Source organism: Verrucomicrobiia bacterium (assembly GCA_026414565.1).
Classification (GTDB): Bacteria; Verrucomicrobiota; Verrucomicrobiia; order Limisphaerales; family Fontisphaeraceae; genus Fontisphaera.
Window position 1 is genome coordinate 1 of the sequence record JAOAIT010000065.1, and the last position, 57,671, is coordinate 57,671.

Genomic DNA, 57,671 nt, shown 5'->3' on the forward strand with positions numbered 1-57,671 from the left:
CATCCCCGCCACAACAATCTTCCGCGCGGGCAGGCGGTTTGTAATGGTAGCTGGAATTGGGAACCGGCGCGGCGGCCACTTGTGCGCCCGCCTCCTGCGGCGCGGCATTCGTCTGCACCCGGCCGTACTGTTGCATTGCCAGCTTATAACCGTTTTCCACCGGCTCGAAGCGGTTGCCCGTGCATCCCAAATAGGTGCGCGGCTGAAATTGAGGCCGAACAAACTGCGGCGTGACAAACTGGGGCTTGATGAACTCCGCCCGGTAAGGGTCCGGCTTGACAAAGTCTTTTTTCTCGCGCGTGCGCCGCTCAAACTCGGGTTGGATGAAGCGGGGACTGACAAATTGCGGGTACATGTAGCAGGAGCTGGCCTGGGCACCCACCGAACGCTGCCCCTGGGCCGCCACCCATCCCGCGGCACCCAGCCACGCACCCATGAGGATTATTGAAATGGCTACCCGCTTCACAAGCTCAGATATAAGTCCAAAACAACCCGGCTGGCAAATAAAAAATGACTTAAGCCGGTGTCGCGGCGGGTGAGACGGATGCGGTTTCAAAAAAACCATGCACCGGCCGCACCAGTTCAAAGTTGCACAGGCGCAGCTCGGGTTTGCCCAAGGTATCCCGCACCAGCCGATTCTCCGGATCAAAGGAAATCAGCAGATGTTCCGGCTCCAGATTCAAGTCCTCGTAGCCACACCGTTCAAACCGCCGCCGGGCGCGCTCCATGAATTCCTCCAGCTCCTCATCGGTGATCAGGCCCTGGCGATGCGCCTCGCGCACATTGACGCCGCGAAAATAACTGCCATCGCTGATGGCCAGCAGCACATCCGGCCCGTTCCAAAAGCCCCAGATCGAAATGTAGTCATGCCCCGGCTGCAGCAACGGCTCCCCGTCCGGCATCAAAACTTCTGCAAATCTCTGGTAACGGCTGGCATCGGTAATTTTCCGCAGGTGATCATTCCGGCTCCCCGTCATATAAATCGCTCGCGGATAAACCGTCCGCGCCCCCGCGCCGCTCATGCCCAGTGCACAGGCAAACTCCTCAAAGGGGCTGTTGAAGCCGTACTCCAGAATGCGCCGGGAGCGCAGGCTGTCGTCCGGCACGTGGGGCGTGGAGCCCATGCGGGAGACTTTCCACACCAGATTAATGTTGTCCTTCGTGCGCGTAAGGTAGGTTTCGGTGCGCTCGGACAATCGTTTTTTGGGCGTGCGCCGCCAGCGCTCAGGCAGAAAATAGTTGAATAAATCGGGGTCCTTCCCCACCACCCAGAGGCGCCCGCCGGTGCTTTCGGCCTGACCGTAAATGTAATCCACCCCCAGGATGTTGACGGTTTTGAGGTGGGCCGGCAGGGGTTTGCTCGTATTCACCTCAAACCGCCGGGCCATGTGCTCCAAATAATACTGGCGGTTGAAGCTGGCCACCGCCTGCTCATGCTCCGGCGTGCGCTCCAACAGCTCATAGTCCACCACCGCATAAACCACCTGCCGGTTGCGGTCCCGCAACAGCGTGAAATCCGGCTGGGGCCGCACGATGATATGCTGGGGCTTCATGTCCACCATCCGGTAGCCCTTGTGCTCCAGTTCGTGATTCACCAGGCTGGTAACCGAAGCCAGAAATTCCTCCCGCGCCTCACCAGTCAGTTGAAACAAGGTGGCCGTTTCCACCAAATCCAGACCTTTGATCCATCCATACAACAGCACATATTGCCGCAAGATGTCTATTTCCACCCCCGGCGACTGGGCAATTTTGGCGGCAATACGGTCCTGCGAGCGCCCGGTCTGCCAGAGCTGCAGCCGCTCGCTGGGCACATAGATGGCCAGCGGCTTTTGCGTGCGAATTCGAATGCGGGGCGGGCCGTATTCCCCCCGCCGCATCTCCATGACCAGCGCAAATTCCTCGAAAGGACTGTTGAACTCCGCGTTGATAAACTTGTTGACGGTGAGGGTGTCCAGCGGCACCACCTCGCCCACACGGGACCATTTGACCACCAAATGCAGCGAAACCCCCTCCACCGGTTTGGTAGGCACCCGGTACACCGTGCTGGTGCCGATCAGCCGCTCGCGCTTGGCCTCAAACCATTCCTTCCCAAACCAGTTCTCCGGCAGCAAATGCTCCCAATACGGCAGCCCGTAGCGGGTCAGATATAATTCGCCGCCATCGGAAGTTTTCAAATGGGTATAGTCCACCCCCAGCAGGGATACGGCCGTGGCCTGCCGCGGCAAACGCGCCAGTTGTCGCGCCGAGAATGGCTGCCGCACAATCTGCTCCCCGGCCTCAGGAACCAGCCGGTCTTCCTGCCGGGGGGAAGCTTTGGCCATCGGCCGATTCATATTTTTGTTTCCACCTTACCACAAAAGCCGCCGGAAGTGGTGAATTTTATGTCCCTCCACCGCCAGCAGCCGCTGCTTCCATTCCCGGCCGCCGGCAAACCCTCCCAGCCGCCCGCCTGCCGCCACCACCCGATGGCACGGCACCAGCAACGGAATCGGATTGGCTCCACAGGCCGCGCCCACCGCCCGCGCCGCCGCAGGATGGCCAATCTGGCGGGCGATCTCTCCATAGGTGCATACACGCCCCACAGGAATCATGGCCAGAGCCTCCCATACCGCCCGTTGAAAGGCTGTGGCTTCAGACCAATCCAGGGGCGGCTTCCGCGTTACGGGTGAACCTTCCAGAACGCAACCGACAGCATCGCTGGTTGCTTCATGCCAGGAAACCACCCCTGCCGGCACCAGCGCGTCACTGGGCAGCGGCCCGGCGGAAACAGCCCCAGGAAAATCAATGCTGCGCAACCCTGCCTCACCGTAGCTGGCCAGAAACTCACCCCAACGAGAAGGAATGGGCAAAACCCAAAGGTCTATGCGCGGCAAAGCCACAAATCAGCGGAGCTATTGATTATTCCGCACCAGGGTGAGCAAAATCCACAACACCACCAAAAACGCCCCCACCAACACCAAGAAACGGTTGCGCGCCACCCGCTTTTCAAAACGCAACGCCACCGGCTCCCGCAGTCCTCCATAGGCCAGGTACTTCACCAAAAGTGGGTTGGAGGGCGGCTGCGGTTGCCACCACGCCGTCAAACGCCGCCAAGCACCGGCCAGATCAAACTTGCGCACCCCCAGCTCATTGTACAACTCCGGGTGCGCCGCCGGCTCCGGCACTACTGCCGCCGGTTTGGGGGCCGGCCGCGGCATGGGCGGTGTCACAGCCGGCCGGGAAGGAACCTCCCGCGGGCGGACGGGCCCACCCCCGGGGGCCGCAGGCGGGGCCGTGCGCGGAGACGCCGCCGTCCCCACCGGAGAGGAGGGACGGGCCGGCAACTGCGCACTCAGCCGCCGGATGCGCGCCTCCAGCTCTGCAATCTGCGTGTTGAGATCGCGCTCCCGCGTTTGCAAAGGGTCTGCTTTGCGTTTGAGCCAGCCCATGCCTTATTTACCGCGTATTAGCAAAACCATCACCAGCGTCAACAAGGCCAGCACCACCGGCCATGTCAGCCCCAACCCCACCCGGCTCAGGGTCCAAAAATCCATGCCGGCCAGCGCCGGCGGGGCCGCCGGCGAAGCGGGCGGATTCCCCTCCCCGGCCGCCTCCGGAGCCGGCGTGTTGAGCAGCGGAAATTTCAACCGCGCACTGTTCCATTCCATGCGCGCATTCTCCAGCGTGGTAAGGGCGCGCGTGATTTCCGTTTGAAAGTTCTCTGCCGTCCACGACTCCTCTTGAATGGACTGGACCTTGTTCAATGCCTCCCGCAAGCCCGCCACGGCTTTGGCCATTTGTTCCGCCTCCTGCCGGGCGGAGAATTCGGCTTCCTCCAGCAAACCAATGCCGCGCGTCAGATGCCTCACCATCTCCTCGCGGCCGGTTTTCCATTCCGCCTGGCGCCGGCGCGTCTCCTCCAGGGCCGCCCGCTCGCGTTCGAGCTGCTCCTGCGCCTGGCGCAGCCGGGCCAGCTCGGCCTGCACATCCGCCACCTGGGACTCCACCTCCTCCCGCGTAGGCGCCCGCGCCACCCCAGAAGCGGGGGGCGCTGCCTGCTGGGCGGCCGGGGGGCGGCGTCCGTCTTGATAGTCCAAATCCACAAATTCGGATGGATCCAATTTGGAAGCCATGGCGTTGAGCTTAGTGAAGGCCCGTATCAGTGTAAAGCAATCCTTGACCCCGGCACAAACCCGGACAACACAACATCCTGCCCTCTTCCGGCTGCGCGCCCGGTGCGCCGCAACAGCACTGCCCGGCCGCGGGTGCGCTTAATCCGCGCCCAGCGCGATCTTCAGCAGCTCCTCCTGTGTCCAGTTGGTGTCGCGCCCCGCGGTGGCCTTGCGAATGGGCGCCACCTGCTCCGGCCGGACCGGCGAGGCCTGGTTGCCCCAGGCCTTGTTCATGCGGATGTAGGTCAACACCGCCGCAATTTGTTCATCGTTCAAGGTATCCTTCCACGGCAGCATGACGTTGTTAAAGGTGTAGGCTTTGCCGCTGACTGTGATGGGGCCGGCCATACCGTGGAGAACGATCCGAATGATCCGGTTGGGGTGCTCGGCCAATACCCAATCCGATCCTGCCAGGGGCGGCGCTTGAATCGGGCTGCCCAAACCATCTGCCTGATGGCACGAGGCACAATAGGTAAGGTAAATGCCGCGGCCTTTCTCAAACAACGGGTCCGTGGCCGGTTTGGGATTGGCCTCCTCCACCTTGGCCAGCGAGGGATAAGGCGCATAAACGCGGGCGTTGAAACCACCCGCCTGCTTGTCCAGGCTCATCGTGGCCACATAGAACAAAACTCCCAACACTCCCACCAGCCACATGGGGGTGGGCGCCCTGCCCGCCTGCGGCTCGGCATCCTCCGGCAAGGACCGAAGTTCTATGGGGGAAGGCGCGCTCATGGTGCAGTGCTTTCAGAAACGGCGGGAGCTGCGTTGGTGTTCACCGCCTTGTTCACCTGGTTGGTCCTGGCGGCGGCCGCGGCGGCTTCTGCTGCTCCCGGCAGCGGCGCCTCAAAAACCGGCGCATCCGCCCGCAGGCTCATCAAGTACACCACCAACGCGCGAGCCCGCGGCCCGGGCACGATCTGCTCCGGCCAGTGCTCGGGGCTGCGCTGCTCGAACTGCAGCGCCAGCGGATCCCTTTCCTGGCCCGGGCGCAGCGGACGACGCTCAAACAAAAACGCATAAGAGGGCATCAGCGAGGCGGGGGCAAACTGCCGTGGATTGTACAAGTGCAGGTAAAGGCGTTGCTCCAGTTCCTCCACATGATTGGAAACCGTGAGAAACTTCCACGGCACTGCAAAACGTTTGGGCTCACGCAGTCCCAGGTTGGCCAGATCCGGCCCCACGCGCGCCGCCCCCACGAGCACCGGATGATCCGCCAGAAAATCCTGCGCTACCGTCCGCCGCACCCCCCAGCCACGTTCCACGTCATTTTCAGGGCGCACCTGTTGAGTGTGACATTCCGCGCAGCCCAGCGAGCGATACACCTGCAACCCCTGCTGCGCCAGACCCGGCCGCGCGGTGGGGTAATCCGGCTGCGGCGCAGGCTGCGGCACCGGCTCCAAACGGCCCAACTGCAGTTGCGGCGCCATCACCAGTCCCGCCCAGGACAAAGCCAGGGTGACAAAGGCGCTCAGGAATATCAACGCCCCGTGATTCATGCCGCCACCTCCTTCGCCACGGGGGCCGTCACCGGGCAACAGCTTCCGCGCAAGGCGCAAAGCATCGCCCGGCTGCCTTGATACACCACGGCAATTCCCAGGGCGCTGCCGCCGAGAACCACCGCCAACAACCCCACCCCGGCCAGTTTAAGCCCCGGCAGCGCGGCCGTCAGTGAAGTCATAAAAGGTGTGCGCCAATCCGCCAGGGCGGCGGCCTGTGCATTGCCCGCCCACAACCAGCCCACGGCCCACAGCACCGCCCCCCCTGCCAGTGCCAGCGCCATCCCGCGGCTCGTGGCACAGGTGCATCCCTCGCGTCCACAGGCCAGCCGGGGCACCACATACATCATGCCTCCCGCCAGCGCGGGCAGCGCAAATCCCAGCAGCCACAAAGAAGGACGCGCAGCCGTGAGATACGTCAAGTTCACCACCTCCTGCAACGCCGGCCGCGAGACTACCGCCTGCCAGATCACCACCACCATCCACATCCATAGTCCAAACAGGCTCAGCCCCAATCCCGGCTGGCGCCATACCCCGCGGTAATTGCCGCCCAAGGTATGATACACGTTCAGGGCCAGTGCGATGACCGCCACCAGCATGAGCACATCGGCCACCGCGCTCACTGCCGGCAACCAGCGCGGCACCGGCAAAGCATAATGAAAACCGCTGGCGGTCCCGAATACCGCCACCACCCAGAACACCATCTTGCTCAGCGGCGCGCTGTGCAGCGCCCGCCCCGCATAACGCGGGAGAAAATAGAAGGCCGCACTTAGCCCGGCCGCCGTCAGCCACAGGGTCAGCAGATTATTCGCCAGCCAGGTGCTCACCACCACCTGCATCACCCCGCGCGGCGGCACGCATTGCAGCAACACGATGCCCACGCTCATCAGCCAGAAAAACCAGAACAGCCCCGCCATCATCCACCATTGCGAGGGATAAACCGACTCCCGCCGGCGATGCTGCAAGGTCAACCACGCGCTGACCCCCAACCCCGCCAGGCCAGCCCACATCAAGCCGCTCCCGTAAAGCGGCGCCCCCCACAGCGGATAGCCTGTGGCGTCCCCCGCCAGAATGCCCACCCCGCCCAGCAACACGCCCACATTCCACAAGACCCCGCCCAGAAAGGTCAGCCAGCGCTGCTGCAAACCCACCCCGCCCAACCGGGCCAGCATCCACAAGCCCAAGCCCACAGCCGCCTGCGAGGCAAAACCATAAAACAACACATGCTGCGCCGCCGGCCACAAACGGCCATAGGAAGACCACGCCGCCTGCCCCAGCGTCTCCGGCGCCAGCAACTTCCACCAGGCCCACCCCGCCAGCACCAGCCCCACCACCAGCCAGCCTGCCGCCTTCACCATCAGCCACAACACCGGCCAGCGCGATGCGGCATCCACTTCCGCCGGACTCAGCGGCGGGCGGGACTTTGCAACCACCTCACTCATGCCAGACGTTTGCACCAAGGTTTATTCGTAAGGGTTGGCCGGCGCCGGGGGCTTGGCCGAAGCCTTTTCCAGTCGCTGCAGCAGCAGTGTGCGTCCCTGGGCCGGATCCGCCCATTCGCGCGCCACCAATTCCATCGCGCGCGTCACCGGCAGCCGCACCAGGCCTTTTGTCTGATCCACCCAGCCATAATTCTCCAACGCCTCCTGGTTGGCCGCCTTCAACTCGGCCAGCGCCTTGGCCCGTTCCTCCGCCCGGCGCGCGTTCAAATCCGGCGGGCGGGTGTAATGAACCATCAGCCCCACCAGCAGCAGGATGGTGGCGAGGGCCGTCACCACGGCGGCGGCGTTGGCCCACCGCCGGCGATTAAGCTGGGACACTGCTTCGCTCATGCTCATGCCTCACTTTATTTGGCCCGCCCCGGCACCGCCGACGCCGGCGGCACATAAACGCCCATGGTTTCCGCAATGCGCGGATCGCGCTGCGGATAGGGCGGATGCGCCTGGAAATACCGCAGGAATACCATGCCCAACACGCCGCCAATGAAGGCCAGCGCCGCCACATCCAGCCAGTGCACCCGCAGGCCGTCAGGATGCAAGACCGGCTTGATGTTGAAGGTCATGTCCGCGTAATGCATCAACCAGGCCCACACGCACATGGGCACCATCACCTGCAGCGACAGCTTGGCATCAATCCGCAACAGGGCCAGGAAGGGCAGGAAAAAGTGACCGAACATGATAATCAGCCCCAAATCCCACCACGTGCCCTGCTCCCGCTGCACATACCAGAACGTTTCCTCCGGGATGGCCGCATTCCAGATCAGAAAGTACTGAGAAAAGGCGACGTACGCATAAAACACCGTGAAGGCGAAGAACAGCACGCCCGTGTCGTGAAAGGTTTTGGTTTGCACCACCGCCTGCAGCGGCCCGGCCTCCCTGAGTTTCAAGGCCAGCAGATACGTCGTGGCCAGCGTCACCCACACGCTCCCCGCAAAGTAGTACACCCCGTACATGGTGGAAAACCATTGATGCTGCAGCGATTTCATCCAGAAAATCGCCCCCAGCGTCAGGCTCACGGCAAACAGGAAGATGCCCGCCGCCGACCACCGCCGCATGGCAAAGGTCTCCGCCGCGGCGCCGGTGACATCCTGCCGCAGCGAAAAGCGCCGCAGTTGCCACGCCAGCAGCGACCACAACAAAAACAACCCCGCCGACACCGCCAGCCAGACCGGTTTGTTGAACAGGACATGCTTCACGTGCAAAGCGTGATCCTGATGCGGGTCCAGCGCCATCCACCGATAGATGTAATCCTCCGGACGGGCGAGCAGGGCGTTCAAGGCAATCGGCACAAACAACACCCCCAGCACCGGCAACAACCAGGCCATGTGCTCCCACACCCGCCGCAGCGGCACCATCCATTGCGAGTCAAACAGGTGATGCATCATCACCAGAAACAGCGCCCCCAGACTCAAACTGAGGAAAAACATGAAGGCGGTCAGGTACGAGTACCCAAACTGTTTCGGCCACCAAATGGCCCCCGCCAGACAGAGCAAGCCGCCGGCCACCGCCAGCACCAGCGGCGCCCGGGCCAACCGGCCCAGCTCCAGTTTCGCGGCCGGCATGGGAGCATGTGAACTTGTGCTCATGGTCATGATTCCAGCAACTATTACTTCAATCTCGCCCGCATCTCCTGCGGCACATCCTCCACCGTCCCCAGGCGGGCCAGTTGCAACGCCCGCAGGTAGGCAATGATGGCCCACCGATCCTCAATCGCGATTTGCGCGGCGTAACCGCTCATCAGGTTTTTGCCATGACTGATGGTGTTAAACAGCTCGCCATCGGCCAGCTCCACGATGCGCTTGTCATGCAGATTGGCCACCACCCCCATGGCCCCGATTTTCTTGGTAATGCCGTTGCCGTCCGCCTGCGCCCCATGGCAGGGCGCGCAATGAATCAAATACCGCTCCTGCCCCCGCGCCAGCATCGCGTGGGTCACCGGCGCCGGCAGGGATGCCACGAAATTCGTGGTGCCCGGCAGCCGGCCCGTGTTCCAGGGCGTGTCCTCATACGGTTCGCCGCGCGCAATGGTGCCCGCCGGCCGTGGACGGCTCCCGCGTTGATCCGCAAAAAACTCGCTTTGAAACTGCGGCCGCTGTTTGGGCTGGCGGACCATGTCCGCAAAAATTTCGATGGGCGGCCGCCGCGACGGGCTGCCGCGGAATCCCGCAATGGCCACCACGGCCACCAACACCGCCACAAAGGTTAGCAGGATGTATCGCATGGTTATTCCTCCACCCACTCGATGTGACGGCTGCCCAGCCGCTCCAGCATCTGGCGCGTCTCGGTGTCCGAATACTTCGGGTCATCCGTCTCAATGACCACGTAAAACTTGTCGTGCGTGGCCTGTTTGAACCGCCGGTTCTTCAGCAGGGGATGATGCAGGCGCGGCAGGCGGTTCAGAAACAACATCCCAAACAACGAGCCAAACGCCCCCAATAAAATGGTCAATTCGTAGCTCGGCGGAAACGACGACAGCGGACTGTAGAATGGCTTGCCGCCCACCAGGATGGGATAGTCCACCGCATTCATCCACCAAATCATGAGCTGCCCCAGAGCAAAGCCCGTGGCCCCGCCGATAAAGGTGAACCAGCCCACCGGCGAGTTCTTTAATCCCATCGCCCGATCCATCCCATGCACGGGGAACGGCGTGAACACATCCCACCGCCGAAAACCGGCGTCACGAATCGCCTCCGCGGCATGCAGTAATGCCGCCGGCGTGTCGAACTCCGCCAGTATGCCGTACACCTGTCGCGGCGCGCTCATGCGTGGTGCCCTCCTTCCTTCGCCCCGCCCAGCGGATGGTGCGGGTCGGCCTGCGGCGTAATGCCTTTGACCTCACTGATGGCAATCATCGGCAGGAATCGCATAAACAACAGGAACAACGTCAGGAACAGTCCAAACGTCCCCACAAAGGTCAAGATGTCCACCTTCGTGGGGATGAAATAACCCCAGTTGGACGGCATGAATTCACGGGCCAGCGTGGTGGCGATGATCACAAACCGCTCAAACCACATGCCAATGTTCACCACAATTGAAATGATGAACACCGCCCACATGTTCTGCCGGATGTGCTTGAACCAGAACAACTGCGGCGAAATCACGTTGCAGGTGATCATGATCCAGTAGGCCCACCAATACGGCCCAAACGCGCGAAACTTGAAGGCGTCCAGCTCGTAGGGATTCCCGCCATACCAGGCGATGAAGAACTCCATGCCGTAGGCGTAGCCCACAATCGAACCGGTGGCCAGCACCACCTTGCACATCAAGTCCACATGGCGCTTGGTGATGATGTCCTCCAAATGACACACCGACCGCAGCGGCACCAGCAGCGTCAACACCATGCCAAACCCGCTGAAAATTGCGCCGGCCACAAAGTAGGGAGGAAAGATGGTGGTATGCCAGCCCGGCAACTGCGACACCGCAAAGTCAAACGACACGATCGAGTGCACCGAGAGCACCAGCGGCGTGGACAGGCCGGCCAGCAGCAGATAGGCCTTCTCATAGTGGCTCCAATGCCGGTTGGATCCCCGCCAGCCCAGGGCAAACAAACCATACAGAATCTGCCGCAGTTTCGTCTTCGCCCGATCCCGCATCACCGCCAGATCCGGAATCAACCCCATGTACCAGAACAACACCGACACGGTGAAGTAGGTGGACACCGCAAACACGTCCCACTCCAGCGGCGAGCGAAATTGCGGCCAGATGTTGTTGGAGGTTGGGATCGGCAGCAGCCACCACGCCAGCCACGGCCGGCCGGTGTGCACCAGCGGAAAGATGCCGGCGCACATCACCGCAAAGATGGTCATGGCCTCCGCGGCGCGATTGATGCTCGTGCGCCAGCGCTGCCGCAGCAAAAACAGAATGGCCGAAATCAGCGTGCCCGCGTGGCCGATGCCGATCCAGAACACAAAGTTGGTGATGTCCCAGGCCCAGGCCACCGGATGATTCAAGCCCCAGACGCCGATGCCCGTGCTGATCAGATAGGCCAGCATCACAAAGCACAACACCATCACCGACGCGCTGATGCCAAAGGCCACCCACCACCAGCGCGGAGTTTTGCCCTCCGCCACACCGGCAATGTGATCGGTGATCCAGCCCAGCGAGCGGTTGTTTAACACCAGCGGCTCGCGCTCCAGTTCCGGCGGCGGGGCTTCCACCCGCACGTTGGCCGCGGCCGTCAAGGCGGTGGGAGAGGTTGCGTGCGCCATTAGTGGCCTCCTTTCCCGGTGGGCGCGCCGTGCGTCTCGAACGGCGAGCCATGCCGTTGCATGTACTCCTGCAAGGCCGCCGGATGCGGCTGCTCAGGGTTGAAATCAGGCATACGTTCGTTGGGATTGCGCACCCGCGCCAGATACGTCGTGCGCGGGCGGGTATCCAGATATCCTAACATGCTGTAGTTGTGCTCCAATCGGCGCCATTGCGACACCGTGCTCTCCGGATCAGACACATCGCCAAACACAATCGCCTCCGCCGGGCACGCCTGCTGGCAGGCCGTCTTGGGAATCGTCCCCTCGCTCTCCCGCAGTCGCACCTCGCCCGAGGCGCGGGCTTTGACCTTCTTGGCGATCTTCGCCTGCTCGATGCGCTGGATGCAGTAGGTGCATTTTTCCATCACGCCGCGCATACGCACGGTCACATCGGGGTTGCGCACCAGCTTCAACAAATCCCATTCGTCCGCCGGCACCGTGCCGCGGTCCGGGTCCTTGAACCACCGTGCCAGCTCCCACTGGCCATCAGGATTCCGGCTGAAGGGGCTGCGATACAAATCATCCTTGGGCCGGCGATTGTAATCAAAGAAGTTGAACCGCCGCACCTTGTAAGGGCAGTTGTTGCTGCAATACCGCGTGCCCACGCAGCGGTTGTAGGTCATCAGATTCAACCCCTCGTCATTGTGCACCGTGGCGTTCACCGGGCACACATTCTCGCACGGCGCATTTTCGCAGTGCAGGCACATCACCGGTTGATAGGCAATCTGCGGATTCTCCACGCTGCCCGCATAATACCGGTCCAACCGCAGCCAGCTCATCTCCCGGCCCCGGGTCACCTGCTCCTTGCCCACGATGGGAATGTTGTTCTCACTCTGGCAGGCCACCATGCAGGCCGTGCAACCCACACACGCCGTCAAATCCACCACCATCCCCCACTGATGCATCCCCGTCAGCGCCGGCCGCGGGTAAATGGGCCGTGGATTGCCCTGCGCATCCTTGGGAATGTGTCCTGTGTGGGAGGGCGCATCCAAATCCATGTGCTTCGCGAATTGCGGATGCTTGTCGAACTGCGCCTTGTTGATCTCGCGCACCAGCGGACGTCCCTCCATCGCCCCGTGCTCCTGCGTGCTGGCCAGTTGCCGCGTCACCCCGGGCAACGGCCGCAACTGCGCCCCGCCCGCAAAATGCGCCTCGTCCAGCTTGACCCGGTAGGCATTGAAGCCCGCCGCCGTGCCGTCAGCCAGCCGCCCGATGCGCCCGGTCTTTTCCCGGCCGTAACCCAGCGGGAGGCCCACCACAAAATCGGCCATGCCGGGCTGAATCCAGACGGCGCCGCTGACTTTGGCGCCATTCAAAGTGATCTCCGCCACCGGGTTGAAGAAAAGTCCCTTCTCCGCCTTGGGGCCCCGCGCTTTTTCATCAAAGCCCTCCAAGCCCAGCGCCTTCGCCGTCGCCGGGCTGAGCAGGATGGCATTGTCCCACGTCAGCTTGGTGATGGGATCCGGCGTCTCCTGCAGCCATCCGTTGTTGTTGAAGCGGCCGTCATCCACGCTGTAGCTCCGCTGAAACACCAGCTCGAGGCTTTGCGCCGAGGGCGCAGCCGCCGGGCGGGCGGCCGCCAGCGCTTTCTGCACCGCGCCCGTCTGGAGCTGCCCGCTTACAGGCGCGGGGGCCGATCCCGCCTGAAAACCATCATGTAAAAACTTCTTCCATGCCTCCTCCTGGCGGCCGTGCAGGCCAAAGAACGTCTCCCGCACGATGTCATAGGGCCGCGTGACCTCCATCCCCCCCAGCCGCGCCAGCACTTCCAGCTCGGTGATGCCGCCAAACAAGGGCTCAATCAGGGGCTGCACCGGCACCAGCGTGCCGTCGGCCGTCCGCGCGTCGCCCCAGCTCTCCAGGTAATGCAATTGCGGCAGATGCCAGTCGCAGCTCACGCTGGTTTCATCCTCGTAATAGCCCAGACGCACCACCCGCCGCGCCTGCCGCTGCACCGTTGCCCAGTTCAGGGAGGCGGGCGCCGTGTAGGCCGGGTTGCCGCCGCATATCACCAGCGTATCCACCTGCCCGGCCTTCAGGGCCGCGGCCAGCTCCGCCAGCGTGCCTTCCACCGGCTCCTTCGCCGGCAGCAACACCAGGGTTTGATTCAGGTTGTCCAGCGCCGCGTTGATCAGATGCGCCATCAGGTGCACCACCAACGGCTGGCGGTAGCCCGCCATGACCAGCCCGTTTTTACCCTGGCTCACCAGGTCCCTGGCGCACTCCTCAATCCAGCGGCTGTGCGCGCCCGCCGGCTGGGCCAGCGGCTTCAACAGGGCTGCCAGCTCGCCATACCGGCCGGTCTGCTGCAATACTGCCAGCGCCAGCCCCGCAGCCAGGGCCTGCACCTGCGAGCCTGGCAGGCGCAACCGATGATCCGCATTGGCCCCGGTCAGGGAAAACAACGGCTCGACGACATAAAGCCGGTTCATCACATCCCCCGGTTTGCGCACGCGCCGCCCCCGTGCAAACCGCCGCACATGCAGATAGGTATCCTCTTCGGCGCCGAGAAAGTCGGCGTCCAGGGACACAATCACCCGCGCCGCGTCCAGCTTAAAGTAGGGCCTCAACGGCTGCCCATAGGCCGTCGAAGCCGCCTGCCGGTGGATATCAAAATCCACCGCCTCGTGCACAAACCAACGGGCCTTGGGCAACCGTTGGCGCAAAGCCTCCTGGAGACGCTGCCTGGACGGCGAGCTGCTGCGCTCCAGCAAAAAGCTCCATCCCTCCCCCTGCCTGGCCGCCGCCTCCCGGCCCAGCGTGTCCAGCATGTCCAGCGCCTGCTCCCGCGAGCGCAACTGCCCCCGCTCCAGGAAACGCATGGCGCGATCCGGATCATAAAGGTTCAATAACGAAGCCTGGGCAAACTGATCTGTGGCCCCGTTGCTGTCCGGATGCAGGGCGTTGCCCTCAATCTTCGTTGGCCGCCCGTCGTGGCTCTTCACCACCAGCGGGATGGCGCTGCCCCGCGTCGGATACGCGGTGGCGTAGTACACCGGCACCCCATGCACATAATGCTCCGGCTGCTTGCCAAACGGCATGATCTTTTCCTCCGGCCGCCGGCAGCCCGTCATGCCCAGCCCCGCCAGAAGGAACGAGGCGGACATGATCTTCACAAAGTGCCGGCGTGTCAGCGGATCCGTCAGCTCGCTGGCGCCGGCGGGAAATTCACGTTCAACCCACTCACGAAATTCGGGACGCTCGGCCAGCTCATCCAGGCTGCGCCAGTACTTCGGGCCGGTCTCAGGTTCGGGACAGGGGGGAGGTATCGTCTTCATCGGTGGCAGGCGGAGCAATGTTGGGAAGGATTGACTTTCCAGTCACGCACCGCTTTCTGCGCCCAGTCTTTGGGCAGGTGCTGATGCGGATCCCACGCCAGATCGGTCACCTTGTCGAGCGGCCGCAGATTCGGCTCCGGCGCCCGGTGACACTCCAGACAGAAGGCCATGCTCAGGGGCTGGGCATGCCGCACCTCTTCCATTTGATGAATGTTGCCATGACAACTCAGACAGCTAATCCCGCGATTCACATGCACCGCGTGGTTGAAATACACATAATCCGGCAGTTTGTGCACCTGCACCCACGGAATGGGCCGGCCCGTCTGCGCGCTCTCCCGCACCAGCGCCAACCGCGGATCATCCTTTAACACCTGATTGTGGCAGTTCATGCAGGTGGCGGCGGAGGGAATGTTGGAGTACCAGGACTGCTCCACGCCGCTATGGCAATACCGGCAATCCATGCCCAACTGCCCCACGTGCGTGGCATGCGAAAACGCCACCGGCTGGATGGGCGTGTAACCCACCCGCGTGTACTTGGGCGTGAAATAATACCACAAACCCGCCACCGCGCCCCCCCCAAACAACAAAAGACTCATGAGGGCGTAAATCGGCAGCCGGTTGGTCCATTTAGGAAAAACATCCGACATGGTTGCCTGTTCGCCTTTCTACACGTTTGCCAACATTAGCAAATTCAATGTGCTCAATGAATAGGCCTTCAATTAGCCCAGAATTATTGTCCCGCAAGCAACGCCGACGTAATTTGTTAACTTTTTATTTTTACTAATACAATCTATTAATAAATGTTACGCATACTCAATTCTCCACCACCGCCCTGCCCTGTGCCTGACTCTGCCTCAAGGGATTAAGCCCTATTCTGCCATGCCCAGCCCCGCAACTCAAGCCACACCCGCCCGGGCCGCCTGCCGCCAAAACCCAAGCCCATCACCCATGCCTTGAGGCTGAATCCCCCCATCCGCCACGGCCCCCCTGCGCCCGCTTGTGTTTTGCCCGGCTTTCCCTTAGCGTTTCTCCCGCTATGAACGTGTTACGCTACACGGATGCCGATTACGCGCAGCGCAAAGCCCAACTGACGGCCGCCGCGCCCTTGTTTGAGCCCCAAATTGAGGAGCGCGTCCGGGCCATCATCCAGGCCGTGGCCGAAGGCCGCGACGCCGCCGTGGCCGAATTCACCGCGCGGTTTGACGGTGTCCAGCTCGCGCCGCCGCAATGGGCGGTGACGCAGGCCGAATTGATGACCGCCGCCCTGACCGCCGACGATGCCCTGCGCCAAGCGGTGGCCGCCACCGACCGCAACGTGGCCGCCTTCGCCCGCCGCTCCCGCCGCAAAAACTGGTCGGCCCGCAACGCCCAGGGCGGCCAGGTGGGCGAGAAGTTTGATCCCTTTCAACGAGTGGGCATCTACATCCCCGGCGGCACGGCCCCGCTCGTGTCCACCGCCTTGATGACCATCACCCTGGCCCGGGTGGCCGGCTGCCCGCAGATTGTCGTCTGCACCCCGCCCGGCCGCGATGGCAGCGTCAACCCGGCCCTGCTTTACGCCGCCAGTGCAGCGGGCGCCACCGAGATTTACAAAATCGGCGGTGCCCAGGCCATCGCCGCCATGGCTCTGGGCACGGAAACCCTCCAGCGGGTACAGAAGATTTTTGGCCCTGGCAACGCCTACGTGGTGGCCGCCAAACGCCTGCTAGTGGGGCACGTGGCCATTGACCTCCTGCCCGGCCCGAGCGAAGTGCTGGTGCTGGCCGACGATTCCGCCAACCCCCGTTTTGTGGCGGCCGATCTGCTCGCCCAAGCCGAGCACGGCTCCGGTCATGAACGCGTCTGGCTCATCACCACCTCCGGCAAGATGCTCAAGGCGGTGGAAAAGGAAATGCAACGCCAGCTCCCCCAGCTCGAACGCCGGGCCATGATTGAAACCGCGCTCAACAACAACGGCTGGCTCATTCAAGTACGTGACCTGGCCGAAGGCATTGCACTCATCAACGCCCTGGCCCCGGAGCATCTGGAGCTGCACGTGCGCCAGCCGGCGCGCGTCGTCGAAAAAGTGCACACCGCCGGAGCCATCTTCATCGGCCCCTGGTCCCCCACCGTGTTGGGAGATTACGTGGCCGGCCCCAGTCACACCCTGCCCACCGGCGGCGCAGGCGCCTCCTTCCCCGGCTTGACGGTGGACATGTTCCAGCGCCGCACCAGTGTGGTGACTTATGATCGGGCCGCCCTCAAACGCTCCCTGCCCATCGTCCAAACCTTCGCCCAACTGGAGGGCCTTGACGCCCACGGCCAGTCGGCCGCCATTCGTTTTCAGAGATAAGACCCATGCAATCCTCCTCCTCCTTGATTCGCCCCCTGGTGCGGCGGCTCCAGGCCTACGTGCCGGGCGAGCAGCCCAAGATTCGCGGCCTGATCAAGCTCAATACCAACGAAAACCCCTATCCGCCCTCGCCGCACGTCCGCCAAGCCATTCGCCGGGCCGTGGATGCACGCCTCCGGCTCTATCCCAATCCCACCGCCCAACCGCTCCGGGAGGCCCTGGCCCGACTGCACGGTTGCTCGCCCGATAACATCGTCATCGGCAACGGCTCCGATGAATTGCTGGCGCTGGCCACCCGCGCCTTTGTAGAACCGGCGGCGGCGGTGCCCCAAGGCTCCGGCCGGGCCATCGTCCAGTTCTTCAATCCCAGCTATTCCTTGTATCCCGTCCTGGCCGAGATTCACGGTGCCCTCAGCCGGCCCGTGCCCCTGCGCCCGGATTTTGGTCTGCCGTCCCCGGCCGAACTGAAACGCGGCCAACAGTGGCGTTTCGATGCCGCCCTCACCTACATCACCACCCCCAACGCCCCCACCGGCCGCGGTTATGCCACGGCTGAGTTGGAGGCGCTTTGCCGGGCACAGCGGGGCGTGGTGATTCTGGACGAGGCCTACGTGGACTTTGCGGCGGATCATGCGCTGGCCCTGGCCCTGCGTCATCCCAACGTCATTGTCTCGCGCACCTTTTCCAAGGCCTATTCGCTCTGCTTTCAACGCATCGGTTATTTTGTCGGCCCGCCGGAATTGATGGCCGCCCTCGATAAAATTCGTGACAGCTACAACGTAAACGGCCTGGGCCAAGTGGCCGCGCTCGCCACCCTCGAAGACCTCGAGTATTACCGCCGCAATTTTCAAAAAGTCATCGCCACCCGCCAATGGCTGGCCGCGGCGCTGCAACAACTGGGCTTTACCGTGCTGCCCAGCCAGACCAATTTCCTTTTCACCCGCCCCCCGCGCTTTCCCGCCCGCGACTGGCTCGACAAACTGCGCGCCCAAAAAATCCTGGTGCGCTGGTGGCATTATCCCGAAGTGCGCGATTACCTGCGCATCACCATCGGCACCCGCAAGGAAGCCCAGGCCCTGGTGCAGGCCGCACGGCGCATCCTTGCCTCCCGCGCCTGACCATCTGCCCCCTCCCCTGTCGGACACCCAGACAAACCTTGTCCTGACCCCGCGCCGGGCCTATTTTGATTTTGCATGGCGGACATTGTCCTTGCCACCCTGAATGCCAAGTACATTCACGCGGCGTTTGGTTTGCGCTATTTGCTGGCCAACCTCGGCGAACTGCGCCCGCGGGCCGAATTGTTTGAGGCCGACATCAACCAGCGCCCCCTCGACATTGCGGAGGCCCTGCTCGCCCGCTCCCCCCGCATCATCGGCCTGGGGGTGTACATCTGGAATGCCACGGAAACCACCGAATTGGTGGCCATCCTCAAACGGCTGCGGCCCGACGTGAAAATCATTCTCGGCGGGCCGGAGGTCAGTTACGAAACCGGCGCCCAGGCCGTGGCGCAGATGGCTGATCACGTCATCACCGGCGAGGCGGATTTGATGTTTGCCGAGGTCTGCGCCCAACTGCTGCAAGGCACCACGCCCCCGAAGCTCATCCCGGCCCCGCTCCCGGATTTGAAGCAGCTCGCCCTGCCCTACAACGAGTACACCGCTCAGGACCTTGCCCACCGGATTGTTTACGTCGAGGCTTCCCGCGGCTGCCCCTTCTCCTGTGAATTCTGCCTCTCGTCGCTCGATGTCCCCGTGCGCGCCTTTCCCCTGCCAGCCTTTTTGGAGGCCATGCAACGCCTCCTGGACCGCGGCCTGCAGCACTTCAAATTCGTGGACCGCACCTTCAACCTCGACCTCCGCGTCAGCCGCACCATCCTCGAGTTCTTCCTGGCGCGGATGCGTCCCGGCCTGTTTCTGCATTTTGAAATGATCCCCGACCGCCTGCCGCAAGAGCTGCGCGAAATCCTTGTCCGTTTCCCCCCCGGCTCCCTGCAATTTGAAGTGGGCGTGCAAACCTTTGACGAAGCCACCGCGGCGCGCATCCAGCGCCGGCAAAACCTGCAGCGTTTGGAGGACAATTTCCGCTTCCTGCGCCAGCACACCGGCGTGCACATTCACGCCGACTTGATCGCCGGCCTACCCGGGGAGGATCTGGCCAGTTTTGCCGCCGGCTTTGACCGCCTGCTCGCCCTGGAGCCGCATGAAATCCAGGTGGGCATCCTCAAGCGCCTCCGCGGCACGCCCATTGTCCGCCATGATCAGGAATGGGGCATGATCTACAACCCCCTGCCGCCTTATGATCTCCTGGAAAACCGCCTCATCCCCTTTGCCGAAATGCAGCGCCTTCGCCGCTTTGCACGCTACTGGGACTTGGTGGGCAACAGCGGCAATTTCGTTGAATCGCGCGCCCTGCTCTGGCGCGGGCAGCCTTCCGCCTTCAGGGCCTTCATGGAGTTCAGCGACTGGCTCTTCGCGCGCGTGGGCCGCACCGATGCCATCGCCCTGCCGCGTTTACTGGAGTTGTTGTTTGAGTTCTTGCGGGGCGTGCGCGGATGGTCCGCCCAGGAAATTGCGCCCGTATTGCTGCGCGACTATCAACGAGGTGGGCGGCACGACTGCCCCCCCTGCCTGCAACCTTTTCTGCCGCCGGAAGTCCTGCCCGCTCCGGCGCGCCGCCAGGCCCGCTTGCTGCGCCGCCAGGCGCGCCATCGTCATGGCTGATACAAAAGCAATTGGTGCCGACGGAGGGAATCGAACCCCCATGCCCTTGCGGGCACCAGATTTTGAGTCTAGCGCGTCTGCCTATTCCGCCACGTCGGCACCCGGGGTTTATATAATCCACCCCCCGCTGCCTGCGCAAGCGCAACTTTGCTGAAACTGGAAAAGGCGCAACGAAACTGATGTGATCAACTGCCTTGCCGTCCCTATTTCAATAAAAACTCGCGCAAAAACAGGATCGTCACGTAAAACTGGTAGTCGGCATTTTTCTTCTTGGCAAAACCATGGCCCTCGTCCTTGGCCAGTAAATACCACACCGTGCCGCCGGCCTGCCGGATTGCCGCCACCATCTGCTCCGATTCACTGGCCGGCACCCGCGGATCATTCAACCCCTGCACCACCAGCAACGGTTTGCGGATCCGGGCGGCGTGATTAGCTGGGCTGATCTTCTCCAGGAAGGCGGCCATCGCCGGATCCCGCTCGTCCCCATATTCCACCCGCCGCAAGTCGCGCCGGTAATCCTGGGTGTTTTTGAGGAAGGTCAGAAAGTTGGAGATGCCCACGATGTCCACCCCGCAGCGCAGGCGATCGCTATAATGCACCATCGAAGCCAGCACCATGTAACCGCCGTAGCTGCCCCCCATCACCGCCAGCCGCCCGCTATCCACCCGCGCGTCCTGCCGGAGCCAGTCCAGCAGGGCGCCAATGTCCCGCACGCTGTCCTCGCGCTTGTAGCCATTGTCCAGCGTCAAAAAGGTTTTGCCATAACCCGACGAGCCGCGGACGTTTGGATACACCAGCGTCACCCCAAGCTCATCGAGGTAATAATTGTTGCGCCCTTGAAACACCGGCCGGCTTTGCGCCTCCGGCCCCCCGTGAATGATAATCAACGCCGGGCGCGGCCCGGGAAATTTCTGGGCGTCCGGGCGGTACACGAACGCGCTGAGGGGGAGGCCGTCAAAGCTCTTGAAGCGCACCAGCTCCGGCTCTCGAAACTGGCTGGCATCCAGGCCGCCCGTTTCACTTTCCGTCCAGCGAATCAACCGGCCGCTGCGCAGCTCCAGGGACCAGGCATCCGCCGGCGAGCGTGCCGAGGACAGAGTGAACCCGATTTCACGCCCGCTTTCATGCCAGTGCAACCCGCTCACCACCCCCAACGGCAGGCGGGGCGCCCGCCGCTCGCGCCCGCTGCGCGCGTCCATCAGGTGCAGCACGCTCGCGCCGTCCTCATTGCTGACATAGGCCAGCGTCCGCCCGTCGGGCGACAAATCAAACGCCGTCACATCCCACGCCAGTTGGGGCGTGAGCACCTGCACCGCCCGGCTGCGCAAATCCATCCGCACCAGCCGCATGAACTCGCTGTCCTTGTCCGTGGTGGTGTAAATGGCCGTGTCCCCCGGTGCAAACTCACCGCCATTCCAAGCTATTTTTTCCCCGGTTTTGGGTGTCAACAACTCGCAGCGCCCGCTGCTCAGCTCCAGCAGATGCAAATAGGATTCATTGATGGAAATGTATTCCTCCAGCAGCAGCTTTTGCTCGTCGTGCGACCAATCGGCAATCTGCCATCCCCCGCCCTGCACTTCCAGCGCCATCCGCGCCGTCTCCGGGCGCGCCGGATCCATGACCCAGATGTCGGTGTCCCGGCCGTTGCGCCGGGTCGAGGTGAAGGCTAGCTGCCGCCCGCTGCGGGCCCAGACCGCGCCCAGGTTGCGCGACTTCCCGTCCGTCAACAGAATCGCCCGGCCGCGGCCCGGATCAAAACGATACAACTGGTAAAACTCCCCCCCGCCGGCGTCCTGTGCATACACCAAATATTCCCCTCGCGCCGGTTGCACCGATCCCCCCGCCACCGGCTCCGGCAGAAAGGTAAGCTGCCGCCGCGCACCGCCGGGATGGCTCACCCAGTGCAACTGGGCCGCGTCGGCAAAACGGGTGGTGATCAGCATCTCCCGCCGCAACGGATGCCAGGATTGAAAACTCGCCGTGCGAAACTCCAGATACCGCCCCACGTCCGCCCGTAATTCCTGCGGCACCGGCGGCACGCCTTCCGCCACCATGTTTTCCGGCGTTTGTGCCGTGGCCGCCAGCGCCGAGGCCGCCCAGACCCACCATTTCCATGCTTTCATGCCGCTAATCTAGTCGAGCCAGGCGGCCCCGCCAAGCCGGGCTTTGCCGCCGCCCGCGCCGCCGGTGGAAAAATCCGCGTGAAATCCCCCTCCGCTGCCATTATCTTGGCTGCGTTCATGACGGTCCTGCACCAAATCAAAAAATGGGGAGAATTTGTCAAATTCTCCCATACCGTGTTTGCGCTGCCGTTTGCGCTGGCCGCGATGGCGATCGCCGCCCGCGAGAACCGCGGCTGGCCGGGTTGGGAAAAATTCCTCTTGATCCTGGCCGCCATGGTCTGCGCCCGCACCTGCGCCATGAGCTTCAACCGCATTGTGGACCGCCGTTTTGACGCGCTCAACCCGCGCACCGCCGGCCGCCATCTGCCCACCGGCGCCATCTCCCTGACCGCCGCCTGGGCGCTCTGCGCCGGCAGCGCCCTCGGCCTGGTGGCCGCGGCCTATCTGCTGAATCCGCTCTGTTTTTATCTTTCGCCCGTCGCGCTTTTCTTCATCTGCTTCTACTCGCTGACCAAGCGCTTCACGCACTTCACCCACGTTTTTCTGGGGGTGGCTCTGGCTCTTGCGCCCGTGGGCGCCTGGCTGGCCGTCAAAGGCTCCGACGTCACCCCCCTGGAGGTTTTACAAATGAAACTCCTGGCCCTGGCCGTGGTCTTGTGGCTGGTGGGCTTTGACATCATTTACGCCCTGCAAGACTACGAGTTCGATCGCACCCACGGCCTGCACTCGCTGGTGGTGGCCTGGGGGCCCAAAAACGCCCTGGCGGCCGCCTTTCTCTCCCATCTGGCCATGGTGGCGGTGTTGGTGATCTTTGGGTTGTTATGCCGCTTCCGGCTGGCCTACCTGGTGGGCATGGGCATCATTGCCGTCTGCCTTTTCATGGAGCATCTGCTCGCCCGCAAGCGCTCGCTCAACTGGATTCAACTGGCCTTCTTCCGCCTCAACGCCCTGATCAGCGTGGTCTTCCTGGTGGTCGTCCTCGCCGAGGTGATCTTCAAGGGGGGGTTCCGTTTTTCAGGATTCAAATAATATTGGCTGTCCGGCTTGGATTCGAACCAAGACAAAGAGCTCCAAAGACTCTTGTGCTACCGTTACACCACCGGACAGCCCACGCCCCATAACCTAAGCCCTCAGCCCGCCGGCGCAAGCTGTTTTTTACCGCAGACACGGGTGACGCGGCTATTGGCGCTGACAGGCAGGCGCTCCGCGCAGAAGATTTCCGCCTACTCCCAAGCGCACAGCTTTTCCACGTGCGCCGCCGAACCGTCCCGCAACCAGCCGTCCAGTTGCGCCTGATCCTTGAGCTGCTGCCCCCGCAGCCGCGGCACAATGACAAACCGGCAGTCCACCTCCGGCAGCGTCGTCATGTCGCCCCAGAGTTTCTCAAACTGGGCCACCGGGAAAATATCCTCCTGTCCATGTCCCCACCGCTTCTTGACGTCCTTCAGAGTAATGTAGGTGGGCAGCCGGGCCGCCACCGCCCGAATCCCGGCCAGCACTTTTTGTTCATCCGCCAGATCCGCGCGCGTCAGGCCAAAAACCGCCAGTAACCGATCCACCTGGATCCATGTGGTCATGGAGTTGTAGTACGACAGCTTGAACTCATCCGCTTCGCGCGGCATGGCCAGTCCCTCCACCAGCCGCAGGCGCCCGTCCACGCGCGCCAGACCGCCGCCGCGATCCTCCAGCCGCCGGCTGATCACTTCAAAGGTCAGGGTGGCACCCGATTCCATGTGCCAGCCCAGCAACACCGGATCCGCATCGGCCCCCAGCGTGTCAATGTTGTGCAGCAGCAGGTATTGCAACTGGGGCCGCTCCTCAAGCAACTGCCGCAATACCCCGTTGCGCAGCAGATTCGGCACCTCAAACCAATGCCCCACCGGATGCAGGCATTGCAGCGGCACGTTGTCCGTGTAATCACTGCCCTCGCCGGCGCTGCGCGCCCACTGGATCAACGCCGCATGCAGGCTCTCGCGCACTTTCTGCGCCTGCTCATCCAGCAACTGCTGCGGCATCTCCTCCCATGCAAACCGCAGATCGCGCTCCATGGGCACCAGCCGCAGACCAATGGATTTGCCCGGCGACAACCGCACCAGCCCCTCGTAGCCGTAATAACGATGGCGCTCCAGAAATTCCCGGATCGGCTCGTGACTCAGATAACTGGTGGTGAACAAATGCGGCAGCCACGTCCCCACCGCGCGGCTCACCCGCCGGCTCTTGGCCAGATGCGCCTCGATGAAAGTGCGATGCCGCCCCCCGAGTTTGGCAAAGGGGTGCAGCGCCTTCACCACCCCCGCCCCCTGCGTCCACCGGCTGCCCGCCCCCGCCGCCAGCGTCACGATGGCCAGCCGCCCCTCCTGCAGCGCCTGCAGGCCCAACTGACGCCAACGTCCGGCTTCTGGCGCCTGCCGCAAATCTTTGACCTCGCCCTCGGGTGCATCCTCAATCACCGCATTGGCCGGCAGGCGGTTTTGCGCCAGCCCAATGCGCCCGCGCCGCAAATCCTCACGGATGTGCTCGTGCTGGGCGCGATCAAACCCATACTGCTGCAACAACTCCTCCAGACTTTGGCCGTCCGCCGTCTCGCGTTTGCTGCGCGGCAACATCACATCAAACAGGGTTTGGACCATCCCGCTCAATTCCGGCCGCTTCCGGCAGGCCGCCGCAAACAGATCCAGCTCGGCCCGCCGCAGCGGCGAAAGCTCGCGCCATTCACGCCGCAGCAGGCCCGGCACGATGAGCGTGTAATAACCGGCCGGCATCAGGGCCTCAGCGCCGGTCAACCGCTCCGCCCAGGTGCCTTTTTCATTGATGGCAAAATCATAGACCACCGGCTCCATGGCAAACGGCAGGGCTGCCGCCAGTTCCCGCCGCGTCGCCGACATGATGGCCTGCAGCCGTTCCTGCGCGCGCGCCTTCTGCTGCGGCGCAAAGATGAAACCCATGCCCCCGCCGGACATCCCCCCCAGCATCCAGAAGCCCCAAAAATCCTGTCCGAATTCTGCCTCCACGCGCTCCATGAGCGTCTCGGTGTAATAATTGCTCGCCCAGGGGATGATGGTTTGAATGGGGCCGCGAAAATTCCGCGTGGTGGCCTGGCCAATGGCCGGCACGTCCCCGCGTTTCAGCGCCGCCAGAATCTCCTCCAAAATGGCCAGTGCCTCCTGGCGCGCCTGCCACTCGGCCGCCCCGCGCAACAGATATTTTTCGGTCACCATTTCCAGGATCGGCCCGACATTCTGTGCCATCCCGCCATGCACCAACACCAGGCTTTCCTGCAACCGTCGCCGCGTCTCCGTGCTCGCGTCGGCCTCGTTCAAAATCCGATGCGTGGGCATCAATCGCCCCCGGCTGATGCCGTATTCGGGATCACCCTCGCCCGCCAGCACGCCGGTAATGAGCTTCATGCCCGGCCAGATGCCGCCGGAATCCTGCCAGCCGCCCCCCGAACCGCCCAGCCACTCGCCCAAGAGGGCGCGGGCCAGGATCACCCGGCGCTCCTCCTCGGCCAGCCCGCCCGTCAAGGATTTCGCCTGCCCGGTGGCGCGCATGCACACCGCAATCAGGGCCGCCAGCAGGTTGGTGGACACCGCCAGGCGCGAGCCCTTGGGGATGTTGTTCACACAGCTTACCAGCTCGATGCCCCGCCCCGGCCCCACCATGCGCGCCAGCAATTCCGCCAAACTCTGGCCCGAGCCTTCGATGCCCGGTGGCACCATGCCCGCTGCGATGACCGCCGCTTTGAGCAGGCCGAGATAGTCCCGGGCAAAATCAAACACCTCCGCCAGCGTGGTAATGTCCGCCGTCGCGCCCAAATCCGCACTGGTCAGCCGCAGCAACGGTTCTTCAATCACCCGAAAACAGACGGTGATGGGAGGCGTGGGATGCGGGTCACGCCCATGCACGCCAAGATCGATCGAGACATTCAACACCCGCGCCCCTTCCGGGTAGTCCATGCCCAGGAAAAAGATGTCGCTCCAGCCGCAATGCGACAAATCCATGCGCACTGGCGTTTGCTCGCGCAAAATCGGGTACCCGCCGGTCTGGGGGTCCCGTTGCAGCAACTCCGGCCGCACGCGCAGCGGCTGATCCTGCGGATGCCCCACGCGAAACATCCACTGGTTGCCGCGCACCGAGCGCACACTGCGCCGCACCTGGTTGGCCAGCGTCTGAAAACCAAGCCGGTGGTAGGCCGCAGCCAGGGCGCTGGAGATGCCGTCGCTGGGGCCCAGTTGCCGCTGGACTTCCAGAAAAACCTCGATGGCCTCCTCGAAACGCCGGTTTAACAAATGCTCGTAGCCGTGAAACGGCACCAGTGCGCAGGCCCCCTCCCGCGTGTCCATCAAATGACGGGGCAGGTGAAACCGATGCAGGGCATACAAGAAAAACAACGCCCGCACCCGCTCATACAAGTTGTCGGCGCGCCGGCGAAAATCATCCAGCGCCTGACAGGCTTCCAGCAGCTCGGCCAGGGTGCGCCCCTGGCACCAGGCATCTAGCGGTTGATTGCGCAAGGCCGCGTCCTGGGCGGTGATGATCTCGATTAATGCATGCATGGCCGCTTGTTGTCCCGCTCCTGAGCGTCACAAAATTCCCCTCGCCCGTCAAATCCTTGGTCAAGCGCGGCCCGCCCTCAGAGGCCGCACCGGCCAGTAACCGGACAGGAGGACTATGGGCAGCGAGTGATTTGCCGCCAGGGCGTTTTCCGGGCAATGCAGGAGGAATTGGGCGGGCTGTGTTGACTTTCTTAGTCATTTGGCTAACCTTGCACAAGTTTGCAGGCGCTGTCCCAAACGCTTAAAGCCCTGGCGGATCCCACCCGGCTCCGCCTCGTGCTGGCTTTGCAGCAGGGCGAGCTGTGCGTCTGCCAGTTGAACACGCTTTTCCCCTTCTCCCCCTCCACGTTGTCACGCCATCTGGCCGTGCTGGAGCGCGCCGGGCTGGTGCAGAGCCGCAAAGCGGGGCGCTGGGTGTATTATGCCCTGCTCCGCCGCGGCCAGCCGCCGGCGCTGCGTCAGTTGTTGCGCTGGGCCCTCGAACATGCGGGCCGGGATCCCCTGGCCAGGGAGGATGCCCTGCGTCTGCGCCAATGCCGGCGCTCCCGGAGCATGATTGCCTGTCCGCCGAGGGCAGGCGGAAAAACGCCGCGCACCTGATTTACCCATAATCGTTTTTATGAGCGAAACGACAAAAATTGCCAAACGACTTAACTTCTTTGAACGTTACCTCTCCCTGTGGGTGTTGCTGTGCATGGGCGCGGGGGTGGCCCTGGGCAAGTTGGCCCCCGGCTTCATCAGTGCCTTGAGCAAACTGGAATTTGGCCAGGGATCACAGGTCAATGTGCCCATTGCCATCCTCATCTGGCTCATGATCTATCCCATGATGCTCAAGATTGATTTTGGGTCTCTCCTGGAAGTGACCAAACGCCCCAAGGGCCTCCTGGTGACGCTGTTTGTCAACTGGCTCATCAAACCGTTTAGCATGGCGTTTTTTGCCTGGTTGTTCATTCAAACCTTGTTTGCGCGCTGGATTGACCCGGAAACCGCCCGCAATTACACCGCCGGCTTGATCATTCTGGCCGCGGCCCCCTGCACCGCCATGGTTTTTGTCTGGTCTTATTTAACCGATGGCGATCCCGCCTACACGCTGGTACAGGTGGCCGTCAACGATCTGATCATGCTGTTTGCTTTTGCGCCCATCGTAATGTTTCTCTGCGGCGTGGCGAATGTGATCGTGCCCTCCAAAGTGCTGATCACCTCGGTGGTGGTGTTCATCGTCATCCCCCTGGCGGCAGGATTCCTGACCCGCACGCTGCTCCTCAAATCCCACGGCAAAGAGTGGTTTGAACAGAGCTTCCTCCCGCGTTTTCATCCGGTCACCGTCGTGGCGCTGCTGGCCACGCTGGTGCTCATCTTCGCCTTTCAGGCCGAGAACCTGACCACCCGCTGGCTGGCGGTGCTCCTGCTGGCCGTGCCCATTCTGGTGCAGGTGTACTTCAACAGCTCCATGGCCTACCTGCTCATGCGCCTGTTCAAAGTCCCCCACAACGTCGCCTCCCCCGGCGCGCTCATTGGCGCCAGCAACTTTTTTGAGCTGGCCGTGGCCGTGGCCATCACCCTCTTCGGCCCGGCTTCTCCCGCCGCCCTGGCCTGTGTTGTCGGCGTGCTGGTGGAGGTGCCGGTCATGCTCTCCGTCTGCAAGATCTGCAATGCATCGCGCGCCTGGTACCAGCGCGCCCTATCCGCCGTCTGAGCCTGGCGGCAGGAACTTCATGGCATGCGGCGGGGCCTCATGCCGCCGGCCCCGCCAGCCGGCAAAAAGGCCAGGTGACGGCGGTTTCACTTGGCCACTCAAAAAGAGCGGGCTACTCTATGGCGGTATGGGACGCCCGCCCTCTTTGAACCGGACGGGCCGTCACCGGGGCCTTGAGCATGGACACAGGAGCCATTTGCCTGCTGCTGGCCATAGGCCTGCCTTTGGTGGGTTTTCTGCTGCCAGCGTGGGCCGGAAGCAAATGGGGGCCGCGCGTCGCTTGGCTGGCGCTGGCCTTCCCCCTGGTGGCTTTTGGGGCGTTGCTTACGCTGGCGTTGTCCCTGCACTGGCCCGCCCGGCTGGTCATTGAAATCCCCTGGATTCCCACACTAGGGATCAACCTCTCCTTTCTGGTGGACGGGTTGTCTCTTTTCTTCGGTTTGGTGGTCAGTGGCATGGGCTGCTTGATCTTCTTTTATGCCGGCCACTATCTGGATGAACACTTTGAGCATCACGGCCGTTTTTACAGTTACCTCGTCCTGTTCATGGCCGCCATGCTGGGCACGGTTTTTGCCAACAACCTGCTGATGATGTTTGTGTTCTGGGAGCTGACGGGGCTGGCATCGTTTCTGTTAATCGGTTTTCTGCATGGCGAGGAGAGCTCGCGCGTGGGCGCCCGCCAGGCGTTGGTGGTGACGGCCGGCACCGGCCTGGCGTTGCTGGCGGGGCTGATCATGATCTACGCCGTCACCGGCACCTACGATTTTCATGCGCTGGCCGGCGCCGGCCTGCCGTGGTCACACTACGGCGGCTGGCTGACGGTGGCGATGGGCCTTGTGCTGCTGGGCGCGTTTGGCAAGTCGGCCCAGTTCCCGCTGCACTTCTGGCTGCCCAACGCAATGGCAGCCCCCACCCCCGTCAGTGCGTACCTGCACTCGGCCACCATGGTGAAACTGGGGGTTTTTTTATGCGCCCGCCTGTTCCCCCTCTTTGCGGAGCAAGCCCTCTGGGCGCCGTTGGTCAGCATCGTAGGCTTCACCACCATGGCCTTTTGCGCCGTGCTGGCCCTGCTGGCGCATGATTTGAAGGCCATTCTCGCCTTTTCCACCTGCAGCCAGCTTGGTTACCTCATCGGGTACTACGGCCTTGGCCCCGCCGAAGGGGTCGAATACGACTACCTCCACATCTTCAACCATGTGCTGTACAAGGGCAGTTTGTTCATGATTGTGGGCGTCGTCGCCCATGCCGCCGGCATCCGCGACATCCGCCAGCTCGGCGGCCTCTTCCGCCGCCTGCCCCTCCTGGGTTCAGCCACCCTCGTGGCAGCGGCGGCGATGGCGGGATTGCCCGGAACCACCGGCTTTTTGAGCAAGGAAATGATGCTTAAAGAGATTTTTGAAGCGCTCGGCCCGCATGAATTTCTGAGCTGGTTTGCCACTGCCTGCGTGCTCCTCACCAGCCTCGTCAAGGTGGCCTTCTCCACCCGTCTCTTCGTGAACATCTTTCTTGGACCGGAGCCGCCTGAGATCGCCCGGCAGTTTCATGCGCCTTCGCTGTGGATGCAGCTCCCGCCGGCCATCCTCGCAGGCGCTGCCCTGTTGTTTGGCGTGGCGCCGGCGCTGCTCGATGCCTGGTTTCAACCGCTGGCGGTTGCGGGCCTGAACCGCCCCGGCCATCTGGCTCTGTGGCATGGTTTCACCCGTGAGCTGCTGGCCAGCACCCTGATCGTCATCGCTGGCTTCGGCCTTTACTGGCTGGGCGTGCGCACCCGTTGGCGCTGGCATGAAATCCCGCGAAGCTGGCAATTTGACCGCTTCTTCGAGACCGCCCTGGAAGGCCTGGCCGCCTTCGCCAAGGCTCTGACGCGTTTTGTCCGCTCCGACTCCCCCACGGCCTATCTGCCGGTGGTGCTGGGTTTTGTCATCCTGACGGTGGGCGGCACCCTGGCCTGGCATTTCGGGCTGGATGCCCGTTTGCTCGAGCAAATCGCCGCCGCCGACTGGCCCAGACTTAATGCGATGCGCAGCCTGGTGGCCGCCTTGATCGTTCTGGCGGTGGGCGGCGTGCTCGTGTTGCAACGTTGGACCACCCAGCTCATTTCCCTCAGCGTGGCCGGCTTCTTGATTTGCTTTTACTTCGTTCTGTATCGCGCGCCGGACCTGGCGTTGACGCAAATCCTGGTCGAAGTGGTCACCCTCTTCCTCATTCTGCTCCTCCTCGGACGCTTTCCGAAATCAGCCGAGGAGGGCGAGGTTTCCTGGCAGGCACCCGGCTGGCGGCAGGCCATCAACGCCGGTCTGGCCGCAGGCGTGGGCATTCTAACCACCGCCCTCATCCTGGTCGCCACCAGTCAACCGGCGCAACAACGCCTGGGTGACTTTTTCCTGGCCCAAACTGTGCCGCTGGCCGAGGGACGCAACGCCGTGAACACCATTCTCGTGGACTTTCGCGGTTTCGACACCCTGGGCGAGATCGCCGTGCTGCTCATTGCCACCCTCGGTGGACTGGGGCTGTTAATGCGCTATAAGCGCACCCGCGAGGAATACCAGCAGGGACCGCTGGGCCCGCCGGGCTTTGGCACGCTGCCCCCCGAAAAGGAGGAACCATGAAAGGGCCAGAATCATTCATTTTTAGGACCATGGTGCGGGTGGCCTTTTTCATCATCAACCTGCTCGCCCTCTACCTGCTGCTGCGCGGCCATAACTACCCCGGCGGCGGCTTCATCGGCGGACTCGCCGCCGCCATCTCGCTGGTCTTGCTCAGCCTGGCGCTGGGACTGGAAGAAATGCACCGCGTGCTGCGTTTCGATCCCGTTCGCCTCGCCGCCGCGGGCCTGTTGCTGGCCACAGCCACCGGCCTCCTTCCTGTCCTGGCCGGACGGCCTTTCCTGGAACATTTCCATGCGCAGTGGGAGCATGTGCCATTTCTGGGCAAACTGCATGTGGGCACCCCCCTGCTTTTCGACCTGGGCGTGTTCCTGGTGGTGGTGGGAGTGACCACAAAAATTATTTTCGTCCTGGCCAAATCCACCGCCGGCCTCCGGGCCCTGGTGCAGGACGAGGAGGCGCGCTACAGCTCACCCCGCGAAACCCCCATCGAAGACGCCTGGACAGCCGCCGACGAGACCGCTCCCGCAGCCCCGAGAAAGGAGGACGACGATGCAAATTGAAACCGCCATCCTCGTGGGCGTCATGTTTGCCTGCGCCACCTATCTGGTGCTGCAACGCAGCTTCGTTAAAATCCTGTTTGGCTTCGTCATCCTTTCCAACGCCGCCAACCTGCTCGTTTTGAGCATGTCCGGCCTGCCGGAAGGCAAGGCACCACCCATCGTGGGCAATCCCCCGGCCCCGATGGTGGATCCGCTGCCCCAGGCCTTGATTCTCACCGCCATCGTGATCGGCTTTGGGGTGGTGGCTTATCTGGTCTTGTTGCTTTACCGGCTGTTTTTGGATCAGCGCACCACCAATGCCGCTGAGTTGTACGCTGAGTCAGAATCTCCTCCCCGCGAATGAACTGGGCTGCCACACCCCTCTTGCTGCCGCTGCTCACCGCCCTGCTGCTGCTGTTCGGGCGGCCGGGAGTGGGCCGCCGATGGCTGGCCGGTATTTCAGCCGCGCTGCAACTGGGGGCCGCCCTGTATTTACTGAGCTGCGCTTTTCAAGGTCATACCTTCGTCCTGCCCGTTGGCCGCTGGGCCGCTCCCGTGGGCATTGTGTTGGTGGTGGACACGCTCTCCGCGGTCATGGTCTGCCTGACCTCGCTGATTGCCCTGGCCACTCTGCTCTATGGCTTTGCCGAAAGCCCCGTCAGCATCGAGCATCCCTTGCGCCTGCCGCTGGTGCAATTCCTGGTGCTGGGCATCAACCTCTCCTTCTGCACGGGGGACTTGTTCAACTTGTTTGTCGGCTTTGAGGTCATGTTGATTGCGTCGTATGCCCTGCTCACCCTCGAAGCCGATGACTGGGACATCAAACAGGCCTATCCCTACGTGGCCATCAACCTGGTGGGCAGCGCCCTCTTTCTCTGTGCCGCCGGCCTGGCTTACGGTTTGTTTGGCACGCTGAACTTCGCCGACATCGCCCTCCGCAGCGCCAGCATGGGCGGCGATCCCCGCGTGCAAACGCTGGCCATGTTGCTGCTGGTGGTCTTTGGCATCAAAGCCGGTCTCTTTCCGCTTTATTACTGGCTGCCCAACAGTTACCCCACCCTCCCCATCCCGCTGGCAGCCTTGTACGCCGGCATGTTGACCAAAGTGGGCGTGTACGTGCTGGCCCGTGTGTTTGGGACCGTGCTGCCGCATGACCTGCATTTTGCGCATCAACTCCTCGCCGCCCTGGCGGGGCTGACCATGGTGATCGCCGTGCTGGGCGCCCTTTCACGCCAGTTCATTCGAGGCATTCTTTCCTTCCACATCCTCAGTCAGATTGGCTTCATGGTGCTGGCCCTCGGCTTTTTCACGCCCCTGGCCTTCGCCGCCGCCATCTTCTACATCATTCATCACATCATCGTGAAAGCCTCGCTGTTTCTCATCGGCGGAGTGGCGGCGGAACTGAACGGCACCGACAACCTGGCCCGCGGCGGCCAACTCTGGCGGCATGCCCCATGGCTGGGCGTCCTGTTTCTTGCCCAGGCTCTTTCCCTGGCCGGCCTGCCTCCGCTGAGCGGTTTTTGGGGAAAATATGTCATCCTGGTGGTGGGTTTCGAGCAGGGGCGCTACGTGCTCGTTCTGGCCGCGCTGGTGGCCAGTTTGTTGACACTGATGAGCATGTTAAAGATTTGGAATGCCACCTTCTGGGGCGGTAATGACCGCACCCCGGTGCGGTTGAACAGCCCGCGCTGGCGGCGCATGACCATGGTGGTGGCCGGATTGACGGCCATCTCCCTCGCCATTGGTCTGGGCGCGGAGGCGATCATGCAAGTCGCCCTCAAGGCCGCAACCCAAACCCTGGATCAACCAGGCTACGCCGCCGCGGTGTTTAAGGCCCTGGGCAAAGGAGGCCCCCCATGAAAGCCTTCGCCTTGAATCTGCTCATCGCCACGATCTGGCTGCTGCTCAGCCAGTCCCCCTCGCCCGCCGTGTTTGCTCTGGGATTTCTGGCGGGCTTCCTGCTTCTCGCCGCCTTCAAAAGTGTGGTGGGCGCCGAAGATTACATTCGCCGCTGGGTTGGCCTGGTGCGCTTTATTCTCCTCTTCACCCGGGAATTCATTACGGCCAATCTCAACGTGGCGTGGACGGTTTTGTTTCGCCCACCCACCACCCTGCGGCCCGGCTTTGTGACCTACGACGTCAGCGGTCTGAGCCGCACCGAAATTTTGATTCTTTCGTATTGCCTCACCCTCACGCCCGGCACCACCACCGTGGACATCAGTCCCGATTTCAAAACGCTGGTGTTCCATGCCCTGGACGCGCAGGAGCCGGAACAGCTCCGCGCCCAGTTGGACAACAAACTCAAACCCGCCCTGCTGGCGTTCACACGATGATCCATCTCACCATCCTGTTGTCCTTTGTCCTCCTGTTTGTGGCCATCCTCCTGGGATTGTACCGGCTGGCGCGTGGCCCCACCGTGCTGGATCGCGTGCTGGCATTTGATTTGATCACCACCTGCGCCGTGGGCATGATCATTCTGCTCTCCATCCAATGGCAGACGCCCCTTTTCCTGGAGCTGATTCTGGTTTTTGCGCTGCTCGGTTTCCTGACCACCGTGGCGTTTGTGGTCCACCTGCGCCAGACCCGCCAGCCCCCATCCTCCACGCCCGCCACCGTGGAAGCCCGGAAAAAGTTATGATCCACCTCCTTACCATACTCTGCCTGCTGCTCGGAGCGCTGCTCATTCTCACTGCGGCCATTGGTGTGGTGCGCCTGCCCGATGTGCTCTGCCGCTCCCACGCCGTGGCCAAGGCGCTCACACTGGGCATTTTCCTGATGCTGCTGGGACTCTGGCTGCAGTTGGAGGATCCCCGGCAGGGCCTGAAAATTGTCCTCGCCATCTTTTTCCAGGTGCTCACCATTCCCGTTTCGAGCCATCTTATCGGCCTCATCTCGCGCCAGGAAATGTTGCATAACAACTCCCCTCTTCCCTCCCCATCATCCCCCTCAGACGCCAAAGCTCCCCAAGCATAACCGGAGGGCGTCGCGTGACGCCCTCCACGGAGTCTCCCAACCACCAGGGCTTTGAGTCCCGATTGGCAAGCCCACGCACCAACCCTTTTCCCAAGATGGGCCCGGGGCACAGCCCGGTTGTGGCACGAGCGGTAAGGTGGAAACGGACACCGCGGCAGAAAACCGGCTGGCCACTCTGCCGCAGCCCGCTTGGCGTTTTTCCCGCAAGCTGGAACCTAGGGGGCGGGGGGCGGTTGATAGCGATCACGAAGTTTCAAGAACTCGAACACCTGCCGATGATACGCGCTAAACTCCGGATCGGGGATGCCATGCGGCGGGCAGGCGGGCGTGCCATAGCCGGTCTGAAACATATCGTGATGATACACCGAATGCCCGCCCACCTTCCACACCTCCCAAATATGCAAAATGTGATCCATGGGATGGGTGACTTCCCGCGGGCCGCCAAAATTGGCCGTCCCATTGCGGGCGGGTTCATCGTCCACCACCGGTTTCTTATACTCGGCCAGCAATCTCGCAATCTCCCGCGGGGCCAATATCCATGTTTTGCCCTGGCCCTGACGGCTGGTATGCGGTGTCAGGTAATCCAGTGTTTCGTTCAGCTCCCGCGGCCCCAGGACGCCCGCCACCCCGGGCGAGCTGGTCACCAGCCGCCGCGGATCTTCCTCCCGCAGCGCGCGCACCAGCGGCAGCACGCGCTCGTCGTGGTGTTCATTCCAGATTTGCAACGTCAGATTCCGCCATGGTTTCAACTCGGCGGCCAGCGCGCGCACCGCTTTTTCATCCGCGCCAGCCGGCAGGCGGATTCCTTCCCGGAAACTTTCCTGCGCAAAGAGGCAGAGCTGGATGACCATCTCTTCCACCCGCGCATCCGTGAGCAACGCCTTGAGCGTCTGCAGCGGCGCCGGCCGCAAAGTCCCATCGGGTTGATACAAAGTGCTTGTCGGCGCGGCGTCCACAAACCCGCGTTTATTGTCCCATTGCGCCCACACGCGCAGGACGTTGATGCCGTAACTCCGAAACTTCCTCAGCCACTGGCGGCGGCTGGCGGAGTCACGATTAAACGCGGGATTGTAGAGCGCGTTGAAAAAACTCACCCCCGTGAACGGAAAAGGCCGCCCGTCCAGCCGGAATCGCGTGCCGCTCACCGACAGTTCCATCGTGGAGGGTGCCATTTCCGCCGGGCCACTGGCACTCCAACCGTCCTGAACCGTCCAGAGCATGCCCGCGGAGGTTGCCGACCAAAAACCAGTCTGTTGCAAAAAACGACGCCGACTCACAGGGTTCATGGTGTACTTATCCAGTCCGCCAAGATTGGTTTCAAGCCCTAATACCGCAACTTCACGGGGGACCAGCGAGGGAGTCCGGACGGCTAACTTCCCAAATCCACCGCGCACCGGAAGCCCACCGTGGCACAACGCTCCAAACCGGGCCAGAAGCGCAGCAGTTTGGCCGTGTGCGCGTTCGGACGGGGGCCGCCGTCGAAATACCAAATCGACCCTTCCGCCTTGTACCAACAACCGCCTTTGAGCAGCACAAAGCGGTTGCGCCCATCCGTGTGTTCGCTTTCCGTCAGCTCCCACACGTTGCCGCAGCAATCGTACAGGCCAAAAGGTGAGCGACCGCCCGGAAACGCCGTCACCGGCGTGGTGCCGCCGGTTTGTCCCCCGTTGCGTCGGGCCGGATCATCCTCCTGCCCCCAAGGGTATTTGAGCGCCGTGGGCCCCTGCGCGGCGTATTGCCATTCCTCCTCCGTGGGCAGCCGTTTGCCGGCCCAGGCGGCATAGGCGCGGGCATCGTCTAGGGTGACATAAACCACCGGATGCTCCTCAAGCCCTGCGGGAAGTCGGCCATTCCCCCAATGCTTGAGGAAATTATCCGGGATGGCCGGCCGGTATTTCGTGGCTTTCATGAAGGCCGCAAATTGGCGGTTGGTGACAGGCGTGGCGTCAATAGCATAAGGCTTGAGCGCCACCCGCCGGACAAAGGAGCGGGTCCCTCTGCTGGTGTGGGGACGATCCGGGGAGGCCTCGTAATAGCCCAGCTCGCGCACGGTGAATTCCACCGTCAGCTCCACCGTAGCCGCAGGAATGCGGATCATGCCTTCAGGCGCTTGCGCATGAATCCGGGTGGGCGTCACAGGAATGCGTTGCGCAACCGAACGGGCTGGCGTGGTGTCATCACTGGCCGCTGCATGCACCCGCTGTTGTCGGCGCAGAAAATCATTCCAACCTTGAGGCAGCCGGCCGGCTTCCCGGGCGTAAAAGCAACCCACGCCGCGGGGGCGAAGGCTCCCAGAAAGAATCCACAGGCCATTTTTGTTTTCAGCCCGGATTTCAAGTCCTTGCACAAGATCGAACAACCGCTGACCGGCTGAGCCTTGAATGGCCAGCAGCGGCCCTTGCACCGCCTTGTCTGAACGATTCACCAATGTCCACAGCCGCTCCGTGCCCTCGCCCCATTGCGAGGCAAAAACCGCCGGATGAAGTGTCGGCACCAACGGCATCCATGCCTCGCCGGCAAACAAGGCGGCAAAACGCCGCTGAATGGGCAGGAGGGTGCGCAGGAGGGAGCGATCGCGGGCGTTCCACCCTACCCACTGGCCGAAGACGTTTTCCCACACCATCATCCCGCTGCCGTTCATCCAGGCGGTGTGCAGCTCGCTGGAATGATCCCATTCCCAGCGCCGGATTTGATGCTGCATGTGGCGGCGTTCAAACCATTTGTTGCGAAGCACGCCGGGCGCGGGGCTGTCAAATTCACCCCACCACTGCGCCCATGACAAATGATGATCATGGACGTTCTGCAACGGGAGCATCAGCTCGCCCTCCAGCGCCACCCCGCGGCGCACCGCATCCAGCCGCTGGCGAAAATCACCAGCAGCCTTGTCCAAGGTGTCCAAAAAGATGCCGTCGGCCTCCAGCTCAGCTACCATCTGGACCAGCGACGCCAGATGATCCTCTCCCCCCAGGCGCGTCCCCGTGTCCCAAGGATTGTAACAAAGAAAGACTTTGACCCCACGGGTTTGAAAGCGACGGACAACCTGGCGCACACCCCGCAGCCCGCCGGGCAGCTCGCGGTAATAATCAAACTGGTTGCGCCCATCCACGCCAATCCACGGATAGGCCTGCCAGAGCACCACCGCGTCATAGCCGCCAAAGGTTTGCGCTTCCGCGTCCAAAAACTCCTCCACCCGGTAACGCCCCCGGCGCGCGTCCAAAAACCGCTCGTCGTTCAACATTAAAAAACAACAGCAGAAGCACGAGGACACCCAGGCAAAGTCGGGACGCTGATAGAGCGCATCCGAGTAATTCAACTTCGCCCGGATTTTGCTCCGCATCTTCATCAAGGCCTCACGCCATGCCGGCCATTGCGCCGGGTCCTTCGGCGCCGGAATGAGCGCAGGGGGAAAACCATCCGGGGCGAAGGGAATCAAGCTGGATTGCTCCGCGCCCGCCGGTGTCTGAGCCCGCAACGCATCAAGCCAGAGCAACGCCGTCCCGCCGCAGGCCAGACGCCGCAGCCATTCCCGGCGATTGATTGACGCCGCAGGATTTCGCAGCAGTCTGCTGTGGTGGATCTTGTGGGTCATGGTCACGCCGGGCCGCAATACGCCAGCCCGGCGGCAAGATTAGCGCCGCTCCGCCACCGATTCAAAGCCACAGTGAAGGCAATGCAGCCAAAACATGACCCCATCCTTCTCAAGGCACGCGAAACTCCCCGAGTGTCAGCCAGCCGGATTGATGTTGATCTTGCGATTGATTGGCGAAGCGCAGCGGCAGGCCATGGATGAGCGGGTTGACCACCCGCAGCAATAAACGGTACACGCCCGGCGGCAGCGCCGCAACCTTGCCGCGGTGTTGCCACCCAACGGCAGCTTCTCCCGGCAGGATGGTGGAGAGCCGCCAATCGGTTTTCCACACGGCCATCTGCTCGCCAGCCCCGCTCACCACTGCCAGTTCAACCGGCCAGTCATAATAAAAGGGCGCCACGCCGGTATTGGTAACCATCAGCGAAACGCCCAGTTGACCCCCGCCAGCGTTGATTTCCGCCGCAGTGACATACAGCTCGTAGCCCATGCGTTGGGCGGCACGAAGTGCGCGTTCGCGGGCCGCCCCCTGCAGTTTGCCCCGAAAAACGCCCTCATTGCAGAGCCAGGAAACATGGGTCACCTCCACGCAACGATCAAACTCCTGTCCGGCGGGCGCACAAGAAGGCTCGTCAAAGAGGCACTTCCAGATTTCCGGGCGTACCTCGCCGCCAATTGGCTGCGTGCGCCATTTATCCAGCGCTCCGGCGGCGCGCAGGCGGGTCTCAAAAAACCACTCATTCCCCTTTTTGCCCGTGTGCACCGTGGCCCACGCAAAGGAATCGTCGTGATAACCGATGGCCCGCCGGCTGTTGTCAGCATAGACGGGGTCGTTCGGGCCGGCGGGGTAGCGCGCCACCAGCTTGGTCTTTTTGAACGCGGCCTCAAAGGCGTCCATCACCTCCCGTTGGACGGTCTTGGAGGCAAACCATTTTTGGTTGGGATAATTATGCCACTCGCCCCATGTCCCGAGCAGGCCAAGGCCGATGAAGCCCACCCGCGGATCGCCGTCGTATCGGCGGCCCAGCGCGTAAATGAAATTGGTCAGCGCCGCGCGCAGGCGTGGGTCCTCGTAATCCGGCGTGTGATCCACCGCAGGCGGAAACGGCTGCGTGTTCGTGTTCGTCCACCGTCGCATGGTTAATCCCGCGTCAATCAAGTATTGCGGCACGCCCGTGCTTCTGCCCGGCCACTCCATATAAAAGCGGGCGATGAACTGGTGCCCGCGCGAAGCGGCCGCGTTGAGTTTCGCCTCAAACGGCGCCCAATTAAAATTCGTCGGGCCGGTCATCACCTCGGATAGTTTGGTATAATCCCACTCCAGGCTGTGGGGGAAGGTCTTGTCCTCGCGCAGGTACGGCACAAAACCCTTGAGCGGATTGTCCGGCGGCGCGGGCGCATAAGCCAGGCTGGCCGCCTGGACCAGGCACCACGGCAGCAGCCACAGCAATCCCCATCCCAAAGTTCGCAGACGGCCGGCAAAATGGCGTTGAAGGTTCATTTTGGCTTAAGGTTTTTAGTCTTGCATGAGCCTCGGCGCGCGCCAGAACCAGCCCCCAACCACCACCCGCCCGCTGCTCCGCCAGCGCCGTTGCGGCGCGTGCGGCTTTGGCGCAAGCCCAGCCAATCAAAGGATAAAGTGTCGTGCCGAACCACACGAACCCTGTTCATTCCGCCGCCATCTCCACCCAGCGGGTGCGCACGTTGCGACCGGTGGGCAGTTCCCAGGTTTCCTGATGGCCCAGGAGACGGCTTTGTGTGTGCGTGCCTGCGTGATCAATCCAGTGATAAGTGACACACGTGCGGCCGCCACCAGCCACAGGGTAGATCAGATGCCCCTCGACCCGCCGGTAGCGCTTGCCCCCGTCGTTGTGCAAACGCACTCGCACGGCGGAGGCCTGGTTGTCCGGCAGATGCGCGTGCGCCGACCACAGAGTCTGCGACCAAAAATCCGCCGGTTCCACACCGCGCCGCACAATACGACCATCCTTCAGCAAAGGCAGCCAGGTGCGCCCGCCATCCAGTGAATACTCCATCTGGTAACGCACCTGGGGGTTGGGCGGGTTGCCGGAGGCCACATGCGCGGCCACGTAAAGCTCCCGCGCCGGCTCGCCGCGAGGAGTCTTGAACTCCAGCGTGACCCGCGGGCTGTCCCACCCCCCCTCGATGATGCGCGGGCCGGCCTGCGTCACGTTGGGGCCGAAGCTCACGATGGCGCGTCCGCCAATTTCCAGCCTGATACGGGTGCCGCCATCCTTGAGTCGCGGAAAGGTGGCGGGATTAGCCTGGCAGATGGTGGTGATGGTCAGGCCGCTACCGGCCAGCCGGGACGCCGGCGCGCCCAACCGCAGTTGCCACTGGCGGCGGCCCTTGACGTGATCGGTCAAATCCATGCCATCGGCAAAGGCGCCACAGTCCTTCCACGTCGCGCCGCCATCGGTGGAAATGGCAACAGCGCACCCGGCGCGGCCATTCAGGACGAGGCCGCGGCGGCCGCCCGGCTGGTAAATGTCCCAGGGGCCATCCCCGGCGGGCATCGCGGCGATAATGTACGGCGTATAAAACTCCAGCGTGACGTGGCGCTCGCTCTCGTCCACCACGCCTTCTTTATAGCCGCCGCCGGCGAAGTCCGGCTGCCAGACATATTGCGCGTTGCCGTAGCGGGCCTGGCCGTCCACGTGCGGAGTGCCGGTTCGACTGCCAAACATTTTCTCCGGCTGGTTGACCCACGTGCGCGAGCGTTCAGGGCCGGGGATGCCGCCGGTGCGGTAGTTGCGGCCCCAGAAGACAAAGGTGCGGCCGTCTTCCAGTCCCGGCTCAAACCAACGCCGCAGCCGCTCGCCCTGGCGCAGGTGGACGATCGGCGGGGGGCCGGCGTAACCCGCCTGGTATTCAGCGGTCTTGTAGGCCGCGTACGCCGCGCCGTCGCCCGGGTGCAACCCGCAGACCAGCCAGCCCTGCTGGCGCTCCGGGGCATGCTCGCGGCTGGTCAGGGTTTTCCAATTTTTGCTGATGACATCCAGCCCCAACAGCGTGCGGCCCTCGGCATCAAAAATCACGGTGGACAAATCGTGATCCACCATCGCCCAGCGGCCCTCGCCGTAGCCCTCGCCGGTGAGAAAGACTTCCAGGGAGTTGTGCCCGCTGGTGCCCGTCACGCGGCTGCGGCAAGGACCCAGCATGGCGTCCAGCTCCGCCGTCCACTGCGCATGGGTGGTGCCGCACAAAGCGAATCCATGCGCGAAAAGGCCGGTCCAATAGTCGCGCGTGGCGGAGTCGCTGGAGTTGGAGAACCCCTTGCCCCACAGGTCCTCGGTGCCTTCCTCGCCGTGGGCGTAGTGGGTGTTGCGAAAGAACCATGAGGCCAGCACGCGGTCCTGCTCCGTGCGCACCGGACGGCCGGTGGCGCGTTCGTACTGGGCCGCCTGAGTGGCGAAGAGCCGCGGAAAAGAGGACATGGCCAGCTCGCCGGGATACCATGGATGATCGGTGGCCAGTTGGGGATCGCCCACACCAGCTTGCAGGCCGGCCGACAGCCCGAGCATGGCGAGCCCGCAGAGCCGGCGCGCGCCGCCAACCCTCAATCGCTCGCAGAGTTTCATATTGAATTGGACGCTGCCGCCGGCCTTTCCTTCAGGCGGAAAGGTTTCATCCAGCCGGAGCCTCAACGCTGCCGTCCGCACGCCGGCGCCGGATCAGTTTCGTGTCCTGGTGTTGGCCTTACCGGGCGGCGGCCCGCAAAGTCAGCGCGAGTTTTTGCACGTAAAACTCATCCGCCCGGCACCAGGGCAAATCCACCATGCTCCGCAAGCGCTCCGCTGGTTCGCCCAGGATCAGCGCCCGCGCGGCAAAGATTTCCATGGGCGTGGTGGGAAGCTGGGTGGGCGATTCGTTGCGCCATAATTGTTCCACGTTCCACGCCAGCCACCACCCGGGCCGATGATAGTCCACATAGGTGGCCATCAGTTGCCGTTCCACGGGCAGGGCGTACGCCGCCAGCAAGCGCGCCACCTCCGGCGTCAACCGCCGCCAGCGGGCCACAACCGAGCGCCCGTTGGGCAGCGTCCGAATGACCCCGCCCCGCGTATGGGCCAGGGCAAAGACCAGCCGGGCGCGCATCGCCTGACGGGTCAGGGGCAGGGCTTCGTCCACCGCCGCCTGATCGCCCGCAGCCCGGGCCAGACGGCAATAGGCCATCAACCCGGCCAGGCGCGCGTTGCCGAAGTCGTCGTCGGGGCGGGCCGGCGGCGTGCGCAGCCGCTCGCGCAATTGGGGCCAATGTTTTTCCAGCCAGCCGATGGCGGCGGGGGTGCGCGTCCACAACCAGAGCGGGTAAAGCCGGGCCAGATCGTCGCGCACCGGGTCTTCCAACACCTGCATGAGCTTGAGCGGCACGTCGTAGTGCACTCGCGGCTGCCCGGCTTGGGACGCGTAGGTGCGCGGCAGGCCGCCTTCAAGCAGCGCGGCGGCCCGGGCATCGGCCTGCCGTTGCAATTCCTCGTCGAGAAACGGGCGCGCCAGCAGGAGCGTCAACAACGTTTCACTCGGATCGTGGAAAAATCGGTAGGCCTCCTCCGGCGCTTTGCCGGCTGGAATGACCAGTGGTTGCCAGGGCTGGCTCAACAATTCGCGCACCTGGCACCGCAGGCTTTCGCGCAGCGCCGTTTGTCCCTCGGGCACGCTGGCGGGTGCCGCCGGGTCAAAAGCCGGTTGCCATATAAACTCATCCAGCTCGCGGTCGGCTATGGCCGCCACGGTTCGCTCCGCCTCTGCCACCAGCGGAGCAGCGGCCGTGCCGGGCACCCGGCCCGGCAGGGCCTCCAACACGTTGGTCAGGCGCGGCGTGGCCAGGGTGTCCCAATCCCATGGCAGGGCTTGGAGCCGCTGCCATTCCTCGTCGCTCAACTTCGGCGCGGGCAGCGTGGTTTTCTTGGGCGGCGGCGCGCCCGGGGCGGAGCGATAAGCCACCAGCGCGCAACCGGAATTCAATTCGTGAGTGGGCAGGTAATAGAAGCGGCCGCCCGCAATGGCCACCGGCACATCCAGCACCGAGCCGCCGCCGTACACCGCGGTGCCGCGGATAAGCCACTCCGCCCCGGCGGGCAGCTCCTGCCCGCGCCACGCGGCCACACTCAAGGCGAGTGCCTCGCCTTTGGCGGGCTCATGGATGTTGAGTGCCAATGGTTGCTCATATCCCTTCAATGTAAGCAGGTCCAGCGCGTTGACGTTGTCCTGATGGGTATTAATCAGCAGCCGCCCGGCAAAGCTCAACTGGCTTTGCTCATCATGCACCAGCAGCAGACTGTCATGCCAGCCATACGTGCGGGTCTCATCCATCAGGGGAGTGATGTGGCCGTTGGTGGTGTTGAGATAGCCCACGTTGAGAAAGGGCGAATAATGCTCATAACGGCTGCGCAACAATGCCTGATACTTGACGATGACCCGACCCTCCGGCGTCACCAGCGGCGGCGCCCCGGGTCCGTTCATGCTTTCCGAGGCCACAATCGGCGCCACAAAGCGCGGCCGGCCGCTGGCCGGGTCCAGCACAAAGAAAGTCTGATACGCTGGCTCCTCGGTGAGACGGCGGCGCAGATAATCCAACTGCGCCAGGTAGGTCTCCGGCTTTTCCATTAGCCGAAAGTTCTCCGCGCGCAACCGGTCACTCTCCTCTTTCTTGTGCCGCCAACTGGCAAAATCCCCAAAAACGGCCTTCACCATCTCCAACAGCAGGTTCTGCATCCGGTCATAGCCGATCACCGGCTGCGTCGTCACCATCACCGCCCCATCCGGCGCGATCACCGGATGGTAACCACGCATTGAGGCCCCGGGCAGTTGGGGACTGCGCCACAACTCGCGGCCGTCCGCAAGCGCCAGGGCGTGCACCCGCAGAGCCTCGCTGCCGATATACACCCGGCCCATGCGCGCATCAATGGCCGGACTGTTCAACAGCGGCGCGCCGGTGTCGGCTTTCCAGCGCAGTTGGCCTGTAGCCGCGTCCAGCGCGTACAAAAAACCGTCACGGCTCCCAATAAAAACCACGCCGCCATGAATCGCCGGCGCATTCCACACCGCCGCGCCGGTTTGGAAAGACCAGGCCGGCTTTCCGCTGGCAGCCTCCAAGGCATAGACCCGGCCATCGGCACTGCCAAAGAAGACCCTGCCTTCTCCCAACGCCGCCGCATGCAAGATGGGCCCGCCAGCCTTGAACGTCCAGACATCCCGCCCCGTGTCAGCGTCCAGGGCATGCAACACCCCCGCCATGGTCCCGAGGTACACCCGGCTGCCCGCAATGACGGGCTGAATGCCGCTTTGCAACCCCTCATCAGGGAACAAGCGGTACCATTGCCGCGTGCATGGTGGGCGCAGCTCCTCCGGCGTGCCGCCGGAGCGCGCCGCATCATGGCCAAGCATGGGCCAATCCCCTGCCCACACGCGGCCGGACGAAAGCAGAGCAGAAAGCAAAACCAGGCCAATGAGCAGCCCAAAACCGGCTAAACGTTCTGCGCCTGAGCATTGAGGACTGATTTTGGTCGAAAGGACAGACGACGCATTACCCACGCCAGGCATCCCCCGGGGCAACAGGATCAGTGCATTCATGTGAATACCTGATTGAATCTCCAATACCAGAATGTTTCAAGCACATCTTGATCTCCTTCACGCCGCGATTGGCTCGCATGCACGCCCCGGACGACAGCGCCCGACCTGCTTGACTCACTTTGCTCACACATAAGGGAAGCGGTGCAAAATCCGCACGAAACCAGCCCCCCGCAGCCGGGCCCGGTGGAGGCATCACGCGCCCAATCTGGAGCAAGCGCCTTTCCTTGCCCGGGCAAGGCGGCGTGGTGGTCTCATGCCAGGCGCAGCACCGCGTCACCGCCGATCCACGGCGAGATGAAACCTTGCACCGCGCCACCCGCCATCTTACCAACACGCGCCGACCCGCCGTCCTGCGGGCGATACCAGTACACGGCAAACCTCCCGCGCGCGCTCCGCAAGTCCAGACTTAGCCGCGCCGGACGGTCACAAACCGTCCGGGCGTCCACTCGCGCGCAGATAGACTTTGATGCACGCAAAAACGCCGGGGGACTGGTCGTGGCGGCAGGCCCGGGACGATCGGCAGAACGGACTGAGGCCGGGGCGCACAGCAGGACGCAACGCGGGGCTGGCGGCCATGGAGGTGCTCGCGCAGCTTGGGTTCGCATCAGGAGATGCCAACAGGCCGGAATCAAGACCGCCGGATGTCAACGGACGCCAAAAACCTCCCGCACGGCTTCGAGATACTTATAGCCGTTCACGGTGTCCGGTTCGAGGTAACTCCCCTCTGTCCATTCGTTCCAGCAATTGATTGTGAGGACACGCGGCCCGTTCGGCTGCGCCAGCAACCGGCGTTGGGCCATCCGGAGGGCTTCCCGGAATCGCTCGGGGGTGTTGTTTTGAATCGTGTGGGTGAACGGATACCCCGAGTTGTCGAAGGCATCCGCCGGATCGCAGCGCGGACTCGGATCCCAGCCCATGGTGATGTTGGGGAAATACGGCACACCGAAACCTTTTTCAGCGCGATCCCAATATGCAAAGTAGGCGTCCCGGGCAACGTTGTAATCTGTTGCCTGCTCCGGGAGCTGCACATGATGAGCCCAAACGTAGGAAGTGACTGAATCAAAGCCCAGGTCGCGCACCAGGCGAAACTGATTCAACGGCGTCTTTTCGCCCGGGAGGATCGGCTCTCCCCAAGCCACCGCGTTCAGATGAAGCCCGGCCAGGCCGGCAGCCCTGGCCTTGGCCCGAAACCGGTCCAGAGTCGCCCGTGTCGCCTCCACGGTGCCGAAATTCTCGAGCAGCTTGCTGAGCTCGTAAAAGGAAAAATAAGGCTTCCCGTCAATGCGCCAGTAGGAGGGATGCGCGAAGTAATCCCGGATCAAGTGATCACAAATTTTCTCAAAGGCGTCGGGGCTGACCCTGCCGCCATACAGCACCTCGTAGGGCTTTCCCTTCTTGTAGGGAAACAGATTCTTCAGCCAATCGTGGTTTGCCCACATGAGCGCGAACTGGATGCGGCTGTTGTTGGTCGCCTTGAGAAATCCCTCGTTGATCGGCCGGTCCAGGAAGGGGCCGTCCTCATAATGGTACCAGTCGAAAATGAATACCTGGATACCATGGTCGGCCGCGGCAGCTATCTTCTGCGCCATGACACGAGGATCGGATTCGTCCTGATAGCCCCATAGCGGCACTTTGGGTTGCGGGTGGCCGGGAAAACGCGGCTTGGCGGCCTTGACCAGCTCCCATTCACTCCACTCCCTGCCCCGCAGCTTCAGATTGCGCGGGTCATTGGGATGGTATTGGCCAAAATAATAACATGCCACCGTGATGTTGGTGGCAGCTTGCGGAGCCGGTTTGTCCGCAGCCGAAGAGGCACCCGGCAGCAGCGCCAGGAGTGACAGCCAGCGGATAAATCGCAGAACATGGTTGTATATGGCTTTCATAATCAACTATTTTTGTCAGCCAAAATGCTCATGCCCCCTTGGTGCAAGTCACCCCAGGCGGGTTCAAGTCTGGCGTGATTAGGAATCCAGCATCCGCCCCCCTGGAAATCCCCTGAGCCAGCGCCCGTGAGACCGCCGTATTCTGGCCAGTTCCAGCCCGCGAACTGGGCCTTGGCGCGGGCCAGGTCATCGCCGCCAGACTCGTTGAACGGTTGGTCGGCTCTGACGTTAACAAGGCCGGCCGTAGCCGAGATCACCGGGAGGACCACCAACAGCCACGCGGTCAACAAGCCGCACGGCACAAGTCTGGTGGAGGTGGGGTGCATGGTTGTTTTCGGAAATTCGCTGTTTCAACTTGCAGCAGGAGATTCAACAATCCGGCGAGGGGGTGGACAACCCATAAGTCAAACCGTCCAAAGCTCCCCTCGCATCTGCACGCTTGCTAAGTTACCAACCTCTTCCGGTCATAAGCAAATACCCAGGTTGTAAAAGCACGCCAGCTATTTGCGCACCGCCATCGCCACGCCGAACCCGTTGGACGCGAGGTAAAGACGACCATATTCCCGGCCATCCGCCACCATGTCGTTGACCTGGCCGGTGAACGGGCAGCGGCCGGGCGCCGTCATGGCTTCCCAAGTGGCGCCGAGATCGTGGCTGGCAAAGACACCGTCCTGCTCCTGACCGCCCAGCCTCAGAGTGCCGGCGACGTAGAGGGTCGGCAACTGGGTGCCCGGCTTGGGCAGGCCCGCCGCCATGGCATAGGCGTTGAGCACAACGCCCGCCGCGACACGTTGGAAACTGCGACCGCCATCAAGACTGCGGTGGATGCCATTGGGGCCGGCGCTTACCCACAACTCGCCCTGGCCACTCACCGGGTTTTTGAACGGCACCAGAAAAGCGTGTCGGGCCTCCTGACCGCCGAATGGAGCATTACCGGCGGGCAAAGACCAGGAAGCGCCGCCATCTTCGCTCACCCAAACCTCATGACGCTTTTCCGGGTTCTTACGCATGAGGTAGAAGCGCTTGCCGTTCACCCGGTCCGCCTCCAAGCGCACAGCATGGAAGGTATAGGGTTGAGGTCATCCAGTTTCCAAGGGATGCCGGTGCCCGGCTGCCAGGAGCAGTTTGCGGACCAGGCGTTGGTCGTATAGTGCGGACGGCGCAGAAACCCGACCACCACCATGTGATTCGGATCGGTGGCGGAAATCGCCACCTTGCCGGGTCCCATGCTCTGCGGATGTGCGCTGCCTTCTGGTGGCGGCAGGGTGCGCGTCACATAAGTCAGGCCGTTGTCCCGGCTCAGAAACAGCCTGGGCCAGGCGGAGCTGTAACCGCCTTGGGTGGCCCGCAGCACCACAATGCGCTGCGGATCCGACGGGGCCGCCTCAATGTCGCAGATTACCGCATCACGGTTGCGGGGCTCGCCCTCGGGCAGGTAATCAACCAGTTGCCGCCTGGGCGACACCAGCGGATCCGTGAAGCGCATCCCATTCACATCCGCCATGGCGACAAACAGGCGCGCCTCGCCCGTCGGCGGCGAGCACAAAGCCCAAGGCACTGTGGTCTCGTAGCCCCGCACGACGGCCTCGAACCGCACGGTTGGCGCATGACGATCTTCGCAACGCATAATGCTGAAGGCGTCGCCGCACCACAGCCGCTTCGGTTGGAAGGGATCAAACGCCAGCTTCCCATGGGCGGGTTGAAGAAATGTCGTGTCCAGCCAGTTGGTCGCCCGCGCCTCCAGGCCCAGCGCCCGTTTGGGATTGTCATACAACTTCCACTCGCCGGTGCGCCAGGTGGCGCCACCGTCCTCGCTCTGCCACAGCTTGTTGTCCCCGGCAGCCACGATCCGGCGGCGATCCGCCGGATGACTGTCCACACTGCCAAAACTCTTGCCGGCGGTCCCGGGCAGGACTCTCCAGACCGTGCCATTGAAGGCAAACAAACCATTCTCGCCCGCCACATAGCAGGTGCCCGCCTGCGGACCCGGCGCAAGCTGGCGGCAGGAAGTGGGCGCCTCCCCGGCCTCGAGACGGGTGAAGGTTTCACCCCCGTCCTGGCTGCGCCAGACGCCGCCCGTCACCGAGCCTTTGCTGGCGACGCCGAGAAACACCAGCCGGCTGCGCGGCGGGGTGCCCACGGTGCCGCCCCGCGAATCCACCCACACCACTCGCACGCCAGTGGGTTCCCAATCGTTCTTGGAAAAGCCCGTGGGGGCGTTGGTTAGTTTGGTAAAAACGGGTTTGGCAGCGCGGGCATTGAGGCTGCGGTACACGCCATCAATCAGGGTGGCGACGTAGAGAACGTCCGGATTGGCGGGATCCACCGCCAAGGCCTCGCCTTGGCGGCGTTCCGCCAGATTGCCGCCGAAGCTCAAAATCGGCACGCCCCACTGGCCCTGGCGCCGCGCCCCGTCCCATATTCGCGTCCAAGTGGCCCCATAGTCAAAAGAGCGGTACAGCGCGTTGCCCTCCGGGTTTTCCTGGGTGCCGTTGACGTAGGCGCCAAAGGAGGCGTAGATCGTCCCGCGTCGGCGCTCATCGCTGCCAGGGGCAGGGTCCACTGCGATGGCGTGGCAACTGCGACTGCCGAAACGGGCCGGCATCCAGTCCATAAGGCTGACCCAGCACTGTCGTTTTGCATCCCAGCGCAACACTCCGGCGGTGTCCTGACGGGCATAGATCAGGTCCGGCACCGCCGGATGGGCAAGCACCGTGCTGTTCAACCCGCCGCCTTCAATGGCTACCGAGGTCCAGATCCAGGCTGGGTCAGCTGCTGCCGCCGGCAAAACCCCGGCCAGCATGAGCAGACTGATTGCCAGGACGCTGCCAATGGTGGAAATCCGCAGTAACGGGCGGGTGGGGCAAGGGCACTCGGCCCTCGCGGACGCCGAGGATTCCATCATAGGCGCACCGGGGGCCGCCGGCACCGCCGCCAAAGCCGCCAGGCCGCGCCAATGTGTAAGAAAGGTGAAATGACTGATTAAATTCGTATTCCTGTAAGTTTTCACAGCAGACATCACTCTGGCGTTATTTAAGCATGGTTTCCAACACCGGGTCCATAACCTCTGCCCACAGGCGATAGCCTGCGGCAGAAAGGTGTAATTTGTCCGCGGTGTAAAATTTCAGCTCCAGTTCCCGATCCGGCCGAAGTAGCCGCTCGCTGATTTCCAGGAAGACCACCCGCCGACCGTCGGCGAACTCCTTCAGCGCGGCGTTGATGGTGTCCACGCGCCGGCGCGTGCCGCCGTCACCCTTGTCGAAGAAATGCCAGTTGGAAACCAGCAGAATCTTGGCGTCGGGCGCTTTGGCCTGAATTGCCGCCACCACCGCCTTGATCCCTTTCACGGTATCGTCAGCGCCAAAGCCGGGCCAGAGGTTGTTCACCCCGACGGACAGCATCACAACTTTCGGGTTCAGTCCGTCCAGAATCCCTTTCTCGATGCGATAGAGCAATTGTGGGGTGCCATCGCCGCCCACCCCATAATTGACCGCCCCCAGTTTGGCATAGTGTTCTTTCCAACGCGGCTGCTCGCTCCAACCCTGAACCAATGAATCGCCAAGAAAGATAAGGGGGGCAGGACCTTCCTTGGCACGTTGGAGCTGGCCGTCAAGCACCTGCCGCCAGGCTTGGGGATAATCGGGCCAGAAACCTTCCGCCGGGTCGCAGGAGTGTCTGGGTTTGGGCGGGCCTTGCGGCTTGGGCCGTGGGACGGCCTGGGGTTTGGCGTCCGCGCCGGGATCGGTGCCGTCCAGGCTCACATCATCGAGCCAGACCACACCCGGGCCTTGCAGCATCAACACCACAGCAGCGCGGACGGCGTTGGTGGGCAATACAACTTCACCCTCGGCTTTGCGCCAATCGAAGCCGGTGAGGGCGTTGCCCACCACTTTGAAATCAATCCCCTTCCAGTCGGCGGTGAAGCTTTGCAGCGCCAGCATGGCGTTGGCACCGCCGTCGGCGCGAACCCAGCCGGAGAGTCGGAGGCGCTCGCCGCCTTGAACCGCAAAGAATTGGGACACTTGGGCTTGCGCCGCCCCCTCCACCGCTGCAAGGGCCAGCGAGGCGGGCGCGGAATGGAAGGTGGCCGTGTCACGCGAGACTTTGATCTTGCCCTGGCTGACAAACTCGCTGGTCCAGTGCTCGGGCTTGTCCAAGCCATCAGTCATGGATGGGTTGCGGAGGGCGATCTTGGTCAGGCCGGCTGTTTTTTCGGGCACGGGTTGGTTGATCGGCGCGGGCATGGCGGGCGCGCCGGCCAGGGGCAGCGCAAGCAAGGTCCGCAGGGTGCCTCCAGCGAGCATGTCCCAGAACTTCGGCGCGAAAAGCGGACGCTCGGGCGCGTCAGGTGCCACGCGCAGGAGAATCTCCTCATCCACAGCGAAGCCGCCTTCAGCTTTGAGTCCGGCTGGCACGTAATGCGCGGCGCTGCCGATGGGCTGGTTCCAAGTGCTGGGGCTGGCGGATGGCCAGAGCCAGGGATCACGGCGCGGTGCGGCGGTGGCGCCAGACTGCGCGCACAACCCACCCACAGCCAGGGCCAGGGCCAAACCCGCAAAAAACCAGTGCAACCGTTGGCACGATTTCATTTTCATTGTGCTTGGCGCGCCCGGCAGGAAGGAAAATCGCAGCGACAATTCCCCCTTCGCATTTCTCTTGGGCAACGTCATGGCCCATTCCCGCCCACCCGCCCCACTACGCCCGCTTCACGGAGTCAGATACTCGGTCATAAACCGGCCCAGCACCGCCTCCCCGCGGGCGTTGGCATGGACGGGATCGCGCTTGTACCAATCCAGCGGCTTGCCGCTGGCGCGCACATACTCCCCCCAAAGAAGCTGCAAATCAAGAAATCCCGCCTTCTCCTCCCGCGCCAGCGCGGCCAGCCGCACGTGCCAGGCCTTGGGCGTATCGGCGCGCTCGGCGGCCCATTTGGCGTCATCGGTGGGGTCCGCCGCGCCAAACGGCCCCGTGCAAAGCAGCACGTCCACAGGCCGCGTGACCCGAATTTCCCGGATGACTGCGCGCACAGCCTCGAGATCCTGGTTGTGACTGATGCCGCCAATGATGAGCAAATCGGGCTGCAAGGGCGCAACGTGCCGGCTCACCCGGCCCTGTTGCGCATACCACCAGCAGCCCTTGCCCCCGGCGACCACGGCGGTGAGTTCCAACCGCGTGTGCGGCATGCGCGCCTGCAGGCTCTCGCCAAAGCGGGAACGCCAAGTATCATTTACAATGCTGTCGCCCAGCATAACCACCCGCCAGACACCGCCGGTCTCCGCCAGACGGGCACGGCTCAGCGGCAACGCGTCCCAACGATCAGGGGGCGGGGTGTATTGCACCGGCGGAATTTCAGCGCGTGCGGCCGCCACCTCCGCCTCGCCGCGCTCAGGCTGCACGTTGAAATATACGATTTCCTGGCCTTCCTTGACCTGCCAGCTTTTACGTGCATCGGCGCGGGCCATCTGCTGCGCTTCGTCCATCACGGCCACACCGTCCACATGAATGGCATTGCGGCGAAGCTGCGTGTGCCGGGCCGGGGGCGCGATGCGAATACCCCGCGGCCCGTCGTAAATATGCGTGCCCTCGATCAGATTCCAATCCTTCAGCGGCGCGGTGGCGGGCAGACCCGTGATTTTGGCGCGGGCAGGCGGCAAATCCACAGCCGCGCGCTGGGCCGGATCCATTCCCTGCAGCCAGCCCGGCTGAATGTGAAAACTCGGGCCGTAGCGGAAGCCGGTAATCTCACAGAAACGCACACTGTTGCCAAAAACCAGCGGTCCCAAAAGGCTGATGTTGCCGCGCTCCATGAGCCGCACGCCGATCAACTCACAAAAGGCCACCGGCGAAGGCGTGGTGTTTTGCCAGGCCCACAAATAAAACCCTCCGCCCCGCCGCTGGGCATGGCCGTCCACCACGTGCCCGAAGTTGTTGCCCCAGAAGCCGGTCCAGTTCGCCGTGTTTTCCTCCTCGTTATCAATCCACAACGTCTCGGCGTAGGCCTTGCCGGTCATGATGTAGGTCGTGGCCTCCGGCAACACCTCCCACGGCGGCTCGAGATAGAGCGTGTTCACCGAATTGCTCACCACGCGGCGGTACTGGCCCAGGCCGGGGCCGTCCAGCACGAGTACATATTCGCCGCCCAGCTTTTTGCCCTCGAAGGGCGCGCCCGCCACCGTCAGGCTCGCGCGGTCTGCGCGCGCCACCGGCCCATGCCACGTGGCCTCCCCGGCCTCATACATGTTCTCGCCGGAATTGTGCCGGCGGGGAATATTGTTGCGCCAGCGGTTGCCCAACAGGATCGAGTGGTAACCGCTGGTGAAGCCGGTCTGGCTGACCCAGTTGCGGTCGCCGTCCTCAAGGGTGTTGTGCTCGATGATGGAATGCACAAAAGCGCGGATGAACAGGTTGTTGGCCTGCCCGTGCTGGATATTGCGGATCGTGTTGCCGCTGACCAGCGCCTGCTCATGCGGGCCATGTACCAGAAACACCCCGCCCTGCGCCGATTCGATCACCGAATCCTTGAGCACAAAACCGTAGGAGCCCCACTCCACCATGACGGCCGGCTCGGTCGAGTGCGTGGCACGCAGATGGCACCGCTCAATCCGGCAATGGCTGTGCGAGCCAAAGATAACCTGCAGCGTGCCCGGGCCGTCCACAAAACCAAGATCCGTCACCCGCGCATGATCCCGCAGCCAAAGCATCGCGCCCCGGTTGCCGCCCTCCTGCCGCGCGCGGAAATGCCCCGGCATGGCGCGGGCAATCTCTACCGGCACGTCCCAGCGCATGGGCCGCCCCTCCAGCACCACCAGCAGGCTGCTCTGCGGGCCGGCCCCCTGCAGCGTAACATTTGTGGGCACCCATAATGTTGCGCTGATGGCGTAAGCCCCCGGCGGCAGAAACACCGTGCCCCCGCCCGCAGCGCCGGCCTGCACCAGAGCGCGACGCAAGGCCGCAGTGTCATCGTGAAACCCGTCGCCGTGCGCGCCCATTTCGCGAACATTAAAGAAATTCGTCGCCGGTTTCACCGGCAGCGCCACCGCCAGCTTCACCGGCCCGCCCCAACCCGCCTCGCCGCCCGCGCCATTGTGAACGAACAAGTCATAGTCTCCAGGCGCCAGTTCGGAAGGCAGGCTCACCCGCACCTCGTAAAGCGGATGCTGGCCGCGCCGGAAATTCGTCAGGCGGACCACCTGCCCGTCGCTCCGTCGTTTCAAAGCCACCCACCGCGCATCCAAGGTGCGGCCAAACACGCGCACCTCGCCCCCGGGCACGGCGGTTTCGGGCGACACCCACCACGGCTGGGCGCTGGTGACCAGCCATGGCCTGGACCAGCCCTCACGATTGCGCACCCAGCACACGTGCCCGCCTGCGCGCGCATCATAAAAACCTTCGGCGTTGTATTGCGTCTCAAACTCGACGGCCATGACCAGGCCGCGTGGATCGGTGTCGAGCACGTTCAACTTGCGGGCTTCCGGTGGCGGTGTGGCGGGCAACAAATCCCGCCCGGGATAAGGACTTTGCCCCAGCGCCGCCCACACGCGGTTGGTGTCCAGCGGCACCCGCCAGCTTCGCACCTCGACCTCGCCCGGCGTGAAGCCCGTGCCCCAGATCAGCTTGGTGTTGCCCCCCTGCACCCGGCAGATTTCCGGCGCTGCCGCCAAAACGGCGTGGGCAAGCAACACAAAAGCCGCCAGGGGCAGCCAACACAGGCAGTTTGCGATCCTTAATCCATGGCAACGTGTCGGCAATTCGGCTTGGGAAGGCAGCATATATGATGGGTATGACGGGGGCTGGCCGTCCGCGATTCACACCCGGAGGCGGCGGCCAGTCTCGTGACCAACAAAACCGCCGAACCCCGCCAAAGTCAACCTTCTTCATGCAGCCTCGCCGCGGCAACCCGGCGGCCCGCAGCTCTCATCCGGCAACCCCTGAAGCCGGCCGCGCCGCGGCCATCGGCCCGCCGTGTCGTCCTCCCCCTGTCCACATCAAGGTGGAGACGGGCACACGGTTCAATGTTTGCCGATCCAGCAGCCCGGCCGCCGGGGTTCGATCAAGGTTGCAGGCGGAAGAATCGCTGCGGTTGGTCGGCCTGCAAGCGCACGGTGGATTGCCCGTCCTGCGCCTCCACCGCCGCCTCCACCGGCTGCCAGTTGCCGCCACGCAAATCGTCTGTAAAGAACAACCGGAAGGGCACCGGCGCGCTCCACCGAATCATGAGCTGGTTACTATCCCGCCCCAGGCTGAGGTACGGCGGCGCCACCACCACATCCGGCGCGAGTCCCACCTGCACAAGTTGCAGTTGCGTCAAGGTCAACGCCCGGTTGAAAACTTGCACCTCGTCAAGCAACCCGCGAAAACAACGGCTGGCCGACGGCCCAATCGCCGTGCGGGCGCTGCCCCCGGCGATGCCAAAGTTACCCAGGGTCAACGCCCCGGTCCCCGCCAGCACTCCCCGAGGATAATCCACCACCCGGTCCACCGCCGCCGGGACAACTGGCGAGCCGAAGTAAAACTTCACGTGGCCGCTCGCCTGCCCGGGATCGTAGGTCACGCCAAAAAACACCCAGTTTTGCGGTCCGACGGCCGGATCCGCTGTCACCCGCCCCGCTGAACTGATGGCCGGCGAACCGTCCGGCCATTGATTCACTCCCAGTTGCAGGGCGCCATTACTCAGTTGCACCAGGTCAAAGCCACGCCCGCCGGGGCCATCCAGCGCAAACAACAGCCGGTTGCCGCCGCCGCCGGCGGTCAGATCGCGGCAATTCAACCACCCGCACACCGTGAAGGCCTCCATGCGTCCCAGCGTGTTGCCATAAGGGTTGGTCAAATCAATCGCGCGATTGCCATCACTCGCGCCCAACACCCCGAAGTCCACGGCAAACAGATTGCTCGCGGGGGCATAAAAGCCCATGGGCACATTCGTTGAAAACACCGGAAAACCGCCCTGCTGGATAAACGCGCCTGTGCCGCCCAGATTGCCAAGGTTGGTGGTCACCGTCCCTGCACCCTCATTCAACGGCAGCCGCACCTTCCAGCCGTTCTCGGGCAACACGGTCAACATGGCCGTGTCGCTCATCACGGTGCCGTAAAGGTTGCTCACCACCGCCCGCCACGTCGCACCGGCATCGGCCAGGCTGGCCACGAAAGAATAAACGAAGTTGGTCGCCCCGGGTATCGCATCGCCGTTGCGCAACCACTGAACGCTCAAAGGCGGGGTACCGGTCGCCATCACGCTAAACGCGGCAGGCTGGCCGGCAAACACCGTCACGGACGCCGGCTGGGCCACCAGGCCGGGCGGCGAGGTGGAGGCCACACCAGCGGCGCGTGCTTGAAACCGCTGAATCTCCTCCAAACTCAACACATTGGTGAACACCATCACCTGATCCAGCAAGCCCCGCAGCACCCGGCTCCCCCCGCCCGGCCCCAACTGCGTCCGTGCCGACACCACCGACCCAAAGTTGCCCAGCGTCACCGCCCCGCTGTTTGGCAACACCCCTCTGTTGTACGTCCGCGTCACGTCCAATGCCGCCGGCGTCCCTCCGTTCCCAAAATAATACTTCACATTGTCCGCCGTCTGCGTCCCATCGTACGTCACCGCAAAAAATACCCAGTTGCTCACCCCCGTGTTCGCATCTGCCGTAATCCGCCCCGCCGAACTTACCGCCGGCGACCCGTCAGGCCATTGATTCACCCCCAACTGCAAGCTGCCATTGGCCAGATGCACCAAATCAAAACCGCTGCTGTTGGGCGCCACCAGCGCAAACACCAGCCGGTTCCCCCCTCCTCCGATGGTCAAACTCCGGCAATTCACCCACCCGCACACCGTAAAACCGCTCATCGGCCCCAATGCCCCTGGCAAATCCACCGCCCGGTTGCCGTCCGTGCTGGAGGAAATCATCCCGAAATCCACCGCCCCGATGTTGAACGCCGGCGCATAGGGCCCCGTTGGCACCACCGGCGAAAAAACCGGATACCCCCCCTGCTGCGCAAAAGTCGCCACCCCGCCGCGCGTCCCCAGGTTGGTGGCCGTTGTTCCCGTGCCTTCGCTGAAGGCCAGTTCCACTACGGGCCTCAAAGGCGGCGGCATATAGGCCCGAAATTCGATGTTGGTCTCCAGCAAGAAATTCGGCACCGGCAGGGCCCGATCCCCAATCAGCACCACCCGCAACGTGTACACCGCCCCGGTCACCATCGGCTCGGTCGTCAACAGAACATTGGTTTGATTGGCCGCCAGCACCGCCGACCAAATACCCAGATTCCCCGGCTCCAACGCATAATTCCCCACCTCCTGCGCCGTGCCCGCGTCCACCGGCTCCGAAAAACTCACCAGGATGTTGGTCAAACTGGGCGCCTTCACCTCCACCACCCAGGGCGGTGTAAAGTCGCTCTGCACGCCCAGCGTCGCGTTGCTGCTCACCAACATGCTCACCAGATTCGACACCACCACCCGGAACCGGGCTGCATGATCCTGGGGCCGGGCCGGACTCAATACATACGTGGCATTGGTCGCCCCCGGAATGTCCACTCCATCCCGCTGCCACTGGTACCAGATGGGCAGGCCGCCCCTGACCGCCACCGTAAACACGGCATCCTGTCCCGCGTTCACCACCCGATCCACCGGCTCGCTGATAAAGGCCAGCGGAGCCGGCGGCGATGCCGCTGCCACCTGCGCCGCTTGTATCTCCTCCAGACTCAACACATTGGTGAACACCATCACCTGATCCAGCAAGCCCCGCAGCACCCGGCTCCCCCCGCCCGGCCCCAACTCCGTCCGCGCCCCCGCCACCGGCCCAAAGTTGCCCAGTGTCACCGCCCCTGTGTCTGGCAACACCCCTCTGCTGTACGTCCGCGTTACGTCCAATGCCGCCGGCGTGTCCCCATTCCCGAAATAAAATTTCACATTGTCCGCCGTCTGCGTCCCATCGTACGTCACCGCAAAAAATACCCAGTTGCCCGTCCCCGTGTTCTCATCCGCCGTGATCCGCCCGGCCGAACTCACCGCCGGCGACCCGTCAGGCCATTGATTCACCCCCAACTGCAAGCTGCCATTGGCCAGATGCACCAAATCAAAACCGCTGCTATTGGGTGCCACCAGCGCAAACACCAGCCGGTTGCCACCCCATCCCACCGTCAAACTCCGGCAGTTCACCCAACCGCACACCGTAAAACCACTCATCGGACCCAGTGCCCCTGGCAAATCCACCGCCCGGTTGCCGTCCGTGCTGGACGTAATCATCCCAAAATCCACCGCCCCGCCGTTGAGCGCCGGCGCATACGGCCCCAACGGCACCACCGGCGAAAACACCGGATACCCCCCCTGTTGCGCAAAACTTGCCTCACCCCCACGCGAGCCTTCATTGGTGGTGACGGTGCCCCACCCCTCACT

41 protein-coding genes and 2 tRNA genes (1 of these 43 running past the window's edge) are annotated in these 57,671 nt (G+C 63.2%); 13 read left to right on the forward strand and 30 right to left on the reverse strand.

Annotated features, from left to right (window positions below):
* The 15 genes from N3J91_15820 to N3J91_15890 all read right to left on the reverse strand — a co-directional run.
* The coding region (locus N3J91_15820; GenBank protein ID MCX8157882.1) for a hypothetical protein at nucleotides 1–436 on the reverse strand (436 nt) is incomplete at its 3' end.
* 79 nt (nucleotides 437–515) lie between these two features.
* Nucleotides 516–2,333 (reverse strand): hypothetical protein, encoded by a 1,818-nt coding sequence (locus N3J91_15825; protein ID MCX8157883.1) that lies wholly within the window; start codon nucleotides 2,331–2,333, stop codon nucleotides 516–518.
* Nucleotides 2,334–2,348: 15 nt separating this feature from the next.
* A complete protein-coding gene (locus N3J91_15830; GenBank protein MCX8157884.1) occupies nucleotides 2,349–2,849 on the reverse strand; it encodes a methylated-DNA--[protein]-cysteine S-methyltransferase in 501 nt (166 codons plus the stop codon).
* A 42-nt stretch (nucleotides 2,850–2,891) separates the two neighbouring features.
* Nucleotides 2,892–3,428: a hypothetical protein gene (locus N3J91_15835; GenBank protein ID MCX8157885.1), complete on the reverse strand. Its 537-nt coding sequence runs from the start codon at nucleotides 3,426–3,428 to the stop codon at nucleotides 2,892–2,894.
* Between the two features lie 3 nt (nucleotides 3,429–3,431).
* The gene (locus N3J91_15840) at nucleotides 3,432–4,112 is read right to left on the reverse strand and encodes a hypothetical protein (GenBank protein MCX8157886.1); all 681 of its coding nucleotides are present in this window, start codon (nucleotides 4,110–4,112) and stop codon (nucleotides 3,432–3,434) included.
* Between the two features lie 138 nt (nucleotides 4,113–4,250).
* On the reverse strand, nucleotides 4,251–4,883 hold the full coding sequence (locus N3J91_15845; GenBank protein MCX8157887.1) for a cytochrome c: 633 nt from the start codon (nucleotides 4,881–4,883) through the stop codon (nucleotides 4,251–4,253).
* Nucleotides 4,880–5,647 carry a cbb3-type cytochrome c oxidase subunit II gene (locus tag N3J91_15850; protein MCX8157888.1) on the reverse strand — a complete coding sequence of 256 codons (768 nt, stop codon included), beginning with the start codon at nucleotides 5,645–5,647 and terminating at the stop codon, nucleotides 4,880–4,882. The genes N3J91_15845 and N3J91_15850 overlap by 4 nt, the downstream gene beginning before the upstream one ends.
* Complete coding sequence (locus N3J91_15855; GenBank protein ID MCX8157889.1) at nucleotides 5,644–7,089, reverse strand: cbb3-type cytochrome c oxidase subunit I; 1,446 nt, start codon at nucleotides 7,087–7,089, stop codon at nucleotides 5,644–5,646. The genes N3J91_15850 and N3J91_15855 overlap by 4 nt, the downstream gene beginning before the upstream one ends.
* Before the next feature lie 21 nt (nucleotides 7,090–7,110).
* The gene (locus N3J91_15860) at nucleotides 7,111–7,479 is read right to left on the reverse strand and encodes a hypothetical protein (protein MCX8157890.1); all 369 of its coding nucleotides are present in this window, start codon (nucleotides 7,477–7,479) and stop codon (nucleotides 7,111–7,113) included.
* Nucleotides 7,480–7,493: 14 nt separating this feature from the next.
* The gene (locus N3J91_15865; protein ID MCX8157891.1) at nucleotides 7,494–8,732 is read right to left on the reverse strand and encodes a hypothetical protein; all 1,239 of its coding nucleotides are present in this window, start codon (nucleotides 8,730–8,732) and stop codon (nucleotides 7,494–7,496) included.
* A gap of 20 nt (nucleotides 8,733–8,752) precedes the next feature.
* A complete protein-coding gene (locus N3J91_15870) occupies nucleotides 8,753–9,367 on the reverse strand; it encodes a cytochrome c (protein MCX8157892.1) in 615 nt (204 codons plus the stop codon).
* A gap of 2 nt (nucleotides 9,368–9,369) precedes the next feature.
* Complete coding sequence (locus N3J91_15875; GenBank protein ID MCX8157893.1) at nucleotides 9,370–9,909, reverse strand: DUF3341 domain-containing protein; 540 nt, start codon at nucleotides 9,907–9,909, stop codon at nucleotides 9,370–9,372.
* Nucleotides 9,906–11,354 carry a polysulfide reductase NrfD gene (nrfD, locus tag N3J91_15880; GenBank protein ID MCX8157894.1) on the reverse strand — a complete coding sequence of 483 codons (1,449 nt, stop codon included), beginning with the start codon at nucleotides 11,352–11,354 and terminating at the stop codon, nucleotides 9,906–9,908. The genes N3J91_15875 and nrfD overlap by 4 nt, the downstream gene beginning before the upstream one ends.
* On the reverse strand, nucleotides 11,354–14,671 hold the full coding sequence (locus N3J91_15885; protein ID MCX8157895.1) for a TAT-variant-translocated molybdopterin oxidoreductase: 3,318 nt from the start codon (nucleotides 14,669–14,671) through the stop codon (nucleotides 11,354–11,356). The genes nrfD and N3J91_15885 overlap by 1 nt, the downstream gene beginning before the upstream one ends.
* A complete protein-coding gene (locus N3J91_15890; protein ID MCX8157896.1) occupies nucleotides 14,668–15,318 on the reverse strand; it encodes a cytochrome c family protein in 651 nt (216 codons plus the stop codon). The genes N3J91_15885 and N3J91_15890 overlap by 4 nt, the downstream gene beginning before the upstream one ends.
* A 389-nt stretch (nucleotides 15,319–15,707) precedes the next feature.
* Between N3J91_15890 and hisD the strand changes: the two genes are divergently transcribed.
* The 3 genes from hisD (at nucleotide 15,708) to N3J91_15905 (ending at nucleotide 19,723) form a co-directional block, all read left to right on the forward strand.
* On the forward strand, nucleotides 15,708–17,003 hold the full coding sequence (gene hisD / locus N3J91_15895) for a histidinol dehydrogenase (protein ID MCX8157897.1): 1,296 nt from the start codon (nucleotides 15,708–15,710) through the stop codon (nucleotides 17,001–17,003).
* Nucleotides 17,004–17,008: 5 nt separating this feature from the next.
* Nucleotides 17,009–18,121 (forward strand): histidinol-phosphate transaminase, encoded by a 1,113-nt coding sequence (gene hisC / locus N3J91_15900; GenBank protein MCX8157898.1) that lies wholly within the window; start codon nucleotides 17,009–17,011, stop codon nucleotides 18,119–18,121.
* A gap of 75 nt (nucleotides 18,122–18,196) precedes the next feature.
* Nucleotides 18,197–19,723, forward strand: coding sequence for a B12-binding domain-containing radical SAM protein (locus N3J91_15905; GenBank protein ID MCX8157899.1), 1,527 nt, complete (start codon nucleotides 18,197–18,199; stop codon nucleotides 19,721–19,723).
* Between the two features lie 12 nt (nucleotides 19,724–19,735).
* Here the strand turns inward: N3J91_15905 and N3J91_15910 are convergent.
* Together N3J91_15910 and N3J91_15915 are read right to left on the reverse strand one after the other, a co-directional pair.
* Nucleotides 19,736–19,822, reverse strand: a tRNA-Leu gene (locus N3J91_15910).
* Nucleotides 19,823–19,926: 104 nt separating this feature from the next.
* Entirely contained in the window at nucleotides 19,927–21,846 is a 1,920-nt protein-coding gene (locus N3J91_15915) for a prolyl oligopeptidase family serine peptidase (GenBank protein ID MCX8157900.1), read from the reverse strand.
* 117 nt (nucleotides 21,847–21,963) lie between these two features.
* Between N3J91_15915 and ubiA the strand changes: the two genes are divergently transcribed.
* Entirely contained in the window at nucleotides 21,964–22,875 is a 912-nt protein-coding gene (ubiA, locus tag N3J91_15920) for a putative 4-hydroxybenzoate polyprenyltransferase (GenBank protein MCX8157901.1), read from the forward strand.
* 3 nt (nucleotides 22,876–22,878) lie between these two features.
* Here ubiA and N3J91_15925 read toward each other — a convergent pair.
* Nucleotides 22,879–22,952: transfer RNA gene (locus tag N3J91_15925), tRNA-Gln, on the reverse strand.
* A 117-nt stretch (nucleotides 22,953–23,069) separates the two neighbouring features.
* The gene (locus tag N3J91_15930; protein ID MCX8157902.1) at nucleotides 23,070–26,402 is read right to left on the reverse strand and encodes a UTP--glucose-1-phosphate uridylyltransferase; all 3,333 of its coding nucleotides are present in this window, start codon (nucleotides 26,400–26,402) and stop codon (nucleotides 23,070–23,072) included.
* 219 nt (nucleotides 26,403–26,621) lie between these two features.
* Between N3J91_15930 and N3J91_15935 the strand changes: the two genes are divergently transcribed.
* The 9 genes from N3J91_15935 to mnhG all read left to right on the forward strand — a co-directional run bounded on the left by N3J91_15935 (nucleotide 26,622) and on the right by mnhG (nucleotide 34,219).
* Nucleotides 26,622–27,002 carry a metalloregulator ArsR/SmtB family transcription factor gene (locus N3J91_15935; protein ID MCX8157903.1) on the forward strand — a complete coding sequence of 127 codons (381 nt, stop codon included), beginning with the start codon at nucleotides 26,622–26,624 and terminating at the stop codon, nucleotides 27,000–27,002.
* A gap of 19 nt (nucleotides 27,003–27,021) precedes the next feature.
* Nucleotides 27,022–28,098: an ACR3 family arsenite efflux transporter gene (gene arsB, locus N3J91_15940; protein MCX8157904.1), complete on the forward strand. Its 1,077-nt coding sequence runs from the start codon at nucleotides 27,022–27,024 to the stop codon at nucleotides 28,096–28,098.
* A 179-nt stretch (nucleotides 28,099–28,277) separates the two neighbouring features.
* Entirely contained in the window at nucleotides 28,278–30,707 is a 2,430-nt protein-coding gene (locus N3J91_15945) for a proton-conducting transporter membrane subunit (GenBank protein MCX8157905.1), read from the forward strand.
* Nucleotides 30,708–30,736: 29 nt separating this feature from the next.
* Nucleotides 30,737–31,267 (forward strand): Na(+)/H(+) antiporter subunit B, encoded by a 531-nt coding sequence (locus N3J91_15950; protein ID MCX8157906.1) that lies wholly within the window; start codon nucleotides 30,737–30,739, stop codon nucleotides 31,265–31,267.
* Nucleotides 31,257–31,610 (forward strand): NADH-quinone oxidoreductase subunit K, encoded by a 354-nt coding sequence (locus tag N3J91_15955; protein MCX8157907.1) that lies wholly within the window; start codon nucleotides 31,257–31,259, stop codon nucleotides 31,608–31,610. Before N3J91_15950 ends, N3J91_15955 begins: the two co-directional genes overlap by 11 nt.
* The gene (locus N3J91_15960) at nucleotides 31,607–33,106 is read left to right on the forward strand and encodes a proton-conducting transporter membrane subunit (GenBank protein ID MCX8157908.1); all 1,500 of its coding nucleotides are present in this window, start codon (nucleotides 31,607–31,609) and stop codon (nucleotides 33,104–33,106) included. Before N3J91_15955 ends, N3J91_15960 begins: the two co-directional genes overlap by 4 nt.
* Nucleotides 33,103–33,579 carry a Na+/H+ antiporter subunit E gene (locus N3J91_15965; GenBank protein ID MCX8157909.1) on the forward strand — a complete coding sequence of 159 codons (477 nt, stop codon included), beginning with the start codon at nucleotides 33,103–33,105 and terminating at the stop codon, nucleotides 33,577–33,579. Before N3J91_15960 ends, N3J91_15965 begins: the two co-directional genes overlap by 4 nt.
* On the forward strand, nucleotides 33,576–33,884 hold the full coding sequence (locus tag N3J91_15970) for a monovalent cation/H+ antiporter complex subunit F (protein ID MCX8157910.1): 309 nt from the start codon (nucleotides 33,576–33,578) through the stop codon (nucleotides 33,882–33,884). Before N3J91_15965 ends, N3J91_15970 begins: the two co-directional genes overlap by 4 nt.
* On the forward strand, nucleotides 33,881–34,219 hold the full coding sequence (gene mnhG / locus N3J91_15975; protein MCX8157911.1) for a monovalent cation/H(+) antiporter subunit G: 339 nt from the start codon (nucleotides 33,881–33,883) through the stop codon (nucleotides 34,217–34,219). Before N3J91_15970 ends, mnhG begins: the two co-directional genes overlap by 4 nt.
* A gap of 215 nt (nucleotides 34,220–34,434) precedes the next feature.
* Here the strand turns inward: mnhG and N3J91_15980 are convergent, their stop codons facing one another.
* From N3J91_15980 to N3J91_16030, 11 genes are all read right to left on the reverse strand, one after another.
* Complete coding sequence (locus N3J91_15980; GenBank protein ID MCX8157912.1) at nucleotides 34,435–35,439, reverse strand: hypothetical protein; 1,005 nt, start codon at nucleotides 35,437–35,439, stop codon at nucleotides 34,435–34,437.
* 149 nt (nucleotides 35,440–35,588) lie between these two features.
* On the reverse strand, nucleotides 35,589–37,808 hold the full coding sequence (locus N3J91_15985; GenBank protein ID MCX8157913.1) for a formylglycine-generating enzyme family protein: 2,220 nt from the start codon (nucleotides 37,806–37,808) through the stop codon (nucleotides 35,589–35,591).
* A gap of 109 nt (nucleotides 37,809–37,917) precedes the next feature.
* The gene (locus N3J91_15990) at nucleotides 37,918–39,306 is read right to left on the reverse strand and encodes a DUF4832 domain-containing protein (protein ID MCX8157914.1); all 1,389 of its coding nucleotides are present in this window, start codon (nucleotides 39,304–39,306) and stop codon (nucleotides 37,918–37,920) included.
* Between the two features lie 166 nt (nucleotides 39,307–39,472).
* Nucleotides 39,473–41,350: a hypothetical protein gene (locus N3J91_15995; GenBank protein MCX8157915.1), complete on the reverse strand. Its 1,878-nt coding sequence runs from the start codon at nucleotides 41,348–41,350 to the stop codon at nucleotides 39,473–39,475.
* Nucleotides 41,351–41,525: 175 nt separating this feature from the next.
* Entirely contained in the window at nucleotides 41,526–44,216 is a 2,691-nt protein-coding gene (locus N3J91_16000; protein ID MCX8157916.1) for a PQQ-binding-like beta-propeller repeat protein, read from the reverse strand.
* An 830-nt stretch (nucleotides 44,217–45,046) separates the two neighbouring features.
* Complete coding sequence (locus tag N3J91_16005; protein ID MCX8157917.1) at nucleotides 45,047–46,285, reverse strand: glycoside hydrolase family 99-like domain-containing protein; 1,239 nt, start codon at nucleotides 46,283–46,285, stop codon at nucleotides 45,047–45,049.
* A 500-nt stretch (nucleotides 46,286–46,785) separates the two neighbouring features.
* Nucleotides 46,786–47,340 carry a glycoside hydrolase gene (locus N3J91_16010; protein ID MCX8157918.1) on the reverse strand — a complete coding sequence of 185 codons (555 nt, stop codon included), beginning with the start codon at nucleotides 47,338–47,340 and terminating at the stop codon, nucleotides 46,786–46,788.
* Nucleotides 47,316–49,073 carry a hypothetical protein gene (locus N3J91_16015; protein ID MCX8157919.1) on the reverse strand — a complete coding sequence of 586 codons (1,758 nt, stop codon included), beginning with the start codon at nucleotides 49,071–49,073 and terminating at the stop codon, nucleotides 47,316–47,318. The genes N3J91_16010 and N3J91_16015 overlap by 25 nt, the downstream gene beginning before the upstream one ends.
* Nucleotides 49,074–49,314: 241 nt before the next feature.
* Nucleotides 49,315–50,874: a GDSL-type esterase/lipase family protein gene (locus N3J91_16020; protein ID MCX8157920.1), complete on the reverse strand. Its 1,560-nt coding sequence runs from the start codon at nucleotides 50,872–50,874 to the stop codon at nucleotides 49,315–49,317.
* 117 nt (nucleotides 50,875–50,991) lie between these two features.
* Nucleotides 50,992–53,967, reverse strand: coding sequence for a hypothetical protein (locus N3J91_16025; protein ID MCX8157921.1), 2,976 nt, complete (start codon nucleotides 53,965–53,967; stop codon nucleotides 50,992–50,994).
* Nucleotides 53,968–54,335: 368 nt separating this feature from the next.
* On the reverse strand, nucleotides 54,336–57,671 hold the 3' portion of the coding sequence (locus tag N3J91_16030; protein ID MCX8157922.1) for a hypothetical protein. Its footprint extends 150 nt past the window's final position; only the last 3,336 of its 3,486 coding nucleotides appear in the window; its start codon lies beyond the right edge, outside the window; its stop codon occupies nucleotides 54,336–54,338.

Coding starts and splice junctions, on each gene's coding strand:
- N3J91_15825 (MCX8157883.1), bottom strand. CDS start 2,333: ATGAATCGGCCGATGGCCAAAGCTTCCCCCCGGCAGGAAGACCGGCTG.
- N3J91_15835 (MCX8157885.1), bottom strand. CDS start 3,428: ATGGGCTGGCTCAAACGCAAAGCAGACCCTTTGCAAACGCGGGAGCGC.
- N3J91_15840 (MCX8157886.1), bottom strand. CDS start 4,112: ATGGCTTCCAAATTGGATCCATCCGAATTTGTGGATTTGGACTATCAA.
- N3J91_15845 (MCX8157887.1), bottom strand. CDS start 4,883: ATGAGCGCGCCTTCCCCCATAGAACTTCGGTCCTTGCCGGAGGATGCC.
- N3J91_15850 (MCX8157888.1), bottom strand. CDS start 5,647: ATGAATCACGGGGCGTTGATATTCCTGAGCGCCTTTGTCACCCTGGCT.
- N3J91_15855 (MCX8157889.1), bottom strand. CDS start 7,089: ATGAGTGAGGTGGTTGCAAAGTCCCGCCCGCCGCTGAGTCCGGCGGAA.
- N3J91_15860 (MCX8157890.1), bottom strand. CDS start 7,479: ATGAGCGAAGCAGTGTCCCAGCTTAATCGCCGGCGGTGGGCCAACGCC.
- N3J91_15865 (MCX8157891.1), bottom strand. CDS start 8,732: ATGAGCACAAGTTCACATGCTCCCATGCCGGCCGCGAAACTGGAGCTG.
- N3J91_15870 (MCX8157892.1), bottom strand. CDS start 9,367: ATGCGATACATCCTGCTAACCTTTGTGGCGGTGTTGGTGGCCGTGGTG.
- N3J91_15875 (MCX8157893.1), bottom strand. CDS start 9,909: ATGAGCGCGCCGCGACAGGTGTACGGCATACTGGCGGAGTTCGACACG.
- nrfD (MCX8157894.1), bottom strand. CDS start 11,354: ATGGCGCACGCAACCTCTCCCACCGCCTTGACGGCCGCGGCCAACGTG.
- N3J91_15885 (MCX8157895.1), bottom strand. CDS start 14,671: ATGAAGACGATACCTCCCCCCTGTCCCGAACCTGAGACCGGCCCGAAG.
- N3J91_15890 (MCX8157896.1), bottom strand. CDS start 15,318: ATGTCGGATGTTTTTCCTAAATGGACCAACCGGCTGCCGATTTACGCC.
- hisD (MCX8157897.1), top strand. CDS start 15,708: ATGAACGTGTTACGCTACACGGATGCCGATTACGCGCAGCGCAAAGCC.
- hisC (MCX8157898.1), top strand. CDS start 17,009: ATGCAATCCTCCTCCTCCTTGATTCGCCCCCTGGTGCGGCGGCTCCAG.
- N3J91_15905 (MCX8157899.1), top strand. CDS start 18,197: ATGGCGGACATTGTCCTTGCCACCCTGAATGCCAAGTACATTCACGCG.
- N3J91_15915 (MCX8157900.1), bottom strand. CDS start 21,846: ATGAAAGCATGGAAATGGTGGGTCTGGGCGGCCTCGGCGCTGGCGGCC.
- ubiA (MCX8157901.1), top strand. CDS start 21,964: ATGACGGTCCTGCACCAAATCAAAAAATGGGGAGAATTTGTCAAATTC.
- N3J91_15930 (MCX8157902.1), bottom strand. CDS start 26,402: ATGCATGCATTAATCGAGATCATCACCGCCCAGGACGCGGCCTTGCGC.
- arsB (MCX8157904.1), top strand. CDS start 27,022: ATGAGCGAAACGACAAAAATTGCCAAACGACTTAACTTCTTTGAACGT.
- N3J91_15945 (MCX8157905.1), top strand. CDS start 28,278: ATGGACACAGGAGCCATTTGCCTGCTGCTGGCCATAGGCCTGCCTTTG.
- N3J91_15950 (MCX8157906.1), top strand. CDS start 30,737: ATGGTGCGGGTGGCCTTTTTCATCATCAACCTGCTCGCCCTCTACCTG.
- N3J91_15955 (MCX8157907.1), top strand. CDS start 31,257: ATGCAAATTGAAACCGCCATCCTCGTGGGCGTCATGTTTGCCTGCGCC.
- N3J91_15960 (MCX8157908.1), top strand. CDS start 31,607: ATGAACTGGGCTGCCACACCCCTCTTGCTGCCGCTGCTCACCGCCCTG.
- N3J91_15965 (MCX8157909.1), top strand. CDS start 33,103: ATGAAAGCCTTCGCCTTGAATCTGCTCATCGCCACGATCTGGCTGCTG.
- N3J91_15970 (MCX8157910.1), top strand. CDS start 33,576: ATGATCCATCTCACCATCCTGTTGTCCTTTGTCCTCCTGTTTGTGGCC.
- mnhG (MCX8157911.1), top strand. CDS start 33,881: ATGATCCACCTCCTTACCATACTCTGCCTGCTGCTCGGAGCGCTGCTC.
- N3J91_15980 (MCX8157912.1), bottom strand. CDS start 35,439: ATGCTCTGGACGGTTCAGGACGGTTGGAGTGCCAGTGGCCCGGCGGAA.
- N3J91_15985 (MCX8157913.1), bottom strand. CDS start 37,808: ATGACCCACAAGATCCACCACAGCAGACTGCTGCGAAATCCTGCGGCG.
- N3J91_15990 (MCX8157914.1), bottom strand. CDS start 39,306: ATGAACCTTCAACGCCATTTTGCCGGCCGTCTGCGAACTTTGGGATGG.
- N3J91_15995 (MCX8157915.1), bottom strand. CDS start 41,350: ATGCTCGGGCTGTCGGCCGGCCTGCAAGCTGGTGTGGGCGATCCCCAA.
- N3J91_16000 (MCX8157916.1), bottom strand. CDS start 44,216: ATGCTTGGCCATGATGCGGCGCGCTCCGGCGGCACGCCGGAGGAGCTG.
- N3J91_16005 (MCX8157917.1), bottom strand. CDS start 46,285: ATGAAAGCCATATACAACCATGTTCTGCGATTTATCCGCTGGCTGTCA.
- N3J91_16020 (MCX8157920.1), bottom strand. CDS start 50,874: ATGAAATCGTGCCAACGGTTGCACTGGTTTTTTGCGGGTTTGGCCCTG.